At 61.6% G+C, this 57671-nt stretch carries 48 protein-coding genes, 6 tRNA genes and 2 pseudogenes (1 of these 56 running past the window's edge); 33 read left to right on the top strand and 23 right to left on the bottom strand.

Features of this window, described 5'->3' with window-relative positions; translation table 11 throughout:
* Positions 1-2528 carry the 5' portion of a glutamate synthase-related protein gene (locus tag H559_RS0115820; protein WP_028453472.1) on the bottom strand. It extends 2119 nt beyond the left edge of the window, so only the first 2528 of its 4647 coding nucleotides appear in the window; the start codon lies at positions 2526-2528; the stop codon falls past the left edge of the window.
* 342 nt (positions 2529-2870) lie between these two features.
* On the opposite strand from H559_RS0115820, the gene H559_RS0115815 reads away from it, so the two are divergent.
* Positions 2871-4352 (top strand): Ppx/GppA phosphatase family protein, encoded by a 1482-nt coding sequence (locus tag H559_RS0115815; RefSeq protein WP_051279628.1) that lies wholly within the window; start codon positions 2871-2873, stop codon positions 4350-4352.
* Complete coding sequence (corA, locus tag H559_RS0115810; RefSeq protein WP_162143344.1) at positions 4349-5422, top strand: magnesium/cobalt transporter CorA; 1074 nt, start codon at positions 4349-4351, stop codon at positions 5420-5422. The genes H559_RS0115815 and corA overlap by 4 nt, the downstream gene beginning before the upstream one ends.
* Before the next feature lie 31 nt (positions 5423-5453).
* On the opposite strand, the gene H559_RS0115805 is transcribed toward corA, so the two are convergent.
* Both H559_RS0115805 and lgt read right to left on the bottom strand, forming a co-directional pair.
* The gene (locus H559_RS0115805) at positions 5454-5966 is read right to left on the bottom strand and encodes a DUF456 domain-containing protein (protein WP_034641803.1); all 513 of its coding nucleotides are present in this window, start codon (positions 5964-5966) and stop codon (positions 5454-5456) included.
* 129 nt (positions 5967-6095) lie between these two features.
* Positions 6096-6965 (bottom strand): prolipoprotein diacylglyceryl transferase, encoded by an 870-nt coding sequence (gene lgt / locus H559_RS0115800; RefSeq protein ID WP_028453468.1) that lies wholly within the window; start codon positions 6963-6965, stop codon positions 6096-6098.
* A gap of 203 nt (positions 6966-7168) precedes the next feature.
* Between lgt and ilvD the strand changes: the two genes are divergently transcribed.
* The 11 genes and pseudogenes from ilvD to H559_RS23460 form a co-directional block, all read left to right on the top strand.
* Complete coding sequence (ilvD, locus tag H559_RS0115795; protein ID WP_028453467.1) at positions 7169-9028, top strand: dihydroxy-acid dehydratase; 1860 nt, start codon at positions 7169-7171, stop codon at positions 9026-9028.
* Between the two features lie 97 nt (positions 9029-9125).
* Complete coding sequence (locus H559_RS0115790) at positions 9126-9683, top strand: matrixin family metalloprotease (protein WP_028453466.1); 558 nt, start codon at positions 9126-9128, stop codon at positions 9681-9683.
* 114 nt (positions 9684-9797) lie between these two features.
* Positions 9798-10451: a thioredoxin domain-containing protein gene (locus tag H559_RS0115785; protein ID WP_028453465.1), complete on the top strand. Its 654-nt coding sequence runs from the start codon at positions 9798-9800 to the stop codon at positions 10449-10451.
* A gap of 70 nt (positions 10452-10521) precedes the next feature.
* Positions 10522-11361, top strand: coding sequence for an arylamine N-acetyltransferase family protein (locus H559_RS0115780; protein WP_028453464.1), 840 nt, complete (start codon positions 10522-10524; stop codon positions 11359-11361).
* Between the two features lie 161 nt (positions 11362-11522).
* The gene (dusB, locus tag H559_RS20790; RefSeq protein ID WP_051279626.1) at positions 11523-12578 is read left to right on the top strand and encodes a tRNA dihydrouridine synthase DusB; all 1056 of its coding nucleotides are present in this window, start codon (positions 11523-11525) and stop codon (positions 12576-12578) included.
* Positions 12578-12826 carry a helix-turn-helix domain-containing protein gene (locus H559_RS0115770; RefSeq protein ID WP_028453463.1) on the top strand — a complete coding sequence of 83 codons (249 nt, stop codon included), beginning with the start codon at positions 12578-12580 and terminating at the stop codon, positions 12824-12826. The genes dusB and H559_RS0115770 overlap by 1 nt, the downstream gene beginning before the upstream one ends.
* A 113-nt stretch (positions 12827-12939) precedes the next feature.
* Entirely contained in the window at positions 12940-14502 is a 1563-nt protein-coding gene (purH, locus tag H559_RS0115765; protein ID WP_028453462.1) for a bifunctional phosphoribosylaminoimidazolecarboxamide formyltransferase/IMP cyclohydrolase, read from the top strand.
* Between the two features lie 280 nt (positions 14503-14782).
* Positions 14783-15343 carry a hypothetical protein gene (locus H559_RS0115760; protein WP_034641801.1) on the top strand — a complete coding sequence of 187 codons (561 nt, stop codon included), beginning with the start codon at positions 14783-14785 and terminating at the stop codon, positions 15341-15343.
* A gap of 19 nt (positions 15344-15362) precedes the next feature.
* Positions 15363-16637: a phosphoribosylamine--glycine ligase gene (purD, locus tag H559_RS0115755; protein ID WP_028453460.1), complete on the top strand. Its 1275-nt coding sequence runs from the start codon at positions 15363-15365 to the stop codon at positions 16635-16637.
* A gap of 123 nt (positions 16638-16760) precedes the next feature.
* Positions 16761-16922: pseudogene (locus tag H559_RS23465) on the top strand (maltose acetyltransferase domain-containing protein); the annotation flags it as partial.
* Between the two features lie 234 nt (positions 16923-17156).
* Positions 17157-17294: pseudogene (locus H559_RS23460) on the top strand (DapH/DapD/GlmU-related protein); the annotation flags it as partial.
* Between the two features lie 99 nt (positions 17295-17393).
* On the opposite strand, the gene H559_RS0115745 reads toward H559_RS23460, so the two are convergent.
* A complete protein-coding gene (locus H559_RS0115745) occupies positions 17394-18401 on the bottom strand; it encodes a YeiH family protein (protein WP_028453458.1) in 1008 nt (335 codons plus the stop codon).
* A 109-nt stretch (positions 18402-18510) separates the two neighbouring features.
* Here H559_RS0115745 and H559_RS20785 point away from each other — a divergent pair, with 109 nt between their 5' ends.
* A complete protein-coding gene (locus tag H559_RS20785; protein ID WP_051279624.1) occupies positions 18511-19410 on the top strand; it encodes a LysR family transcriptional regulator in 900 nt (299 codons plus the stop codon).
* Positions 19411-19703: 293 nt separating this feature from the next.
* On the opposite strand, the gene H559_RS0115735 is transcribed toward H559_RS20785, so the two are convergent.
* Positions 19704-20048, bottom strand: coding sequence for a hypothetical protein (locus H559_RS0115735; protein WP_155845464.1), 345 nt, complete (start codon positions 20046-20048; stop codon positions 19704-19706).
* Positions 20049-20052: 4 nt separating this feature from the next.
* On the opposite strand from H559_RS0115735, the gene H559_RS0115730 reads away from it, so the two are divergent.
* Positions 20053-20310 (top strand): hypothetical protein, encoded by a 258-nt coding sequence (locus H559_RS0115730; RefSeq protein ID WP_155845463.1) that lies wholly within the window; start codon positions 20053-20055, stop codon positions 20308-20310.
* 3 nt (positions 20311-20313) lie between these two features.
* On the opposite strand, the gene H559_RS0115725 is transcribed toward H559_RS0115730, so the two are convergent.
* A complete protein-coding gene (locus H559_RS0115725; protein WP_034641798.1) occupies positions 20314-20790 on the bottom strand; it encodes a cupin domain-containing protein in 477 nt (158 codons plus the stop codon).
* On the opposite strand from H559_RS0115725, the gene H559_RS20780 reads away from it, so the two are divergent.
* On the top strand, positions 20789-21856 hold the full coding sequence (locus H559_RS20780; protein WP_051279622.1) for a GlxA family transcriptional regulator: 1068 nt from the start codon (positions 20789-20791) through the stop codon (positions 21854-21856). The two genes, H559_RS0115725 and H559_RS20780, sit on opposite strands and share 2 nt — an antisense overlap.
* Before the next feature lie 72 nt (positions 21857-21928).
* Here H559_RS20780 and ahpF read toward each other — a convergent pair whose 3' ends face one another.
* Positions 21929-23485, bottom strand: coding sequence for an alkyl hydroperoxide reductase subunit F (gene ahpF, locus H559_RS0115715; RefSeq protein ID WP_028453454.1), 1557 nt, complete (start codon positions 23483-23485; stop codon positions 21929-21931).
* 83 nt (positions 23486-23568) lie between these two features.
* Entirely contained in the window at positions 23569-24132 is a 564-nt protein-coding gene (ahpC, locus tag H559_RS0115710; RefSeq protein ID WP_028453453.1) for an alkyl hydroperoxide reductase subunit C, read from the bottom strand.
* Positions 24133-24442: 310 nt separating this feature from the next.
* Between ahpC and H559_RS21955 the strand changes: the two genes are divergently transcribed.
* Together H559_RS21955 and H559_RS0115700 are read left to right on the top strand one after the other, a co-directional pair.
* Positions 24443-25927, top strand: coding sequence for a tetratricopeptide repeat protein (locus tag H559_RS21955; RefSeq protein ID WP_051279620.1), 1485 nt, complete (start codon positions 24443-24445; stop codon positions 25925-25927).
* Positions 25924-27516, top strand: a complete 1593-nt coding sequence (locus H559_RS0115700) for a GGDEF domain-containing protein (protein WP_028453452.1) — start codon at positions 25924-25926, stop codon at positions 27514-27516. Before H559_RS21955 ends, H559_RS0115700 begins: the two co-directional genes overlap by 4 nt.
* 60 nt (positions 27517-27576) lie before the next feature.
* On the opposite strand, the gene mpl is transcribed toward H559_RS0115700, so the two are convergent.
* Positions 27577-28947: a UDP-N-acetylmuramate:L-alanyl-gamma-D-glutamyl-meso-diaminopimelate ligase gene (gene mpl / locus H559_RS0115695; RefSeq protein WP_028453451.1), complete on the bottom strand. Its 1371-nt coding sequence runs from the start codon at positions 28945-28947 to the stop codon at positions 27577-27579.
* 150 nt (positions 28948-29097) lie between these two features.
* Between mpl and H559_RS21950 the strand changes: the two genes are divergently transcribed.
* Positions 29098-30069: a GGDEF domain-containing protein gene (locus H559_RS21950; protein ID WP_028453450.1), complete on the top strand. Its 972-nt coding sequence runs from the start codon at positions 29098-29100 to the stop codon at positions 30067-30069.
* A gap of 92 nt (positions 30070-30161) precedes the next feature.
* Positions 30162-30461 (top strand): STAS domain-containing protein, encoded by a 300-nt coding sequence (locus tag H559_RS0115685; protein WP_028453449.1) that lies wholly within the window; start codon positions 30162-30164, stop codon positions 30459-30461.
* 58 nt (positions 30462-30519) lie between these two features.
* On the opposite strand, the gene ntrC is transcribed toward H559_RS0115685, so the two are convergent.
* From ntrC to glnA, 6 genes are all read right to left on the bottom strand, one after another.
* Positions 30520-31932, bottom strand: coding sequence for a nitrogen regulation protein NR(I) (ntrC, locus tag H559_RS0115680; protein ID WP_028453448.1), 1413 nt, complete (start codon positions 31930-31932; stop codon positions 30520-30522).
* A 90-nt stretch (positions 31933-32022) separates the two neighbouring features.
* Positions 32023-33084 (bottom strand): nitrogen regulation protein NR(II), encoded by a 1062-nt coding sequence (gene glnL / locus H559_RS0115675; RefSeq protein WP_028453447.1) that lies wholly within the window; start codon positions 33082-33084, stop codon positions 32023-32025.
* A 271-nt stretch (positions 33085-33355) separates the two neighbouring features.
* Positions 33356-33883, bottom strand: a complete 528-nt coding sequence (locus H559_RS0115670; RefSeq protein ID WP_051279618.1) for a DUF4124 domain-containing protein — start codon at positions 33881-33883, stop codon at positions 33356-33358.
* A gap of 96 nt (positions 33884-33979) precedes the next feature.
* Positions 33980-34273, bottom strand: a complete 294-nt coding sequence (locus H559_RS0115665) for an Rdx family protein (protein ID WP_028453445.1) — start codon at positions 34271-34273, stop codon at positions 33980-33982.
* On the bottom strand, positions 34270-34911 hold the full coding sequence (locus H559_RS0115660; RefSeq protein WP_028453444.1) for an HAD family hydrolase: 642 nt from the start codon (positions 34909-34911) through the stop codon (positions 34270-34272). Before H559_RS0115660 ends, H559_RS0115665 begins: the two co-directional genes overlap by 4 nt.
* A 109-nt stretch (positions 34912-35020) precedes the next feature.
* Positions 35021-36430 carry a glutamate--ammonia ligase gene (glnA, locus tag H559_RS0115655; RefSeq protein ID WP_028453443.1) on the bottom strand — a complete coding sequence of 470 codons (1410 nt, stop codon included), beginning with the start codon at positions 36428-36430 and terminating at the stop codon, positions 35021-35023.
* 340 nt (positions 36431-36770) lie between these two features.
* On the opposite strand from glnA, the gene H559_RS0115650 reads away from it, so the two are divergent.
* The 9 genes from H559_RS0115650 to H559_RS0115610 all read left to right on the top strand — a co-directional run bounded on the left by H559_RS0115650 (position 36771) and on the right by H559_RS0115610 (position 46750).
* Positions 36771-37232 (top strand): rhodanese-like domain-containing protein, encoded by a 462-nt coding sequence (locus tag H559_RS0115650; RefSeq protein WP_028453442.1) that lies wholly within the window; start codon positions 36771-36773, stop codon positions 37230-37232.
* A gap of 87 nt (positions 37233-37319) precedes the next feature.
* Entirely contained in the window at positions 37320-38138 is an 819-nt protein-coding gene (gene aroE, locus H559_RS0115645; RefSeq protein WP_211230959.1) for a shikimate dehydrogenase, read from the top strand.
* A 77-nt stretch (positions 38139-38215) separates the two neighbouring features.
* Entirely contained in the window at positions 38216-38932 is a 717-nt protein-coding gene (mtgA, locus tag H559_RS0115640) for a monofunctional biosynthetic peptidoglycan transglycosylase (protein WP_245579389.1), read from the top strand.
* 69 nt (positions 38933-39001) lie between these two features.
* Positions 39002-40474: a serine/threonine-protein kinase gene (locus H559_RS20765; RefSeq protein WP_051279613.1), complete on the top strand. Its 1473-nt coding sequence runs from the start codon at positions 39002-39004 to the stop codon at positions 40472-40474.
* Positions 40449-41276 carry a Stp1/IreP family PP2C-type Ser/Thr phosphatase gene (locus H559_RS0115630; protein WP_028453439.1) on the top strand — a complete coding sequence of 276 codons (828 nt, stop codon included), beginning with the start codon at positions 40449-40451 and terminating at the stop codon, positions 41274-41276. The genes H559_RS20765 and H559_RS0115630 overlap by 26 nt, the downstream gene beginning before the upstream one ends.
* A 37-nt stretch (positions 41277-41313) precedes the next feature.
* Entirely contained in the window at positions 41314-42009 is a 696-nt protein-coding gene (locus H559_RS0115625; RefSeq protein ID WP_028453438.1) for an FHA domain-containing protein, read from the top strand.
* Positions 42010-42016: 7 nt separating this feature from the next.
* Entirely contained in the window at positions 42017-42781 is a 765-nt protein-coding gene (locus tag H559_RS0115620; protein ID WP_028453437.1) for an MBL fold metallo-hydrolase, read from the top strand.
* Positions 42782-42813: 32 nt separating this feature from the next.
* Positions 42814-45153: a GspE/PulE family protein gene (locus H559_RS0115615; protein ID WP_028453436.1), complete on the top strand. Its 2340-nt coding sequence runs from the start codon at positions 42814-42816 to the stop codon at positions 45151-45153.
* Between the two features lie 10 nt (positions 45154-45163).
* Positions 45164-46750, top strand: coding sequence for an HD family phosphohydrolase (locus H559_RS0115610; RefSeq protein WP_028453435.1), 1587 nt, complete (start codon positions 45164-45166; stop codon positions 46748-46750).
* Positions 46751-46864: 114 nt separating this feature from the next.
* Here H559_RS0115610 and H559_RS0115605 read toward each other — a convergent pair whose 3' ends face one another.
* From H559_RS0115605 to H559_RS0115565, 8 genes are all read right to left on the bottom strand, one after another.
* A complete protein-coding gene (locus tag H559_RS0115605) occupies positions 46865-48493 on the bottom strand; it encodes a cyclic-di-GMP receptor FimW-related protein (protein ID WP_028453434.1) in 1629 nt (542 codons plus the stop codon).
* The gene (locus tag H559_RS0115600; protein ID WP_028453433.1) at positions 48490-48903 is read right to left on the bottom strand and encodes an HIT family protein; all 414 of its coding nucleotides are present in this window, start codon (positions 48901-48903) and stop codon (positions 48490-48492) included. Before H559_RS0115600 ends, H559_RS0115605 begins: the two co-directional genes overlap by 4 nt.
* 230 nt (positions 48904-49133) lie before the next feature.
* Positions 49134-53006, bottom strand: coding sequence for a DUF3683 domain-containing protein (locus tag H559_RS0115595; protein ID WP_034641872.1), 3873 nt, complete (start codon positions 53004-53006; stop codon positions 49134-49136).
* Positions 53007-53249: 243 nt separating this feature from the next.
* Complete coding sequence (locus H559_RS0115585; RefSeq protein ID WP_028453431.1) at positions 53250-54266, bottom strand: tetratricopeptide repeat protein; 1017 nt, start codon at positions 54264-54266, stop codon at positions 53250-53252.
* 131 nt (positions 54267-54397) lie between these two features.
* Positions 54398-55420 carry a tetratricopeptide repeat protein gene (locus H559_RS0115580; RefSeq protein WP_028453430.1) on the bottom strand — a complete coding sequence of 341 codons (1023 nt, stop codon included), beginning with the start codon at positions 55418-55420 and terminating at the stop codon, positions 54398-54400.
* A 104-nt stretch (positions 55421-55524) separates the two neighbouring features.
* Positions 55525-55600 (bottom strand) — tRNA-Phe (locus tag H559_RS0115575).
* A 28-nt stretch (positions 55601-55628) separates the two neighbouring features.
* Positions 55629-55704: transfer RNA gene (locus H559_RS0115570), tRNA-Phe, on the bottom strand.
* 28 nt (positions 55705-55732) lie between these two features.
* Positions 55733-55808, bottom strand: a tRNA-Phe gene (locus tag H559_RS0115565).
* A gap of 307 nt (positions 55809-56115) precedes the next feature.
* Between H559_RS0115565 and H559_RS0115560 the strand changes: the two genes are divergently transcribed.
* The 4 genes from H559_RS0115560 (at position 56116) to tuf (ending at position 57671) form a co-directional block, all read left to right on the top strand.
* Positions 56116-56201: transfer RNA gene (locus H559_RS0115560), tRNA-Tyr, on the top strand.
* A gap of 77 nt (positions 56202-56278) precedes the next feature.
* Positions 56279-56352: transfer RNA gene (locus H559_RS0115555), tRNA-Gly, on the top strand.
* Between the two features lie 12 nt (positions 56353-56364).
* Positions 56365-56439 (top strand) — tRNA-Thr (locus H559_RS0115550).
* 41 nt (positions 56440-56480) lie between these two features.
* Positions 56481-57671, top strand: coding sequence for an elongation factor Tu (gene tuf, locus H559_RS0115545; RefSeq protein WP_028453429.1), 1191 nt, complete (start codon positions 56481-56483; stop codon positions 57669-57671).

Here is a 57671-nt window from a genome sequence, read left to right as displayed (position 1 = left end):
GCGTATTCCTTGTAGGTGGAATACTGGTTGCTGCGCGTGGAGTGCTGCAGCTTGGCAATCGCGTCCGGCGTCCACAGGTGCTCTTCGCCGCGGATGCGGAAGGCGTATTCGCCGCCTGCGTCCAGCGCATCGGCCAGTACCGGATCAGCGGAGAAGGCCGCAGAGTGCAGACGCAGAGCTTCTTCGGCGACTTCAAACAGGCCGATGCCCTCTACCTGTGTCGGGGTGCCGGTGAAGTATTTCTTGATGAAGGCCTTGTTCAGGCCAATGGCTTCGAAAATCTGTGCGCCGGTGTAGGACATATAGGTCGAGATGCCCATCTTGGACATGACCTTGCACAGACCCTTGCCAACGGCCTTGATGAAGTTCTTCTGGTACTTCGCTGCCAGCTCGGTATCGCCACCGGCCATGTCGGCCAAGGTTTCCAGCGTCAGGTAGGGGTGAACCGCTTCCGCGCCGTAACCACCGAGCAGGGCAAAGTGGTGTACTTCGCGCGCCGAGCCGGTTTCGACGACCAGACCGGTCGAAGTACGCAGGCCCTTCTTCACCAGGTGCAGATGGATGGCCGAGGTAGCCAGCAGTGCCGGAATGGCGACGTTGCTGGTGTCGAGCTTGCGATCGGACACGATCAGGATGTTGGAACCCGATTTCACTGCATCTTCAGCTTCGGCTACCAGCGAGGCCAGCCGTGCCTCGACGCCCTGCGCGCCCCACTCGGCCGGATAGGTGATGTCGAGCTCATGTGCGTCGAACTTGCCCTCGGTATACCGGCCGATGTTGCGGATCTTCTCCATTTCCTTGAAGCCCAGCACCGGCTGTTCGACTTCGAGGCGGATCGGCGGGTTGATGTCGGCGGTGTTGAGCAGGTTCGGCTTCGGTCCGATGAAAGACACGAGCGACATGACCAGCTCTTCGCGGATCGGGTCGATCGGCGGGTTGGTCACCTGCGCGAACAGCTGCTTGAAGTAGTTGTACAGCGGCTTGTTTTTGGAGGAGAGCACCGGCAGTGCGGCATCGTTGCCCATCGAGCCGGTCGGCTCTTCGCCGTTCTTGGCAATCGGTTCGAGGATGAACTTGATGTCTTCCTGCGTGAAACCGAAGGCCTGCTGGCGATCCAGCAGCGATACGTCGGAGGGCTCGCCGGTCAGCGCGGCAGCGCCTTCGACTTCGTCGAGCTTGATGCGGATCTTGTCGATCCATTCCTGGTACGGTTTGGCCTTGGCGAGGCTGTCCTTGAGTTCCTTGTCGTCGATGATGCGACCTTCTTCCATGTCGATCAGGAACATCTTGCCCGGCTGCAGACGCCATTTCTTGACGATGCGGCTCTCGGCAATCGGCAGTACGCCGGACTCGGAAGCCATCACCACCAGATCGTCGTCGGTGACCAGATATCGCGCCGGGCGCAGGCCGTTACGGTCGAGCGTGGCACCGATCTGGCGGCCGTCGGTAAAGGCAACCGCAGCGGGGCCATCCCACGGTTCCATCATCGCAGCGTGGTATTCGTAGAAGGCGCGGCGCTTTTCGTCCATCAGCGTGTGTTTTTCCCACGCTTCCGGAATCATCATCATCACGGCCTGGGCGAGCGAATAGCCGCCCATCACCAGCAGTTCCAGTGCATTGTCGAACGAGGCCGAGTCGGACTGGCCCGGATAGATCAGTGGCCAGACTTTTTCGAGATCGCGGCCGAGCACCGGCGAGGAAATGGCGCGTTCGCGTGCGCGGATCCAGTTCACATTGCCGCGCAGCGTATTGATTTCGCCGTTGTGCGCAATCATGCGGAAGGGGTGAGCCAGATCCCAGGTCGGGAAGGTATTGGTCGAGAAACGCTGGTGCACGAGTGCCAGCGCCGACACGCAGCGGCTGTCCATCAGGTCGCGATAGTATTCGCCGACCTGGGTCGCCAGCAGCATGCCCTTGTAGTTGACGGTGCGCGCCGAGAATGACGGCACATAGAATTCGCGGCCATAAGTGAGTTTCAGCGCGCGGATGGCATGGCTGGCGCGCTTGCGGATCACGTAGAGCTTGCGCTCGAAAGCATCGGTGACCAGTACGTTGGAGCCTCGGGCGATGAAGATCTGGCGAATGACCGGTTCTTTCTCTTTCACCACCGGCGACATCGGCATGTCGCGGTTGACCGGCACGTCGCGCCAGCCCAGTACGATCTGGCCTTCGGCGCGAACGGCACGCTCGATTTCTTCCTCGCAGGCAGCGCGTGCAGCGGCTTCCCTAGGCAGGAAAATCATGCCCACACCGTATTCGCCAACTGGCGGCAGGGCGATACCCCGGGTGGCCATGTCCTCGCGATACAGCGTATCCGGGATTTGCAGCAGGATACCTGCGCCATCACCCATCAGCGGATCAGCACCGACCGCACCACGGTGGTCGATGTTTTTCAGAATCAGCAGACCCTGTTCAATAATCGAATGGCTTTTCTGGCCTTTCAGGTGGGCCACAAAGCCGACGCCACAGGCGTCGTGTTCATTAGCCGGGTCATACAGACCCTGCTGCTCGGGAGGCGTTGATTGCATACCCTCTACCTTTTGCTGATGTCTTCGGTGCGCGCTCTCACGCGGTCAAAAAAAGCTGGCGCATGCCAGCTCGGGGCCATGTCTCCCCCTCGCCGGCACTGCCGGGAAACCCTATGGGGGAATTCCCTGATGATTTTGCCAGATCACGCGTGTTCAGGCGTTGATAATTCCGCTTTTTTTTAACCAAGATCATTTTCACCGGCGCATGGCGGGTATGCTGCAGAGGTGGCACCGTTTTCAGTGGCGCCATTTTCCGGGGCAAGGCGCAGCCGAATTGCTCGCCGGCAGCCCTGCCGCTATCATCCTGCCATCTTTCAAGGCTTTGCCACGGATCTCTCCTCCATGTCCGATTCTCCCGTGATTGCTGCTGTCGATCTGGGTTCGAACAGTTTCCGCCTGCAGGTTGCCCGCGTGGTGGAGGAAGAAGTGTTTCCGCTGGAAACCCGCAAGGAAATCGTCCGCCTGGGCGCTGGCCTCGACCGCAGTGGCCGGCTCACGCCTGACGCACAGGCTGAGCTGATCGCGGCAATGGGGCGTTTTGGCGAAGTGCTGGCGCGCTATCAGCCGGACTGCGTGCGGGCGGTGGCGACCAATACCTTCCGCGTGGCGACCAACCGCAGCGAATTCGTCCCTGCGGCGGAAGCCGCGCTGGGTTACCCCATCGACATCATCAGCGGCCGCGAAGAAGCGCGGCTGATTTATCTGGGGGCCGCGCACAGCCTGGCTTCGACGCGCGAGCGGCGGCTGGTGCTCGATATCGGCGGCGGTTCGACCGAGCTGATCATCGGCAGCGGCCTGCGCACCTACGTGACCGAGAGCGTGCAGCTTGGGTGTGTGGCGTGGAGCATGCGCTACTTTCCGGACGGCATCATCAATGCCGAGCGCATGGCGGCGGCCGAGCTGGCCGCGCGCGGCACGCTCTTGCCGCTGGTGCCCGAATTCCGCTCTGACCAGTGGCACCGCGCCATCGGCACATCGGGAACAGCGCGTTCGCTGTCCGATCTGCTGGAGCTCAATGGCATCACCCGCATGGGCATCACCCGCGCTGGGCTGCAGCAATTGCGCATGCGCATGCTGGAGGCCGGCCATGTCGATGCGATCGAACTCAACGGCCTGCGCGCCGACCGCCGCCCGGTGCTGCCGGGCGGTTTCGCCATCCTGAACGCGGCCTTCGAGATGTTCGGCATCGAGCGCATGTCGGTGACTTACGGCGCGCTGCGCGACGGCATCCTCTACGACCTGATGGCGCGCTCGGCGAGCCAGGATGTGCGTGACCGTACCGTCGCCAGCTTCGTGCGGCGCTTCCATGCCGACGTCGGCCAGTCCGAGCGCGTCCGCCTACTGGCGCAGGACCTGTTTAGTCATTTTTGTCCCGATGCGCCCGAGCTGCAGCACCGGCTTGGCATGGCTGCCGCACTGCACGAGATCGGCCGCTCGATTGCACATCAGGAATATTACCGCCACACCGCCTACATCCTCGCGTGGTCTGACATGCTGGGCTTTTCCGAGCGCGAGCAATCCTGGCTCGCATGGATTACTGGCGCACAATGTGGCGCCCTGCCAGATCTTTCGGCGGCCTGCACCGGCGATATTGCCGCGCTGCTGGCATTGCGTCTGGCCGTGCTGCTGGCGCGGGCGCGTTCCGACTGCGTCTGGCCGGAGGGCTGGCAGGGCGGGGCGGGTGCGGACAGCCGCCACTTCGATATGGACCTGCCTGCAGCGTGGCTGGCCGATGCGCCGCTGATCGCGCAGGCGCTGCATGAGGAAATCGCGGCATGGCAAGCCATCGGCATCACGCTAATGGTCCCGGCGCTCCAGCCTTGAAGGGCAGGAAAAAACACCTGCGCGCCGACAAGGCCGGTGCCGCACCCGGTACGCTGCAATACGTCGGCAGCCGGGAGCCCCAGCCCACGCTGGCCACGCTGATCGAATACGGCCCGGCCCCCGGTGATTACCATGAAACCCAGTTCACCGATCTGGAGCAGGGGCGCAACTACCGGCCGAAATTTCCGGTGCTGTGGCTGAATCTGCACGGTCTGGAAAACCAGGCGCTGCTCAAGCTCGTCGGCGAACGCTTCAGGCTGCACCCGCTGACGCTGGAGGACATCCTCAATACCCAGCAGCGTCCCAAGGTCGAGGCCTATCCGGATTACCTCTTCATCACCGTCCGGCTGCATGGCATCGACGCGGACGGCAATCTGGAAGGCGAGCAGGTCAGCATCGTCGTCGGCCGCGGCTATGTGCTCACTTTCCAGGAAAAACCCACTGGCACTTTCGCCGGCCTGCGCGAGGGGCTGCGCCACGGCGAATCCTACATCCGCCGCTTTGGCGCCGATTATCTGGTGTATTCGATCCTCGACAAGCTGGTCGACCGTGATTTCACCGTGCTGGAAACGCTGGGCGACCAGAGCGATGCTCTGGAAGACGCGATGCTGGAGCAGGGCCCGCAGCCCGAACACCTCGGGCGTCTGCAGCAGTTGCGGCGCAGCCTGCAGGGCATGCGGCGTGTGCTGTGGCCACTGCGCGAGCTGATCAACACGCTGCAGCGCGACGAGCAGGATTATTTCCACGACGAAACCCAGCTCTACCTGCGCGACGTGTACGACCATACCGTGCAGTTGATCGAAACGGTGGAAAGCCTGCGCGAATCACTGGTCGGCCAGCAGGACACCTACCACTCGCTGCAGGGACACCGTCTCAACCTGCAGATGCGCCGGCTCACTGTCATCACCATCGTATTCATGCCGCTCACGCTGATTACCGGCGTGTTCGGCATGAATTTCGAACTGATGCCGGGCCTGAAGTGGGAATGGGGCTTTGCTGCAACGATGGCGGCAATGGCGCTCATTGCAATTTCACTCACGCTGCTGTTCCGCAACCGGCGCTGGATGTAGGTATCCGTTTCATGCCCGTTTCGCTACGGGGTCAGATCAGCCACCAGCCAATAGCTGCGAAGACCAGCATCAGCACGGCAATCAGTAATTTCAGCACGCCGCCGACGATGAAGCCCAGCCAGCTGGCGAGCCCCACGGCCGTTGCGCGCGAGAGCGAGCTTTGCGCCAGCAGTTCGCCCGCCATGGCACCCGCCAGCGGGCCGATGATGAGCCCCGGCAGCCCGAAGAACAGCCCGATCACCGAGCCCGCCAGAGCCCCCCAGATCGCCTGGCGGCTGGCACCGATAGCTTTGGCGCCGGCGGCGCCTGCTACGTAGTCGATCAGCTGTGCCAGCAGTACCAGCAGCAGCTGCAGTGTGAGCGCCGGCCAGCCGAGATGCAGGAAATCGTCGCGCCAGGCAACGATGAGGATGCCGGCAAAAACCAGTGGTGTGCCGGGCAGTACCGGAAGCACCGAGCCGGCCAGCCCTAGCCCCATCAGCACGAAGGCGAATACCAGCCACAGCGTGGCAGGGTCAGCAAGGAAGGCGAAGAATTCGGGCATGGTGCGCGGCCGGGTAGAGGTCTGGCCGCTTTGGAGTGTGCAAGGGTGGAAAGGTTCGGAGGTCTATGGGTATATAGCTGCAGCCATTATTTTCAAATGGCTGCAGCTATATGGGTGTGACTGTATGCTTTAGCGTTTCTTGCCAGCCTTGGGCTTGCCATGCCGTGACGACCACCAGAACAGGTGCGCGCCCAGCAGAATCATCGGCAGGGAAAGCCATTGCCCCATCGAGAGGCTCCATTGCAGCAAGCCGAGGAAATCATCCGGCTCGCGGGCAAATTCGGCGATAAAGCGGAACAGGCCGTAGCCCAGCAGGAAAAGGCCGGAAATCTGGCCGGTCTGGCGCGGTTTGCGGGAATAGATCCACAGGATCAGGAACAGCAGCACGCCTTCGAGTGCGAACTGGTACAGCTGCGAGGCATGGCGCGGCAGGTTTTCGCCCTGCAGCCAGTTCAGCAGTTCCGGATGCGTGTTCACTGCGTGCAGGTCGGCGTTGCGTGCCTGCGGAAAAATCATCGCCCAGAAATGGTCGGGCGAGGTGATGCGTCCCCACAGCTCGCCATTGATGAAATTGCCCATGCGGCCGGCGGCCAGGCCCAGCGGCACCAGCGGGGCGATGAAATCGGTGACTTCGAAAAAGCGGCGACCGGTTTTCTTTGCGAACAGCCACATCGCCAGCAGCACGCCGATAAAGCCGCCGTGAAAGGCCATGCCGCCTTCCCACAGTTTGAAGATTGCCAGCGGGTTGGCCATGTAGAACTCGGGCTTGTAGAAGAACACATAGCCGAGCCGCCCGCCGAGGATGACGCCGAGCACGCCATAGAAAAGCAGATCATCGAGCTCGCCTTTCTGCCAGCCCGGCGGGTTGCCATGGCGGATGCGCCAGCGCCCGAGTATCAGGAAAAGGGCAAAACCCAGCAGATACATGAGGCCGTACCAGTGGATGCCGAAGGGGCCGAGCTGGATGGCGACCGGATTGAATTGCGGATGAACGAGCATGGGCGGGCGTTTTTGGAATAAAATCGCGGCATTATCCCATGAATTGAGCGGACTGCCGCAAGCCATTAGCCTGCCGTGGCGTCGCTTCGCATTATTTACCCTGATCGGGGTCTGCCTTTCCGGCTGGCACCGCCCGCAACATTCCGGGCCGGTGCCGGTCACAGCCCTTCTGGCCACCAGAATTACGTAACAGGATTACGATCATGCCCGCATACCGTTCCCGCACCACCACCCACGGCCGCAACATGGCCGGCGCGCGCGCCCTGTGGCGAGCCACCGGCATGAAGGATGGCGATTTCGGCAAGCCCATCATTGCGATTGCCAATTCCTTCACCCAGTTCGTGCCGGGCCACGTGCACCTGCACAACCTCGGCCAGCTCGTCGCCCGCGAAATCGAAAAGGCCGGCGGCATCGCCAAGGAATTCAACACCATCGCGGTGGATGACGGCATCGCCATGGGGCACGGCGGCATGCTGTATTCGCTGCCCTCGCGCGACCTGATCGCCGATTCGGTCGAATACATGGTGAACGCGCATTGCGCCGACGCGCTGGTGTGCATCTCCAACTGCGACAAGATCACCCCGGGGATGCTGATGGCGAGCTTGCGCCTGAACATTCCGGTGATTTTCGTGTCCGGCGGCCCGATGGAGGCCGGCAAGGTCAACTGGCAGGGCGAGATCCGCAAGCTGGATCTGGTTGACGCGATGGTCGAAGCCGCCAACCCGAATGTCAGCGATGAAGAAGTCGCTGCCGTCGAGCGCTCCGCCTGCCCGACCTGTGGCTCGTGTTCCGGCATGTTCACCGCCAACTCGATGAACTGCCTGACCGAAGCCCTGGGACTGTCATTGCCGGGCAATGGCTCGACACTGGCCACGCATGCCGACCGCCGCAACCTCTTCCTGCAGGCCGGTCAGACCATCGTCGAACTCGCCAAGCGCTATTACGAGCAGGATGACGAATCGGTCCTGCCGCGCAATATCTGTACCTTCGAAGCCTTCGAGAACGCAATCGCGCTCGACATCGCCATGGGCGGCTCGACCAATACCGTGCTGCACCTGCTGGCTGCGGCCAACGAAGCGGGCGTGCCGTTCAAGATGGCCGACATCGACCGCATGAGCCGCCGCGTGCCGTGCCTGGCGAAAGTCGCGCCGGCCACCCAGAAATACCATATGGAAGACGTGCACCGCGCCGGTGGCGTGGTCGGCATTCTGGCCGAGCTTGATCGCGCCGGCCTGATCCATCGTGATGTGCCTACTGTCCACAGCAAGACGCTCGGTGAAGGGCTCGACAAGTGGGACGTGGTGAAAAACGGCCCGGACAGCCTGCCGCACCATTTCTACCGCGCAGCGCCCGGCGGCGTGGCAACCACCATCGCCTTCAGCCAGTCGATGCGCTGGCCGGAGCTCGATCTGGATCGTGCCGGCGGCTGCATTCGCAACAAGGAAAACGCCTACTCGCAGGACGGCGGTATTGCGGTGCTGTACGGTAACATTGCCGAGCGGGGCTGCATCGTGAAAACCGCGGGCGTGGATGATTCCATCCTCAAGTTCACCGGCCGCGTGCGCATTTTCGAATCGCAGGACGATGCGGTGGCCGGCATTCTGGATGACCAGATCGTCGCCGGTGACGTGGTGCTGATCCGCTACGAAGGTCCGAAGGGTGGCCCGGGCATGCAGGAAATGCTCTACCCGACCTCCTACCTGAAATCCAAGGGCCTGGGCAAGGCATGTGCGCTGCTGACCGATGGTCGTTTCTCCGGTGGTACATCCGGCCTGTCCATCGGCCACGTTTCGCCGGAAGCGGCCGAAGGTGGCGCGATCGGTCTGGCGCAAGAGGGGGACCAGCTGGAAATCGACATCCCGAATCGCACGATCAACCTGCTGGTCAGCGCCGAAGAGCTCGCCGCTCGCCGCGCCGCCATGGAGGCCAAGGGCAAGGATGCGTGGAAACCGGTTGATCGCGAGCGCTTTGTCAGCGCCGCGCTGCGTGCCTATGCCGCCATGACTACCTCGGCTGATACCGGCGCGGTGCGCGACGTGTCGCAGGTCGAGCGCAAGGACTGATCTGCCCGCCGGCGGAACGACAAAGGGTGGCCGCGCCACCCTTTGTCGTATCCAGCCTTCTGCTGCATCAAGCATCTTCATGGAGTGTCGTCGCGCGATGAGCCGTTTCCTGCATCTGATCACCGCATTGTCACTGCTGCTGCCCGTGGTGTTCTCCCGCGCAGCGGGAATGGCGGAAGCCGATGCGCCGGTGTGGCCCGGCAAGGTTTATGTGCTCGCCTATAACCCGGCCGGTGCGCCGCCGGGCATCAGGGATAGCGATGTGATCGACGGCATGATTGCGGCGGCGGATGCCTGGGCTACCTGCGGCGTGAAGGTGCAGTTTGGTGGCTATACCGCCCGCAAGCCTGACGGGCTGGATGGCTACAATGTGATCGGCTGGCTGCCTGACATGCCCGGCCTGCTGGCGCTGACCGAGCCGCGGCAGGTCCGCCGCATTCTGCTCGACGCCGACATCAATCTATCTGCTACCACGGTGCGCACCCGCGAGCGGCTGATTGCCGTTATCGTGCACGAGGTCGGCCATGGCCTTGGAATGATCGATCACAGCCCGAACCCGGACAGCATCATGTACGAGCGTTTCGCCTCGCGTGGCACGGTGAAGCCGACGGCGGAAGACATCCAGCGCTGCCAGGCGCGCTACCGTTTCCGCTGAAGCGGAATATCTCTACCGGCGCGGAATCAGCGGTGCGCAGACCTGCTGCGCGTCGATTTCGTCGGGAACCCGGCGGGCCAGCCCGGGTCAGTCCGTTTTGCAAGGAGATGCACTATGCTGCGCCGCCAGTTGCTGGCCATGCTGGCCATCCTGCCATTTACTGCCACAGCCGGTGGCCTGCCCGCACTTGAAGCCGAGGCCCGGCGGCGGCGCGATGCCTATCTGGCGGAATTGCGCAGCTACGCCAGCGAGCCGCCGCCCGAGATTTTTGCAAATCCGGCCGATCCGGTGATTGGCCGTGCCGACGCAAAGCGGGCCGTGCTGGTGTTTACCGATTACAACTGTGTCTACTGCCGCAAGATTGATCCGGTGCTGGCGCAGGTCGCCACTGCGGCGGATGCGCCCGCCCGCTTCGTGTTGAAACTGCAGGCAACGATGGCGGAAAGCAGTGTGCTGGCAAGCGCCTACGCCTTGCAGGTATGGCAGCAGCAGCCCGGGCGGTTTGGTGCCGTGCATCGCGCGCTGCTGCAGGGGCCGCTGCCGCTGACGACCGCTGCGATCCGGCAGATCGCCCGGCAGACCGGCACGCAGGCCAGCCTTGCCGGTGCCGACAGCTCGGCCGCCGTGCTGAACGCCACGCAGCAGCTCTCGCGTCGCCTGCAGGTCTACGCCACGCCCAGCATGCTGATTGGCGCACGAATGATGAGCGGCATGACCGCCGCCGCGACCCTGCGCGCGGAAATCCTGCGCTGGCCGCTGGAGGCGTGATGCGGCAAGCCAGCGCAGTGCTTGCGATACACTTGCCGGCCTTAAAGGGCGCAATTCCTAAAGGCTGGACATGAATATCGTGAACGAAGCACCGGCCGGCTGGCTGGACGATTACCTGCAGCGGCTGGCGCTGCCCGCGTGGCCGCCGCTGACAGTAGCCGGTTTGAGCGGGTTGCACCGCCGGCATGTCGAGCGCCTGCCCTTCGGCAATGTCGATGTGATGCTCGATGCCGTGCCGCAGCTGGAGCATGCCGCGCTGGTGGAAAAGCTGTTGCGGGCCGGGCGACCGGGTTACTGCTATGAGCTGAACGCGCTGTTTGCCGCTCTGCTGGAGGCGCAGGGCCTCGTGCCGCAGCGTCATATGGCGCGGGTGCTGCTGGAAGGTGTGCAGGTGCACGAACGGCCGCGTTCGCATCTGGTGCTGACTGCCGAGATGGATGGCGAGCGCTGGCTACTGGATGTCGGTTTCGGCGGGGGCGGGCTGGTCGAGCCATTGCCACTGCGTGCCGATGTCGTGTTCGAGCAGGGTATTGACCGCTACCGTCTGCTGGCCCTGGATGAGCCGGCCGGCTGGCTGCTTCAGCGCGATCTAGGCGGGCAGTGGGACACTCTGTACTGGTTCGACCTGCTGCCGGCCTACCCGGCGGATTGCTTCGTCGGCAATCATTTTGCCGCCACCTTTCCCGGATCGCGTTTCCGTACCGGCCTGATCGTAACCCGGATTGAAGGGGATACGCGGCTGGTGCTGCACAATCTGCAGCGCATCCATCGCCGCGGCGCACAGGCCCAGCGCTGGCCGATTGCGGATGCGCAGGCATTGCAGCAGGTGCTGGAGAGCGACTATGCGCTGGCGCTTGATGAGGATGAAGCCGAACGGCTGTTTGCCGTGCAGCTAGCAAACCAGTCCTGAAGCCCTTTTTCTGCTGTGGGTATTGCTCTGCAGCCCTTGTGAATCAAGGGTTCTGGCTGCATGGGTTCTTATATTTGCGGGCTCTTTCGAACGTTGTTGCCTATTTTTTAGGCGGTGTGTAGAATGGCCGCCCATTCCACCCACCCCCTTTGCCACCGGTCATGCACATCGGGCCTTATGCGCTTGCCAACAATCTGATCGTGGCTCCCATGGCGGGGGTGACGGATCGGCCGTTCCGCCAGCTGTGCAAGCGCTTTGGCGCGGGCCATGCCGTGTCGGAAATGATCACGGCTGACCAGAGTCTGCGGCTGACAAAAAAAACCCAGCGCCGCGCCGACTTCACCGGCGAACTTGCGCCCATTTCCGTGCAGATTGCCGGTTCGGAGCCTGCAAAGCTCGCCGAAGCCGCACGCTATCAGGTGGCCAACGGCGCACAGATCGTTGACATCAATATGGGCTGCCCGGTGAAGAAGGTCTGCAACAAGCTGGCCGGCTCCGCCTTGCTGCAGGACGAAGCGCTGGTGCAGGAAATCCTCGAGCGCGTGGTGGCGGCGGTCGAGGTGCCCGTCACGCTGAAAACGCGGCTGGGCTTTTGCAATGGCGAGGAAAACATCCACCGCGTGGCCGAAATTGCCGAGAACGCCGGCATTGCCGCGCTGGCCATCCACGGCCGCACGCGCGAGGACATGTATAACGGCAACGCGCGCTATGAGCTGATCCGCGCGGTCAAGGCCGCGCGCCGCATTCCCATCATCGCCAATGGTGATATTGATACGCCGCTCAAGGCGAAACATGTGCTGGAAACCACCGGTGCCGATGCCATCATGATCGGTCGCGCCGCGCAGGGACGGCCGTGGCTGTTCCGCGAGATCGGCCATTTTCTGGCGACGGGCGAAACGCTGGCGCCACCCGACGTGAGCGAGGTGCGCGCGGTGATGATGGAACATCTGGACGCGCTGTATGACTTCTACGGCGAGTATTCCGGCGTGCGCATCGCGCGCAAGCACATTGCCTGGACGACCAAGGGTTTGCAGGGCGGCAATGCCTTTCGCCAGGCCATGTATGCGCTGGAAAGCAGCACTGATCAGGCGCGCGCCACGCGCGAATTTTTTGACCGGCTGGCGGCGCAATCCGCCCGGCTGGTGTACGACGACAGTGCCGCAACGGACGGCGCTGCGCACAACACAGAACAACAAGACCTAATCAGGGGAAACTAATGACTGAGCAACATCCGGTACAGGATCTGATCGCTGAGGCGATTCATGCCTCGCTGGCCGAGTATTTCCGCGATCTGGACGGCGAAGCGCCGTGCGCACTGTACGACATGGTGCTGGCGCGGGTGGAGAGGCCGCTTTTGGAAATCGTGCTGGAAAAAGTGGGCGGCAATCAGACCAAGGCGGCCGACATGCTGGGCATCAACCGCAATACCCTGCGCAAGAAGCTGCAGACCTACGACATGCTTTAAGGGGTATGTGCCTGTAGCCATTCATTCGTAATGGCTATGGGCGAATACCTGTGAGATTGGCCTCGTGAAAAACGGGGCGCAGCAAACTGGCAATTCAATCTGGAGATGAACGAATGAGCAAGATTCAACGTGCGCTGATCAGCGTATCCGACAAGACCGGCGTGCTGGATTTCGCCCGTGCGCTGGTGGCGCAAGGCGTGGAAATCCTGTCCACCGGCGGTACCGCCAAGCTGTTTTCTGACAACGGCGTACCGGTCATCGAAGTGTCGGACTACACCGGCTTCCCGGAAATGCTCGATGGCCGCGTGAAGACGCTGCACCCGAAAATTCACGGCGGCATTCTCGGCCGTCGCGATCTGGAAGCGCACGTGGGTACCATGCAGGAGCATGGCATCGGCAATATCGATCTGGTCTGTGTGAACCTGTATCCGTTCGAGGCCACCATCGCCAAGCCGGATTGCAGCTTTGAAGACGCGATCGAAAACATCGACATCGGCGGCCCGGCCATGGTGCGCTCGGCAGCCAAGAACCACGCGCACGTGGCGATTGTTACCGATGCCGCGGATTACAATGCACTGGTTGAAGAAATGCAGGCCAATGGCGGCGCACTGAGCCTGGCCACCCGCATCAATCTGGCCAAGAAGGCCTTCAGCCACACCGCCGCCTACGACGGCGCGATCTCCAACTACCTGACCGCCCTGACCGACGCGGGCGAGAAGGTGACCTACCCGAATCGCCTGAACGTGCAGTTCGTGAAGGTGCAGGACATGCGCTACGGTGAAAACCCGCACCAGTCCGCCGCCTTCTACCGCGACCTGCATCCGGCGCCGGGCAGCCTGGCGAATTACAAGCAGTTCCAGGGCAAGGAACTGAGCTACAACAACATCGCCGATGCCGATGCTGCCTGGGAAGCCGTCAAGCAGTTTGCCGAGCCGGCCTGCGTGATCGTCAAGCACGCCAACCCCTGTGGCGTCGCTGTTGGCCCGGATACCTACACGGCCTACCAGCTGGCGTTTGCCACCGACACCACCAGCGCCTTTGGCGGCATCATCGCGTTCAACAAGACCGTTGACGCGGATACCGTTGAAGCCGTTGCCAAGCAATTCCTCGAAGTGCTGATCGCACCGTCCTACACCCAGGAAGCGCTCGATCTGCTGGCGAAGAAGGTGAATGTGCGCGTGCTGGAAGTGGCCATCGAAACCGGCGAGAACAAGTTTGACCTGAAGCGTGTCGGCGGCGGCATTCTGGTGCAAAGCCCGGACGTGCATGCACTGACACTGGCGGATCTGAAGGTCGTGACCAAGAAGCAGCCGAACGAGCAGCAACTCAAAGACCTGCTGTTCGCGTGGAATGTCGCCAAGTTCGTCAAGTCCAATGCGATTGTCTTCTGCGGCAAGGGCCAGACGCTGGGCATCGGCGCAGGGCAAATGAGCCGTGTCGATTCGACCAAGATCGCTGCAATCAAGGCCAAGAATGCCGGTCTGGACCTGCGTGGTTCGGTGGCCGCATCGGACGCCTTCTTCCCCTTCCGCGACGGTGTGGACGTGATCGCGGAAAATGGTGTGTCCGCCATCATCCAGCCGGGCGGCTCGGTACGTGACGACGAGGTGATTGCCGCGGCTGACGAGCATGGCATTGCCATGGTGGTCACCGGCATCCGCCACTTCCGTCATTGATTCGGCGCTGCGCCGCGCGATGGCTTTGTCACCCGGCGGCTCGTGTGCAAACGCACACGTCGCCACCGTGTTTCGCGCCCTCGCGCGGCTCCCAGCCGAATGGGCTTGTGATTGTTTGCCCCGAATGGTGCCGTGCCTAGGGAGTGAAAATCCCGCAGGGATTTGCGCACCGACGCAAAATTGCGAGCAAGCTTTCTCCGGGCTGATAACTTCGTAACAGCCTGATCCCGCCATCTGGCGTAAAAGGCGCTTACTACTCACATCACTTCGTCCAAACACGATGAAATCATTTCGCTCCCTGCTGGCCGGTCTTGCCCTGCTGCTTTCCATCCCTGCTGCGCAGGCTGCCTGCGAAGACTGGTGGGCCGGTTTCGATACGGCCTGCAGCAAGGTCAGCCAGATATGGAGTCAGGGTAATAATGGCCTGTTGCTTTCCGGCTATGCCTATCATTCGCGCTCGCAATACACGCAGGAAAAGCTCAATGAGCTGAACGAGTTTGCCTACGGCGGCGGTTTTGACAAACACATCACGCATGAGAATGGCAACGAAGAGTCGATTTTCTTCTTTGTCTTCGCCGACTCGCATGAAGACCCGCAGTTCAATCTGGGCTATATGTGGATGCCCTACTGGAAAGTGGCAGGCGACTTCCAGCTGGGGGCGGGGCTCTCCGGCGGACTGGTGTCGCGGACCGACATTTTCAACGGCATTCCTTTTCCGGTGATTCTGCCGATGCTGTCGGCCAAGTTTTCCCCGATCACGCTGTACACCACCTACATCCCGAGCCTGGGTGGGGTGAATAACGGTTCCGTACTGTATACGTACGGACGCATTGAATTCTGATAGCTAGAAAGGTATACCCATGAACGTACTGGTAATCGGTTCCGGCGGCCGCGAACACGCGCTGGCCTGGAAAATCGCCCAGTCGCCGCGCGTGGCCAAGGTGTTTGTGGCACCGGGCAACGCTGGCACCGCACGCGAACCCAACCTCACCAACGTCAACATCAATGACATTCCCGCGCTGATCGAGTTTGCCAAGACCGAGCACATCGCCTTCACCGTCGTCGGCCCGGAAGCGCCGCTGTCCAACGGCGTGGTCGATGCGTTTCGTGCCGAGGGGCTGAAGATCTTCGGCCCCACCCGTGCTGCCGCGCAGCTGGAATGGTCGAAAGGCTTTGCCAAGGACTTCATGGCGCGCCACGGCATTCCGACCGCTGCGTATGCCACCTTCGCCGATGCGAAAGCCGCGCATGACTATGTGAATGCGCAGGGGGCCCCGATTGTCATCAAGGCGGATGGCCTGGCGGCCGGCAAGGGTGTGGTCGTGGCCATGACGCTGGATGAGGCGCACGCGGCGATCGACATGATGCTCGAAGGCAACAAATTTGGCGACGCCGGCGCCCGCGTGGTGATCGAAGGCTTCCTTGCTGGCGAAGAGGCCAGCTTCATCGTCATGGTCGATGGCAAGAATGTGCTGGCGATGGCATCGAGCCAGGATCACAAGCGCCTGCTGGATAATGACGAAGGCCCGAACACCGGCGGCATGGGGGCCTACAGCCCGGCCCCGGTCGTGACCCCGGAAGTCCACGCCCGCGCGATGCGCGAAGTCATTCTGCCGACCGTCGCCGGCATGGCGAAGGATGGCGTCGAATTCACCGGCTTCCTCTACGCCGGCCTGATGGTCAGCCCGGATGGCGCGGTCAATGTGGTCGAATTCAACTGCCGCTTCGGTGATCCGGAAACCCAGCCGATCATGATGCGCCTGAAGAGCGATTTCGTGACGCTGATCGAAGCCGGCATCGAAGGGCGTCTCGATCAGGTCGAGGCCGAGTGGGACCGTCGCGTCGCCATCGGTGTGGTCATGGCCGCCGGCAATTATCCGGAAACCCCGCAGAAGGGCGACGTGATCAGTGGCCTGGATAGCAAGCATGAAGATGGCCACGTCTTCCACGCCGGCACGGCACTGAATGCCGCCGGCGACGTCGTGACCGCCGGTGGCCGCGTACTGTGCGTGACCGCACTGGGCGACAGCGTGAAAATCGCCCAGAAGCGCGCCTACGACATGCTCGAAGGCATCCGCTTTGACGGCATGCAGTACCGCAAGGACATCGGCTGGCGTGCGATTGCCCGCAAGTAAACGCCGGGTACATGCCATGCAGTAAACAACAGGGAGCTTCGGCTCCCTGTCTGTTTTTCTGCCATCGCATTGTGTTCACGGCTGTGGCATTGTGAGGCCGATGCAATCAACAGGAGCTTCAGCATGCGCAGCGAACTGGAAAAAATGCAGGCCGGCGAATTGTATGATCCCTGCGATCCCGAGCTGGGTGCTGCTCGCCTCAGAGCTCGGCAGTTGAGCCGCCGCTTCAGCGCAATGCCGGATGATGACGGGAAAGGCCGAATCTCGCTGTTGCGGGAACTGTTTGGCAGCGTGGGTGAGGGCAGCTGGGTCGAGCCGGATTTCCGATGCGATTACGGTTTCAATATCCATGTCGGCCGGCGCTTTTTTGCCAATTTCAACTGCGTGATTCTGGATGTCTGCGAAGTGCGTATCGGCGACGATTGCCTGATCGGGCCGCAGGTGGGCATTTATACCGCCATGCATCCGCTTGATGCGACTGAGCGCTGCAGCGGGCGCGAATATGGGCGACCGGTCACCATCGGCAATCAAGTCTGGATTGGTGGTGGCGCGATCATCAATCCGGGCGTGACCATTGGCGACCGGGCAGTGATCGCATCCGGTGCGGTTGTCACGAAGGATGTGCCGGCTGATACGGTGGTGGGCGGGAACCCCGCAGTGGTGCTGCGTTCGCTGGCCTGACTGTCTGCCACGGCGATGCTTGAACGGAAAACGGCCGGAACTGCGTCCGGCCGTTTTCATTCATGGGTCTGCTGTTTACCAGTGACCGCCCAGGTGCTGCATCAGGAGACTGGAGGCGGCGACGGTGATCCAGACCAGGAGGCCCAGGGCAATCGGACGCCAGCCGGTGTGCTTCATCTTGCCCAGATCGGTCGAGAGGCCGATGGCGGTCAGTGCTGCGGTGATCAGGACGGTGGAGACACTGTGCGCGGCGCTGGTCAGGGCCTGCGGCAGGTAACCATTGAACAGCGAGGCGATCACGAAGCAGAGGATGAAGCCGGGAATCGCGTGGCGGATGCCGGGGCGCTTGGCAGCGCTGCCGTCGGCGTTTACCGCGTTGCGGCGGGTGAAAACAAAGCTCAGGATCAGGGTGACCGGGATGATCAGCATGGCACGGCTCAGCTTCACGATGGTGGCATAGTCACCGGCTTCCTTGCTCCACGAGTAGGCGGCGGCCACTACCGACGAGGTGTCGTTGATCGCGGTACCGGCCCACAGTCCGAAACCGGAATCCGACAGCCCCAGCCACTGGCCCAGTACCGGGAAGGTCAGCACGGCGACGATGTTGAACAGGAAGATGGTCGACAGCGAGAACGCGGTTTCGTGATCATCCGGTTTCACCACCGGCGTCATCGCGGCAATCGCCGAGCCGCCGCAGATCGCGGTACCACCGCCGATCAGTACACACAGCTTGGTCGGGATTTTCAGCAGCCGGCCGAAGACAAAGGCGCTGGCAAAGGCCAGTGACAGCGTGACCAGCGTGACCGAGAGCGATTTCAGCCCGGTATCGAGCACCGCGCCGATCGGCAGCGCCAGCCCCAAACCGACAATCGACCACTGCAGCAGCTGCTTGCCGGCAAACCTGACGCCCGGCAGCTGCGTTTCGCTGATCTTGAAGCGACTGCGGATGGCGAGGCCGAGCAGAATGCCGGCAACGGCGCCGCCCATCAGCGGGAATTGTTCGCCGAGAAAATGGGCGACGGCGGTAATGGCGGCAACCAGTACCAGGCCGGGAAGTAGTTGTCTGAGTGCGGAGGCATTCATCGCGGTGCTCCTGCTTAGGTTTCGATGGCATAAGCTTATCGCTGGAAGATATATCCTGAATAACGGATAATTCCGTTAAAGTCATCGGAAAAACCGATCAGGAGGGGCCATGCTGAAAATGACGCTGCGCGAACTGGAAGTCTTTTGCGCAATCAATCGCACCGGTGGCGTAACGGCCGCCGCCGCAGCGCTCGGGCTGTCGCAATCGGCGGCAAGCGGCGCCCTGGCCGAGCTGGAGCGCCGGCTGGGGGTGACCCTGTTCGATCGCATCGGCCGGCGCGTGGTGCTGAATGAACACGGACGCTTTCTGCTGCCGCGCGCCGAGGAACTGCTGGCTCAGGCCGAAACACTGGAAGCCAGCTACGACGCGGGGGCGCCAAGCCGCTTGCGCATCGCCGCCAGCCTGACCATCGGCAATTTCGTCCTGCCGGCGCTGCTTGGCGAGCTGATGCAGGCGCGTCCGGAAGACCGCTACGAGGTCGCCATCGGCAATTCGCAGCACGTGGTCGAGCTGCTGCTCGACAGCCGTGCCGACATCGGCCTGATCGAGGCACCGCTCACGCACCGGCAGCTGGTCAGCGAGCGCTGGTTGACGGACGAGATGGTGGTGTTTGCCCGCGCTGATCATCCCTTGCTGGCCGGTGAAGCGAGCCTTGCCGCGCTGGCGGCAGCCCCGTGGATCATGCGCGAGCCGGGCTCGGGCGTGCGGCAAATGCTCGAAGCCATGCTGCTGCCGCATCTGGGCGGCATGAATCTGTTGCTGGAACTGGGCAGCGGCGAGGCCGTGCGCGAAGCGGTGCGGCTGGGGTTGGGGATTTCCTGTGGCTCGCGCCGCTCGATTGCCCGCGAACTGGCGCGTGGCGAATTCGCCGTGATTCCGCTGCCGGACATCGCGATGCAGCGGCGTTTCTATCTGGTCTGGCACGCGGAAAAGCGCCTGACGGCTGGCGCGGAGCGCCTGCGTGCGGCCTGTCATGCAGCGATGAAGGAAGGGGGTAAGATTGACTAATTGGGTATAGGGCTATAACCATTTATCCTAATGAGCTATTGAGTCATAGGTGGCTGGGTATTGGCGATTATGGTGAGTGCCTGACTACTGTCCTGCTCTTGAAGTGCCATCAGCATATTGTCTGTGCTGAATGAAATTGGCTCAACATGAGGCACGCCATTGTGTTGAGATCCGCAAGCTGCGCCCCTCCCATTCGACCTGAATAGCATCGCATATGTGCCAGTACTTGCTTTGGCGCAGACCCAAGATAGGACAGCTCGCCTGGTTCTCTGGGGGAAGCTTGTGGTTACTGCTTATTGGGCCGCGCTGGCCTGGCTAGCCGCGAGCAGTGCTTTGAGGTGTTTGGTGAGCCAGATCCGCTTGCACGGTTCACAGTTTTCGATTTCCTTCGGGTACACAATGATCCCGCCAGGTTTTCGGGTTGGCGTGGTGGTGGGGTCGGCATTATCAGCTTGTGGCTGCATGGGCGTGCTGGCGCTCGCTTGCTGTTTGCTGCGCCACAGCCGCTTGCATGGCTCGCATTCCCTGATTTCATTGGGATAGACAATGTCTGTATCCGCATCCTGGGTCTCCCCCATCGCAGGCCAGGCAAGCAAAGTGCTCAAGGAGAGGGCTGATAGCCAGATGCCAGGTTTCATTGGAATGTTCGCCAGTCAGGGGGGAGCGTCCATTATGCCTGCCCTGGCTGCAGTGGACCTTGATGTAAATGATATTCACAGTACACAGGGGCAGATGTTGACGGTGGAGGGCCGCATGCATGCCATGAATAAATACATGGCTGTGTATGTGGTCGGAGATCTGTTAAATCTGGACCTGCGTTTTTTTTTAACAACCCACAGTCTGGGTGGACGAAGGGCCGCAGTGCGCAGGCTGGACTGCGCACTGAGCGATACTGGATAAGAGTTACGCCTCAGCCCAGTGCAATTCCTCCCGCACCATATACCCATCTTCCGTCGCAAGGCTGCTCATGCTGCCGGCGCGCACCTGCAGCACGATGAATTCCAGTGCCTGCTCCCCGGTATTGCGGAAGGCACGGCGGCCGTCGGGGGCGATACGCACGAGCGAGCCTTCGCCTACCGGGAAAACCTGCCCGTCAACCTGGAATTCACCGCTGCCGCGCAGGAAAACATAGATCTCCTCATTCTCGCGATGTGCATGCAGAAACGGAGTGCCCGCACCGGCTGGCAGGCTGTTGAGCGACAGCTCAACGCCGGTGGCGTGCAGTGCCTCGCGCAGGAAAACCTTGCCGGGAACCGGGCGATTGCCCAGCGCCGGCAGCCGGAAGCGATAGCGCGCCAGCTCGGCCATCGGGCCGACGTGGCTGGCGGAAAAATGCGGGCCGGTTTCGGCCGTGCTGGCCTGAAGAATTGCCTCGTTCATGGTCGTGCTCCGTGGTAAGGAGCATTCACTGTACGAATTGCCCGTGCACGCGCGCAGTGGCAATATCGCCATCATTCATGCTGATATCGCCAATATGCCTAACGTCGCCATCCTCCTTCCCGAGCAATACATCGCCAGTGGTGCCTGCAGTGCTGCCGATATGCTGCAGCTGGCCAACAGACTCTGCGGCCGTACGCTGTTCGCCTGGCGTTTTTTCAGCCGCGATGGCGCGCCCGCGCGCAGCAGCAGCGGCATTCTGCTGCCAGCCAGCGGCAGGTATGCGGATGCCCTGCCGGCCGATGCGCTGCTGGTCGCCGGCATCGGCTATGCCTCGCTGGCAAAGCTGGAGCGGCAGCTGGCAAGGGAAACCGACCTTGCCTCTGTGCTGCAGGCCGCCGACCGGCAGGGGCGATTGCTCGGCAGTTACTGCACCGGCACTACCTTTCTGGCGCAGGCCGGCGTGCTGGCAGGGCGGCAGGCGACCATCAGCTGGTGGCTGGCAAAGTGGTTTCGTGAACGTTATCCGGCGGTGCAACTGCAGCCGCATGCAATGCTCTGCCAGGCCGGCCATGTGCTGACTGCGGGGGCGACGACCTCGTGCCTGGAGCTGATGCTGCAGCTGATCCGCGAGAAGGGCGGCGAGGATCTGGCGCTGGAATGCGCACGGATACTATTGCTTGATGCCCGCCGCGATTCGCAGGCGCCGTATGCCGGTCTGCAGCAATTCAGCGGGCACGATGATCCGCTGGTCTGTCGTGCGCAGCACTGGCTGCAGCAGCAACTGGCGCAGCCATTTAGTCTCGACCAGCTGGCCAGTGCCACGCACAGCAGCGGCCGCACGCTGATCCGGCGCTTTCGATCGGTGTTGGGCGTCACGCCCCTGCAGTATCTGCAGAAGCTGCGCCTGCATCATGCCTGCCGCCAGCTGCAGCATGGCGACACGGCCATCGAGCAGATCGTCACTGAGTGCGGCTACGAAGACCTCAGCGCCTTCCGGCGTCTGTTCAAGCGCGAGATGAGCTGCACGCCGGCCGAATACCGCAGCAGGTTCGCGCGTGCAGCTTGAGAAATGAAATTACAGATACAGCCATATGTATCTGGCTGTATTCTTTTAATTGAAAAGCCTGCAGGCCTATACCTAGATTCGGATTAGGTGGTCGAAGGCCGATAGTGCCGCCGTTGCTCCTGCCCCCATCGCGATGATGATCTGCTTGTACGGCACGGTCGTGGCGTCACCGGCGGCGAATACACCGGGCAGCGAGGTTTCGCCGCGGGCGTTGATTTCGATCTCGCCAAAGCGGCTGAGATTCACTCCGCTGTCTTTCAGCCAGTCAGTATTCGGCACCAGGCCGATCTGCACGAAAATGCCGTCCAGTTGCAGCTCGTGCGACTGGCCGCTGGCGCGGTCGGTGTACACCAGGCCAGTGACTTTTTCGCCGTTGCCAAGCACTTCGGTGGTCTGCGCCTGCGTAATGATGGTGACGTTGGGCAGGCTGCGCAGTTTGTTCTGCAGCACCGCATCGGCGCGCATGGACTCACCAAACTCCAGCAGGGTGACATGCGCGACGATACCCGCCAGATCGATTGCGGCTTCGACGCCGGAGTTGCCGCCGCCGATCACCGCCACTTTCTTGCCCTTGAACAGCGGACCGTCGCAGTGCGGGCAGTAGGCGACGCCACGACCGCGGTATTCGGTTTCGCCCGGTACATTCATTTCGCGCCAGCGCGCGCCGGTGGCGATGATGACGCTTTTCGCTTTCAGTTGCCCGCCGTTGGCAAATTCGACCGTGGTCAGGCCATCGGCGCCTGCTGGAACCAGCTTGCTGGCGCGCTGCAGGTTCAGGATGTCGACGTCGTAGCTTTTGACGTGTTCTTCCAGCGCCATCGCCATTTTCGGGCCTTCGGTTTCCTTCACTGAAATAAAGTTCTCAATGGCCATGGTGTCGAGCACCTGGCCGCCGAAGCGCTCGGATGCGACGCCGGTGCGGATGCCCTTGCGTGCTGCATACACCGCCGCTGCGGCACCGGCCGGGCCGCCACCAACCACCAGCACGTCAAACGGCGCGGCGGCGTTCATTTTTTCAGCAGTGCGGTCTGCCGCGCCGCTGTCGAGTTTGGCGACGATTTCCTCGACGCCCATGCGGCCCTGTCCGAAGACTTCGCCATTCAAGAGCACCGTCGGCACTGCCATGATCTTGCGTTCGTTCACTTCATCCTGGAACTGCGCGCCGTCGACCATGGTGTGGCGGATAGTGGGGTTGAGCACGGCCATGGCGTTCAGCGCCTGCACCACGTCCGGGCAGTTCTGACACGACAGCGAAATGTAGGTGACGAAATCGAAGTTGCCCTGCAGTGCGCGGATTTGTGCGGCGATTTCCTCGCTGATCTTGGGGGCTACGCCGCCGACCTGCAGCAGGGCCAGCACCAGCGAAGTGAATTCATGTCCCATCGGCAGACCGGCAAAACGCACGCCGATCTGCTCGCCCGGCGAGTTCAGCGCGAACGAAGGCGTACGTTCACCCGCATCGCGGCGTACCTCGACGCTGACGAGACCGGACACGCTGGCAATATCGGCCAAGAGCGCCTGCAGCTCGCGCGATTGCTCACTGTCGTCGACGAACGCGGTGATCGCGATCGGGCGGGTGGCGCGGGTCAGATAGGTCTGCAACTGGGTTTTGATATTGGTGTCCAGCATGGTGGGTCTCCTCGGTGGGGTAGAGAGGTCAAAACAAACCCGGGCCGGGTAGGCCCGGGTTGTGGTGCGGCGGGGTAGGCCGCTTAGATCTTGCCGATCAGGTCGAGCGACGGAGCGAGGGTGGCTTCGCCCGGGGTCCACTTGGCCGGGCAGACTTCACCCGGGTGGCTGGCGACGTATTGTGCAGCCTGCACCTTGCGCAGCAGTTCCTTGGCGTCACGGCCGATGCCGTTGTCGTGCACTTCGATGATCTTGAATTGCCCTTCCGGGTTGATCACGAAGGTGCCGCGCAGCGCCAGACCTTCTTCCTCGATCATCACTTCGAAATTGCGGGCCAGCGTGCCGGTCGGGTCGCCCACCAGCGGGTATTGCACCTTGCGGATCGTGTCGGATGTGTCATGCCAGGCCTTGTGGGTGAAATGGGTGTCGGTTGACACGCCATAAATCTGCACGCCCAGCTTTTCGAATTCGGCGTAGTGATCAGCCAGGTCGCCCAGCTCGGTCGGACACACAAAGGTGAAGTCGGCCGGGTAGAAGAACACGACGGACCACTTGCCGTGGAAGTCGGCCTCGGTCAGGTTTACGAAGTTGCCATTGTGGTAGGCGGTGGCTTTGAACGGCTTGATGGTGGTGTTGATCAGGGACATGTGTAACTCCTTGCGGGTGGTTCAGTGAAGATGTGGGGCAATCATAGCCGCGCAGCTGCGATTTAAAAATTCGAATGATTTTATTGTTCTGATTGTTTTTGACTATTTGGCTGTAGTTGGACACCCGTCTCTATATACATGGCTGAGTATCTTTCCATGACGACTGCTGCGTAATGGCTACAGGGACATACATGCAGGGGGCTTTTATGCCTGCGGCCTGTGGCTGCTGGCGGGATGGATGTATACTTAAAACCCTTGTTTCAGAAAGCATCTTTCCGATGCAACTGCGCATTTCCGGATCTTTTTACCCATGCCAGCACCCACCCCGGTCGCCATCGATCTAGCCCTGCAGGAGATTCGCGCTTCCCTGCCGCAGGATCTTGCGCCGGCGCTTGCGCGCGCGCGCAAGGCGCACGATGAGGCCCGCAGCCTCGGCTATGCTGGCGGCGTGGCGGACGCGCTGATTGTCTGTGCGCTGGTGCAATGGGAGCAGATGGCCTATCGAGATGGTCTGCGTGACGCCGAAGCTGCGCTGCAGCTGATTCGCGATGAACGCCTGGACGACTATCTGGCCGAGGCTTGGCATGCGCAGGCACTCAATTACTGGGGGCTGGCCCGGTATTCTTCGGCCCTGCAGGGCTGGCTGAATGCACTGGAGCTGGCCTTGCTGACGCAGCAGCACGCCATTGCGCTGGAGGCGCTGATCGGCATGGGCAATGTCTGGCGCACCGGGCAGGAGCTGGAGCGGGCCGAGCGGGTGCATCGCCAGGCGAGCCTCTATGCCGAGACCGCCTCCCTGCCGGTTCTGGCTGGCAAGGCCTCCATCCTGCATGCCTGGGATTGCTATCTGCTGAAGCATTACGAACGGGCTCTGGATGCTCTTGATGCCGCCAGCGTGTGGTTGCAGGACTGCGCGAACCCGACGTGGCATGCCGAAATTCACGATTTTCGCGGGCTGGTCTATCTGGAGCTGGGTGAGCTGGCGCTGGCCCGCAGCGAAAGCACTGCCGCGCATGAACTGGCCATTGCCCACAAGCAGATCTGGATGATCGCCCATTCGGCCATCAGCCTTGCGCGCATTGCCAATCGCCTTGGCGAATATGCGCTGGCGCGCGAGTTACTGTGCAAGGCCGAAGCCGAGGCCGCGCATTTTGACCAGGGTGAATTGCTGGCCCGCATCTGCCTTGAGCGGTGTGCCCTGGAAGAGCGGGATGAGCATCCCGATGCAGCGCTGCTCTACTACCGGCGTTATCGCCAGTACGAGCTGCACCAGCTCCGCCAGCACTATGCAGAGCAGCGACGCCAGCATGGCGCCCAGCAGCTGGCACAGCTGAACAGGCGCGCCGATCAGCTGCTGCAGCGGCTGGAGCAGACGCAGGGGTTGTCATCCCGCGGGGATGTCAGCGGCATGCGCCGGCGCGAGCAATGGCTGCAGGCGCTGCAGCGAGTGTGTCGTCAGCAGGAGTCGCAGACGGCTCTGCTGATGCTTGATTGCCCCGAGGCGGCTGTGCCGGTGGTGCGTCAGCTTGTGCTGGCCAGTCTCGGCAAGAGCGATTTGCCGGTCCAGTACACTCCCGGCCAGCTCGGCGTGCTGCTTTTTGGTCTGGACGAAACCGGTCTGCAGTGCTTTTGCAACGATATTGTCCGCATGCTGGCAGCCTATCCCTGGTGGCGGCAGGGCTGTGCTGGTAGTACCGGGGTCCGTCTTGGCGCCAGTGTGATCCGGCCTGGGGACGAGGCGCGCGCGGTGCTGGCCCGTGCGACACCGCAGGTGATCGCGGAGGACAGGCCATGAGCACGATCCGCGAAGACTTGCTGGCAGCCAGCCAGGCCATGGCCGAGGGCGACAGTGCAACGGTGGTGGTGATTTGCGAGCGCCTGCTGGCCACGCAGGCCGGTACGCACCATGACCGGATTGCTGCGCGACGTCTGCTGTCCGATGCGCTGGTCTTTGCCGGCCAGGCGGCCGCAGGCATTGCGCAGCTCGGACTGGCCCTGCAGGAGTTGCCACCGCCTGATACCGAGGAGTTGCGCCGGTTGACCAAGGAAGTGCTGATGGCGCTCTACCATCGGCACTACGAACAGGGACAATACCGGCAGGCGCTCGACAGCCTCCTGCGCCTGTGTGCGCTGGCAGCGGATGAGGGTGACCTTCCTGGCTTCATCGCTGCGCAGACCGGAATTGCCAATCTGTTTGCCGCGCATGGCGACTGGCGTCGCGCGCTCGGTGTACACGAGCGCTCGCTGCAGTATGACCATGAGCTGCTTTCTGCCGAGCCCCGGATCGTGCTCCGCCTGCACATCGTGGGCTGCCTGCTGCCTCTGAAAAAGTGCAAGGCGGCGTTGCAGCTGCTCGACGAGTGCGAAGGCCTGCTGGGGCAACTTTCCGAGAACGCGCTGCGTGCCGAAGTCGAACTCTATCGCGGACTGGCCTGGCAAGAGCTGGGAGACTGGGAGGCTGCCCTGCACAGCCTGGACATTGCCAGGCAGCTCGCCGCAGCCAGTACGCTGGTCTGGATACACATCAAGAGCCTGCTTCATTCCGGGCAGTGCCTGCTGGCCGCCAATCGTGCCGGCGAGGCCCTGGAGGCTCTCGAACAGGCCCTGAGCATCTGCCAGCGCATCGGCATGCCCTTGCAGGAACAGCTGTGCGAGGAAATGCGCAGTCAGGCCTGCGAGCGGATGGGGCAGTACGGCGAGGCGCTGGCGAGCGAGCGTCGGGCGCATGCGATCAGTCTGAAGCTGGTGCGCCAGACACCGATGGCCGAGTTGCGCGGACAGTCGCTGCGCCAGCTCAAGCGCATGGAAGAGCGCATGCGCTTCAACCTGTCGCGGCAGGAAAATGCCGCCCTGCGCGAGGCGCAGGCCGAGCAGCGCGATACGCTGCAGCGTTTGCAGGATGAAATCCATACCGATCCGCTGACCGGCACTTTCAACCGCCGCTGGCTGGATGCCGAGCTGGAGCGCCGCGTGGCGCAGAAGAACCGCAAGCCCTTTGCGTTGATGCTGCTGGATGTCGATCACTTCAAGGAAGTGAATGACCTGTATTCCCACCTGGCTGGCGATGCCGTGCTGCGCGAGCTGGGGACGCTGTTGCGCCGCTTTTCCCGCAATGACGATCAGGCTGCGCGTTACGGTGGCGAAGAGTTTGTCATGCTCGTCAACCAGTCGGAGCCCGGCACGGTGGCCGCGATTGCCGAGCGCCTGCGCCTGAACATTGCGGAGCATTCCTGGCTGCACGTGCTGCCTGATCGCGGTGTCACCATCAGTGTGGGAGCTGCGATCTGGCGACCGGGCGAGACGCAGTCCGATCTGTTGGCGCGTGCCGATGAGGCGCTATACCGCGCCAAGCATGCCGGCCGCAACCGGGTTGCGATGGAGTAGCTGCTCATGTATCACCCTGCGGCCCTTTTATTTAAAGGTCTGCAGGGTGATACCCTGTGCTTATCTGGCGAGAGCGTCCAGCAGCTTCTGATGCACTCCACCGAAACCGCCGTTGCTCATCACCAGCACCTGATCGCCCGGACGTGCTGCGGCACTGACAGCAGCGACCAGTTGCTCCAGATCATCGAAGCTCTGCGCTCTTTCCCGCAGCGGAGCCAAAGCTTCCGCCGGCGACCAGCCCAGATTCCTGCCGTAGCAGAACACCAGATCCGCGTCGCAGAGGCTGCCCGGTAGTGCTTCCTTCATTGTGCCCAGCTTCATCGTGTTCGAGCGCGGCTCGAGTACCGCGAGAATGCGCGCGCTGCCAACCTTGGCGCGCAGGCCGGCGACAGTGGTGGCAATCGCGGTCGGATGGTGTGCGAAGTCGTCGTAGACGGTGATGCCGTTGACCGTCCCCTTGATTTCCATGCGGCGCTTCACATTGCGGAATTCGCCCAGCGCGGCAATTGCGACCTCTGGCGTCACGCCGATGTGGCGTGCGGCGGCGATGGCCGCCAGTGCATTCAATGCATTGTGTTCGCCCAGGAGTGACCAGACGAGGCGCCCTTGCGGCTGGCCGGCGAGCAGCACCTCAAAGCCGTCGTCAAAACGCTCGCCGATGCTCCAACCGTCGGCAATGCCAAAACACTCCACCTCGCTCCAGCAGCCACGTGCCAGGACGCGCTTGAGGCTCTCCTCGCGACCGTTGACGATCACACGGCCGGATGCTGGAATGGTGCGCACCAGATGGTGGAACTGTATTTCGATCGCCGGCAGGTCGGCAAAGATGTCGGCGTGATCGAATTCGAGGTTGTTCAAAATGGCGGTACGCGGCCGGTAGTGGACGAACTTGCTGCGCTTGTCGAAAAACGCCGTGTCATATTCGTCGGCCTCGATCACGAAGAACGGCGAGGTGCTGGCCGTATCCTGCGCCGGTGTGCCGGGCAGCCGCGCGGAAATGCCGAAGTTCTCGGGAATGCCGCCGACCAGAAAACCGGGAGCGAGCCCGGCGTACTCCAGTATCCACGCCAGCATCGAAGTCGTGGTGGTCTTGCCATGGGTGCCGGCCACCGCCAGCACCCATTTGTCGCGCAGCAGGTTTTCGCCCAGCCACTGCGGGCCGGAAATGTACGGCAGGCCGCGCTCGAGAATGGCTTCCATCAGCGGGTTGCCGCGCGTGATCACGTTGCCGATCACGTAGAGATCGGCGCCGAGCTCAAGCTGGCTGGCATCCCAGCCTTCGATCAGTTCGATGCCCAGCGCTTCCAGCTGGGTCGACATCGGCGGGTAGACGCCGGCATCGCAGCCGGTAACAGAATGGCCGGCGGCGCGCGCCAGCGCGGCAATGCCGCCCATGAAGGTGCCGCAGATACCGAGAATGTGAATGTGCATCGCTTGTTTTTCCGCAAATACTGGGGGCGGCGCATGCTGCATTGTTGCTCTGCGTAACAGCAAAGCTGCCAATCCTTACGCCGGATGCGCTATATTACCGGCTTCATCGCGATCAGACGATTCATCTTACCTAGCAGGTTCACGCCCGTCATGAGCAGTTCCACCCCGGTCAACCCGGTTGAAATCGCCCGTATTGCGCTCAAGCGCCTGACTGAGCGCGGTTTGCCGCCGACCCCGGAGAATTACGCCCAGTTCTACAATGCCGTGCTGACCATCAAGGCGCCACAGGATAAAACCACGGACGAGGTGCAGTTGGCCTGGCAGGTGATCTACCAGCTCGATGACGTCCTGGAAGGAGCCAGCACCAGTGCAGGTGGCCTGCTGCAAAGCCTCGCAAACGGCTCGGACAGCATCATGATGAGCCTGGGGTCGCTGCAGAATGCCCGCCGCGCGCATGTCGAGCAGCGCGTCACCATCGAAGAAAGCCAGTCCACGCTCGAAGAGCTGATGGACGAGGTGATTGCCACTACGCGCAGCATGCATGGCACCGTAAAAACTTCGCACAGCGATCTGCAGACCATCCGCGACACCTTGCGTCATATCGAGGAAGACCTGGCCTACAACCGCAAGGCACTCGAACAGGATGCGCTGACCGGGGCGCTGAATCGCCAGGGTATGGATCACCTGCTTTCGCGGGAAGTGAAGCGGGCGCACCGTCTGGGTGGCCGCCTTGCCGTCGCGATGTTCGATCTGGACGATTTCAAGCAGATCAATGACCGCTTCGGGCACATGGTTGGCGACCAGGTTCTGGTGCATGTCACCAACCTGGCCAAGGCGGTGCTGCGCGAAACCGATGCGTTGATCCGCTATGGCGGTGAGGAATTCCTGATCGTGCTGATCGATACCGACCTGAAAGGCGCTCAGTATGTGATCGACCGTCTGCGCATCGTGGCGGCTCGTACGCCGTTTCACCATGCGCACCAGCGCATCGAAGTGCAGTTCTCCGCCGGTATTGCCAGCCTGCGGCCGGAAGAAAACGGCCGCGCCCTGGTTTTGCGTGCTGACGAGGCGCTCTATCGTGCCAAGCACAGCGGGCGCGGGCGGGTCGAAGTCGCGGATTGACGCGGCATGCTGGCATCTGCAGTGTGCCTTGCTATCCTGTAACTGTTCATGCGCGGCAGCGGCTGCGCAATCCATGAGTCGGGGAGTCAACCATGCAGGCCACCATGCAGCAGGACGGCAACAAGGCCGTCATCACCTTGCGGGGCAGTTTCACCTTCGAAGTGCACCGCGAATTCAAACAGGTGACCAATAGCGCGCTCGAACGCAATGACATTACGGCCATCGATCTGGATCTGGGCGAAGTCGATTATATGGATTCGGCCGCGCTGGGAATGCTGCTGCTGCTCAATGAGCGCTGCAATGGCCGCAAGATCACGCTGCTGAACTGCAAGGGTACCGTGCGCTCGGTGCTCGATATTGCCAACTTCAGCAAGATTTTCGAGATACGCTAAACCCTATTGGGCTGCAGCCATTTGGAATGATGAGAAGGAGGGGGATACCCCTCCTTTTTCATTGTTCGCCCCCGTCCATGCCGAGTTCCTGGATCTTGCGCGTCAGCGTATTGCGTCCCCAGCCCAGCAGCTCGGCGGCTTCGATGCGCTTGCCGCCGGTGTGTGCCAGTGCGACCTCGATGGCGACGCGTTCGAAATCCGGCGTCAGCAGATCAAGCACGCGCTGCTCGCCTTTCTGCAGGCGGGCTGCCAGCTCGCCGGCCAGTTGCTGGCGCCAGTTGCCGCTGCCGGAGGGGAGATCGGTGGCGGAGTCCTCCGCGCTGGCAAGCAGCTCGGGTGGCAGGTCGGCCATGTCAACCACCTGACCGGGCGCCATCACCGAAATCCAGTGGCAGATGTTTTCCAGCTGGCGCACATTGCCGGGAAAGGCAAAGCTGGCCAGCTGCTGCATGGCGGCATCCGAAAGACGCTTGGGCTCGACGCCGAGATCGGTGGCCGAGCGGGCCAGAAAGTGCCGTGCGAGCAGCGGAATGTCCTCGCGACGTTCGCGCAAAGAGGGCAGGCGCAGGCGAATCACGTTCAGGCGGTGAAACAGATCCTCGCGGAACTGGCCATCTTTCACGCGGTTTTCCAGATTCTGGTGCGTGGCGGCGATCACGCGCACATTGGCCTTGATCGGCTGGTGGCCGCCGACGCGATAGTAGAAGCCGTCAGAGAGCACGCGCAAGAGGCGAGTCTGCAGATCGAAGGGCATGTCGCCGATTTCATCCAGAAACAGCGTGCCGCCCTCGGCTTGCTCGAAACGGCCGGTGCGGCGCGCGTCGGCGCCGGTAAAGGCGCCGCGCTCATGGCCGAACAGCTCGGATTCGAGCAGGTCTTTCGGAATGGCGGCGGTGTTGAGTGCAATGAAAGGCTTGGTGGAGCGCGGGCTGTGGCGATGCAGCGCACGCGCCACCAGTTCCTTGCCGGCGCCGGATTCGCCGGTAATCAGGACAGTAGCCGCTGACTGGCTAAGCCTGCCGATGGCGCGGAACACATCCTGCATCGCAGGGGCCTGGCCGAGCATTTCCGGTGTCTGCACCGGTGCCACTTCGACGCTCTCCTGGCGTTCACCCTCGGCGAGCGCACGACGGATCAGCGCAATGGCGGCATCGACGTCGAAGGGCTTGGGCAGGTATTCAAAGGCGCCGCCCTGAAAGGCCGATACGGCACTGTCGAGGTCGGAGTGCGCGGTCATGATGATGACCGGAATCTGCGGCCATTCACGCTTCATCAGCTCCAGAAAATTCAGTCCCGATTCGCCGGGCATGCGGATATCGCAGACGACGGCCTGCGGGCGCTCGACATCAAGCCGGGCGAGCGCCTCGGTTGCAGAAGGGAAGGTGGCGTGCGCGATATGCTCGCGTGCGAGTGCCTTTTCGAATACCCAGCGGATGGAGCGGTCATCGTCGATGATCCAGACTGTTGCCATGGTTGTACCGTTTGCGTCGTGTTGGTGGTTGGCCCTTGCGGGTTCTTTTGGGTATGTTCTTGTACGCTTTTATTTGTAATGGCTGCTGGCTTATACCCTGCTATCGCCTTCCTCTTTCCAGGCATTCAGCGGCAGCAGGATGGTGAAACATGTGTGGCCGGGGCGGCTGTCGAATTCAATCGTGCCGTGATGCTGCACCACGTAGGTGTGCGCCAGATGCAGGCCGATTCCGGTGCCGCCCGGGCGGCCGGAAACCAGCGGGTAGAACAGTGTGTCACGCAGTGCTTCCGGAATGCCCGGGCCGTTGTCGATGATTTCGACCTTCAGCGCCAGCGGAAAACGCTGACGGTTCAGTGTGACCTGCCGGGCAATCCGCGTGCGCAGGATGACTTCACCGATGCCGCTCATGGCCTGGATGGCGTTGCGGACGATATTGAGCACCGACTGGATCAGCTGTTCGCGGTCGGCGATCAGCGTTGGCAGGCTGGTGTCGTAGTCACGGCGTACGGCCAGCCCGTTCGGCGTTTCGGCCAGCACCAGGCTGCGCACGCGTTCGAGCACCTCGTGGATGTTCAGCTCTTTCAGCTGCGGCAGCCGGTGCGGCGTCAGCAGGCGGTCGAGCAGCCCCTGCAGGCGCTGCACTTCCTCGACGATGACCTGCGTGTATTCCTTCAGCTGCGGGTTTGGCAGTTCATGCGCGAGCAGTTGTGCCGCGCCGCGAATGCCGCCGAGCGGGTTCTTGATTTCATGCGCGAGATTGCGGATCAGCTCGCGATTGGCCTGCTGCTGTGCCTGCACCCGCTCTTCGTTGACGATGCGGCGTTGCTGGTCGATGCGGCGGATTTCCACCAGCAGGGCTGCGGCGGGCGATTCGATGGGCAGCACATCCAGCGTGATGTACATCTCGCCCTGTGTGCCGGAGACGATCAGCTCGTGCTCGGTGATGGAAATCTGCCCGGCCTGCGCGGCGCGCACGGCCTGCACGATGGGGCTGCCGGGGCCGAAACAGGCATCGACCGTCAGTCCGACCGGATCGCGCAGCGGAAACAGGCTGTCGGCGGCCGGATTGCGATACACCACTCGCGCATCATGGTCGAGCGCCAGAATGGAGGTATCAAGAAATTCCAGGCCTGCGAAGGCGGGGTGATGCATGGCAGACTCCTGACAGGATGGCTGGTACTAGGCAAAAGCCGTGCCAGCGCATGGTCGCTGCTTTCCGTGCCTTTCCGCCGCGCGCGTGCGGTGATTCGGGGCGATGCTGGCAGCTTTGCACCATTATAGTGCGTATCGGGAGTGTGGCAGGCTATTGAAAGGTCGCCGGTGTCCGCTTTTCGGCGGAGCCGGAAAAAGGGCTGCAAAGCTAAATCAGACTATGGACCGGCAGACTTTCCGGCAACTGGCTGCCGCCGGGGCGTGGGCTCACTTATTGAACGCGTGACAGTTCTTTTTGCAGCGCCGCGATATTCTTTTCGTGCATCACGACGTTCTCGCGCAAGCGGCCGATCCGCTCCAGATATTTGCTGGGGTTGGCCTTCTCTTCTGCGGTCTTGGTGGTTTCGGCTTCGCTCAGTGCTTTCTTGCTGTCATTGAGCATGGTCTGCTCGTTGGCGAGTTCGTCCTGCAGGATGCGTTTGCGGTTCGAATCGCGGCTGCGCTGCGTTGCCGAGTCGACCTTGGGGAAATTGGCCGGGCTGGGTGCGGACACTTTCTGCCCCGAGTCATTGCTGCTGCGTGAGGTACCCGTGCCGGTGCTGCGCTTGCCGCCCGATGAGCCCGAGCCGCTGCTGATGACATTGGGTTGCTCGATATAGACGCGCTGCGCCCCTTTGACCGGTGAATTGGTGTAGGTGACATTGCCGTTTTCATCGACATATTTGTAGATGTCGGCCAGTGCGACAGCGCTGGACAGTAGGGCCGTAGCGGAGAGCAGGATGGAGGCGCGATTTAGCATGATGACGTTAAATTAACACAAGCTGGATCAAAACGCTGGGAAAGGCGGTGAAAAAGGCGCGGGCGTGACCCTGCGTGAGTCGCTTTCACAGCCTGCTCAGCGCTGGTCGTGGTCACTGTGCCCGAGGTGACGCTCCGGAGCGATCAGATCGCGGATGCGCTGCTTGAGTTCCTTCGCCTCAGGAAAGCGTTCCTCCGCTTTGCGATCCCAGATCAGCGTGTCATTGCAGTGCACGAGAAAAATGCCGCCCGTGCCGGGTTGCAGCGCGACCTCGCCAACGTCATCGGCAAATGTGCTGAGCACTTCCTGGGCCAGCCAGGCGGCGCGCAGCAGCCAGTTGCAGCGGGTGCAGTACTGGATCGTGATGCGGGGCAGGCGTTGGGTGTTCATGCCGGTTCTCCGGAGTCGAGTGCAATGCCGAGCTGGCGCAACTGCGCGCGGGTCTGCGGCATCGCCTGGTGATGGATGCCGTGCCAGCCCAGATGGCAGGCAGCTTGCGCGTTGATTGCTGAATCGTCGATGAACGCAATCTCGCTCGCGGCAATGCCGGGGATAAAGCGGGTGATGTGCTGATACATAAGCTGGTATATCGCCACGTCAGGCTTGATCATTTGCTCCCGGCCAGATACCACGATGTGCTTGAAGCGTTGCAGGAAGGGGTAGTGCTGTTCGGCATAGGGATAGGTTTCCGCTGACCAGTTGGTCAGGCCAAAGAGCGGCAGGCCGAGGCTTTCCAGTTCGTCCAGCAAGGCCATGCCTTCCGGCAGTGTTCCCCTGAGCATCAGCGGCCACTGCCCGTAAAAAGCCTCGATAAGCGCTGCGTAGTCGGGATACTCGGCGACCTTGCTGGCCGTCGCCTCAGCAAGCGGGCGCCCGCCATCCTGCTGGATATTCCAGGCCGGATTACAGACCTCGCGCAGGAACCATGCGCGCTCCTCCGCATCGGGGATCAGCGAGCGGTAGAGGTGTTCGGGGTTCCAGTCGAACAGGACTCCGCCAAAATCGAAAACGACGGCACGGATGCTCATGGGGGTGCTCGGCATGGATTTGCGTGGGAAAGGGCAGATTGTACTGTGCTGCGGGCAAGAAAAAACCCCGCCGCAGCGGGGTTTTCCATTCGGATGGCTACGCCTGTTATTACAGGGAGTAGTACATGTCGAATTCGACCGGGTGAGTGGTCATGCGAACGCGGTTCACTTCGCCCATCTTCAGTTCGATGTAGGCGTCGATCCACTCGTTGCTGAATACACCGCCGCGGGTCAGGAACTCGCGATCCTTGTCCAGCTCGGCCAGTGCTTCGTCCAGCGACGCGCAGACTGCCGGGATCTTGGCATCTTCTTCCGGCGGCAGGTCGTACAGGTTCTTGTCAGCCGGATCGCCCGGGTGGATCTTGTTCTGGATGCCGTCCAGACCGGCCATCAGCAGCGCGGCGAAACACAGGTACGGGTTGGCCAGCGGATCCGGGAAGCGGGTTTCGATACGACGACCCTTGTCGGATGCCACGTGCGGGATGCGGATGGAAGCGGAACGGTTCTTGGCGGAGTAAGCCAGCTTCACCGGTGCTTCGTAGTGCGGAACCAGACGCTTGTAGGAGTTGGTGCCCGGGTTGGTAATGGCGTTCAGTGCCTTGGCGTGCTTGATGATACCGCCGATGTAGAACAGGGCCATTTCCGACAGACCTGCATAGCCGTTGCCTGCGAACAGGTTCTTGCCGTCCTTCCAGATGGACTGGTGAACGTGCATGCCCGAACCGTTGTCGCCAACGATCGGCTTCGGCATGAAGGTAGCAGTCTTGCCGTACTGGTTGGCCACGTTGTGAACCACGTACTTCAGGATCTGGGTCCAGTCAGCGCGCTTGGTGAGCGTCGAGAACTTGGTGCCGATTTCGTTCTGGCCGGCGTTGGCTACTTCGTGGTGGAACACTTCAACCGGTACGCCCAGTTCTTCCAGGATCAGCACCATGGTGGCGCGGATGTCCTGGTGGCTGTCAACCGGCGGAACCGGGAAGTAGCCGCCCTTGACGCGCGGACGGTGGCCGAGGTTGCCGCCTTCGAATTCTTCGGAGGTCGCCCAGGCGCCTTCTTCCGAACCGATCTTCAGGAAGCAGCCGGACATGTCAACGCCCCAGCGGACGTTGTCGAAGATGAAGAATTCGGGTTCCGGACCGAAGTAGGCGGTGTCGCCGATGCCGGAAGTCTTCAGATAGGCTTCAGCGCGCTTGGCGATGGAGCGCGGGTCGCGGTCGTAGCCCTTGCCGGTATCCGGCTCGACCACGTCGCAGGTGATGATCACGGTCGGCTCGTCGAAGAATGGGTCGATGTTGGCGGTAGTCGGATCCGGCATCAGCAGCATGTCGGAAGCCTGGATGCCCTTCCAGCCAGCGATGGAGGAACCATCGAAAGCGTGGCCGTTGACGAACCATTCTTCGTCAACCACGTGGGACGGAACAGTCACGTGCTGCTCTTTACCCATGGTGTCGGTGAAACGCAGGTCAACGAACTTGATGTCGTTTTCCTGAATCAGCTTGAGAACGTCGGCTACGGCCATCTTTGTCTCTCCGGGTGAGATATGAAGTAGGGAACTGGCAGGCAGATGTTGCGTTCTGCCCGATACGGGGCAGGTGGTAAGCAGGAAGCGTGCCAGCCCCAGAAACGGGGAACAGGCATTGTGCCACAACAATTCGGGCTGCTGTAGTGCGTTTGTCTGAGCTTTTTTGGTGCCGCACCCGGTATTTGTGCACTGTATTGGTGCAAAATTGCCGCCCGACCTGTGGCAGCAGGCTCCCTGCTAGAATGACCCTACTCCCTTGCTGTGACAAAACCGTGCCGGCAAGGGCAAAACATAACAGACATGGCCATCGGGAATGGCACCACAGGAGTCAGCAGGCATGAGTGAAATGAACCAGATTCTCCAGCGCGCCCGCATGCGCGCCGAAGCGCAGCAACTGCCGTACTCCGGCGCCGTGACGCCGGCCGAGGCTCATGCCCTGAGTCAGGGCCTGCCCAATGTCCGTATCGTCGATGTGCGCAGCAGTGCCGAATGGCAGTGGGTCGGCGTGGTTCCCGGTGCCGAGCAGGTCGAATGGCGCTGCTGGGATGCACATCTGGGCATGCAGCCCAATGCGGCCTTTCTGACCCAGTTGCAGAATCGTGTTGATCCGGAAAACATCGTGCTGTTTCTGTGCCGCTCCGGTGCGCGCAGTCACGATGCCGCGGCGCTGGCGGCCGAACATGGTTACAGCGAGGCCTACAACATCCTGGAAGGCTTCGAGGGTGACAAGAATGCACAGCAGCAACGCGGCAGCCTGAATGGCTGGCAGGCTGCAGGGCTGCCCTGGGTGCAAGGCTAGAGGCTGCGTCCTCCCCGGAGCGGACGTAGTGTTAGGCGCAGGGTGTGAGGTGTAAACTTCACACCTTTCGTTTTTCCGGCCCCCATCATGCGCTACGCCGTATTCGGCAACCCGATTGCCCACTCCAAGTCGCCGCAGATTCATGCCGCGTTTGCCGCCCAGTTCGATCTGCCCGGTTTCAGTTATGAAAAGCTGCTGGCGCCGCTGGATGATTTCGCCGGTAGCGTACGTGCCTTTTTTGATGCAGGAGGGCAGGGCGCCAATGTGACGGTACCGTTCAAGGAAGAGGCGTTCCGTCTGGCCGACCGGCTCACTGAGCGCGCAGCCGCTGCGCAGGCGGTGAATACGCTCAAGCTGCTCGATGATGGCTCGATTCTTGGTGACAACACCGATGGCGCCGGGCTGGTGGCCGATGTGCTGCGCCACACCGGCATCGCCGGCAAGCGCATGCTGTTGCTGGGCGCCGGCGGTGCGGCGCGTGGTGTATTGCTGCCGCTGGTTGCACAAGTACCGGCAGGCATTACGCTGGCCAATCGCACCGCTGCCAAGGCTGAGGGATTGATTGCAGAGTTTACCGGCAAGGCTGCCGGCATTTCGCTGCAAGGGTGTGGTTTTGCCGATCTGGCAGCCGGGTTCGATCTGGTCATCAACGCCACATCGGCCAGCCTTGCCGGCGAAGCCCTGCCCATACCCGCCAGTGTCTTTGCGAAGGGCGCTCTGGCCTACGACATGATGTACGGCAAGGATGAAACGGCGTTCCTGCAGCAGGCGGCCCGGGCCGGTGTGACGCAGCGCGTCGACGGACTGGGCATGCTGGTCGGGCAGGCGGCCGAGGCCTTCGCGCTGTGGACCGGTCACCGGCCTGCCGTCGATGCGGTCCTGACCGATTTGCGGGCGGCATTGTAATTTAAGGGTATATGACTGCAGCCATTTTATTTAATGGGCTGCGGAGTATTGGGTGCTTGGGTATATCAGGGGTGGCAATGGCAATGAAGGCGCTGCAGGGGCGGACGTTTGGCTGGTATCTGCGCAAGGCCGTGCTGGCTGTGACATTGCTGCTGCTGGTCTGGCTGTTGTGGATCTTTGCGCACGTCCTGGCTTGGCGCTGGGTAAACCCGGGCGAGACCTCGTTCATGGAGGAGCAGCTAGAGCGCCTGCAGGACCAGAATCCGGATGCGGAGTTGCGTCATCAGTGGGTCGAGTACGACCGCATCTCGCCCAATATCAAGCGGGCGCTGGTGGCGAGCGAGGATGCCAAATTCCTCGAGCATGATGGTTTTGACTGGGAGGCGATCCAGATCGCCTGGGAGAAAAACCAGAAGAAAGGCCGCATCGTGGCCGGAGGCTCGACCATCAGCCAGCAGCTTGCCAAGAACCTGTTTCTGTCGAGCAAGCGCACACCGTGGCGCAAGGCGGAAGAGGCGGTGATTACCGTGATGCTGGAAGCCCTGCTCGACAAGCAGCGCATTTTCGAGATCTATCTGAATGTGATCGAGTGGGGCGATGGCGTTTTCGGTATCGAAGCCGCGTCTCGCCACTATTACAACACCAGCGCCGCGCGCCTCTCCCCGGGGCAGGCTGCGAAACTGGCGTCCATGGTTCCCAATCCGCGCTATTTCGACAAGCATCGCAGCGACCGCAAACTGTTGCGCAAAACCGCCATCATCCTGCGGCGCATGCCTTACGCGGACATTCCGTGAGCATGCTCGCTGCCGTCCGTGCTGCGGAGCTGCTACGATGGCTGGCAGAACGGATCAACAGGGCAGTCTATGAGCAAGACATGGTGGCTTTCGGAGCGGGGTAGCGCGGTGCTGGCGGCACTGGTGCTGGCACTGATCTGGTTCGGCATGAGCCTGCCGCAGCCCGCGTGGGGGCTGCCTGCCTCGCTGGCGGTCTTTGCCGCCGTGCTGGGCTTGCAGTTGTTGTTGCCGCGCTGCAGCCTGCAACTGTCGGCCATGCTGCGTCTGACCGTCCTGCTGCTGATGCTGTGCACAGCAGTAATTTCCGCGGTATTCGAGCAATTCTGGCTGCCCTGGCCCGCTCTTGGTCTGCTCTTGCTGGGGATGCTGCTGCAACGGCTGACGCGCAGCAAAGGCGCGCTTCCCGTCGCCGGCCAGCTGGCGCGTGCCGTGCAGTTGCGGGAACAGGGCCAGCTTGACCAGGCGTGCGACCAGCTGCTGCGTCTGCCCTCGCAGGCCGATGTGCATGCCGAGCTGATGCTGCTGGCGCGCGCCTGCGAAGAGAAGGGTTTGCGCGGCCGTGCCGATCAGGTATTCCGCCATCTGGCGCGCCTTGCCCCGGATTTTCCCGGCCTGCCGGCGCACGCAGCGGGGAGCTTTGCCGCGCCGCTTATCCCGCCGCGTCCGACAGCCGCCAATGCGCGGCAGGTACTCGGCCGCTACCAGTTGCAGCGCGAGCTGGGCAAGGGGGCGATGGGCGTGGTGTATCAGGGCACCGATTCGACCATTGGCCGCGTGGTGGCGATCAAGACGATGGCACTGGCTGATGAATTCGAGGCCGACATGCTGGATGATGCGCGCCAGCGTTTTTTCCGCGAAGCGGAAACGGCTGGCCGTCTTGCTCATCCGAACATCGTGACGATTTTTGATGCCGGCGAAGCCGACGGCCTTGCCTATATCGCCATGGAGCTGCTTGCCGGCAGTACGCTGGAAGCGCATGCCGCTCCGGGGACACTGCTGCCGCTTGCCGATGCACTGGCCATCGTGCGCCAGATTGCGCTGGCGCTGGAATACGCGCACAAGCAGCAGGTGGTGCACCGCGACATCAAGCCGGCCAATGTGATGTACGACCCGGCAACGCGCAAGGTGAAAGTCACCGATTTCGGCATTGCCCGCCTTACCGACGCCAACCGCACCAAAACCGGGCTGGTGCTGGGGACGCCGTCGTTCATGTCGCCCGAGCAGCTGGCCGGCCAGCGCATCGACGGGCGCTCCGATCTGTATTCGCTGGGTGTGCTGCTGTATCAACTCACCACCGGACACTTGCCCTTCAACGGCAATTCGCTGGCCGAGCTGATGTATGCCATCGCCAATCTGTTGCCTACAGACCCACGCCACTACAATCGGGGGCTGCCGAACATGCTGGTCGCCATTATCATGAAGGCGCTGCAGAAAGACGCCGGCCAGCGCTTCCAGAGCGGAGCGCAGTTCGCGCTGGCGCTGGCCAGACTGGAGGCGCAGCTCAAAGGAAAAATGAATGCAGAGTCTCGCCCAGGTACTTGATATGACCGGCCTGACCGATACGGGTCAGGTGCGCGATCATAACGAGGACGCCATCGATTACGATGCCAGCATCGGCCTGATGCTGCTCGCCGATGGCATGGGTGGTTATAACGCGGGCGAAGTGGCCAGCCTGATCGCGGTCCAGGTCATGTCTGAGATGATGCGCGCCCAGATCGAGGCAACACCGCCGCATGTGCAGGCGGCGGGCAGCATGTGGACGGTGGCGCATGAAATGCTGCTGCTGGCTGTGGACCGTGCCAACTCGATGATTTATCAGACCGCAGTGGCGCACCCGCAATGCGCCGGCATGGGAACCACCGTGCTCGCCGCGCTCTTTTACAACAACCGCGTCACGGTCGCGCACATCGGTGATTCGCGCCTCTACCGCTATCGCGACGGACAGCTCGAACGTCTGACCAGGGATCACTCGCTCCTGCAGGAGCGCATCGATGCCGGCCTGATTTCACAGGAAGAAAGCCGCTATGCGCCGGACAAGAATCTGCTGACGCGCGCGCTTGGTATCGCACCGTATGTAGAAACCGAGGTGCAGGAGTTCGACGTGCGCCCGGATGATCTCTATCTGGCCTGCTCGGACGGCCTGACCGACATGCTGGACGACGAAAGCATTGCCCGTTTGCTCGGCATGCTGTCGGTCGATCTTGATCTGGCTGCGCAGAACCTGATCGAGCAGGCCAATATCATGGGTGGGCGCGATAATATTTCGGTATTGCTGACCCGCGTGAAACGCGATTTTTCTATCGATAACCCGTGGTGGCAGCGCATGGCCAGCTGGTTCGGCTGAGCTCCGGCATGCGCACGCACACTCTGGAAAATATGTGATGGCCAAGTTGTTACTCCGGCGCGAAGGCGCAATTCTCAAAGAATTCAGCCTCAACCGCCCGCGCACCACCATCGGCCGTCGCGCCGGCAATGATATCCAGATCGACAATCTGGCGGTCTCGGGCAGTCATGCCGCGATCGAGCGGCAAAACGAGCGCTATGTCCTGATCGACCTGGAAAGCACCAACGGCACGATGATCAATGGCCTGGCGATTCTGCAGCAGCCGCTCAAGCATGGTGATGCCATCCAGATCGGTCGAGCCGAGTTGCTGTTCCAGCTTGATGGCACCGTGTCGACGGCGGGTTTTGACAAGACCATGGTCATGGCAGCACCACTGGCCCGCCTAGCTGGCGTTACGGCCACGCGGGTCGAGGCCGATCCGGGCGTGGCCGCGATTCTGGCCGATACCGAACGTGCGGCGGCGCCTGTGCCGAAGGGGCGCCTCAAGCTGCTATCAGGTGCGCAGGCCGGGCGCGAATTGCCGCTAGTGAAAGCAAGCACGACCGTCGGCAAGGCCGGCGTGCAGGTCGCCATGATCATGCGGCAGCCGCGCGGTTTCACGCTGATGCATGTGGAAGGTGCGCAGCGGCCGCTGGTGAATGGCGTGGACATGGGCTTGCACTCGCACGCCTTGCAGAATGGTGATGTCATTGACCTGCTGGGGGTGCGCATGGCCTTCCAGCTCGACCGCTGAGGCAGCCATGGAATTACGCGTACTGGGTTGCAGTGGCGGAATCGGCGGGGCCAACCGCACCACGTCCTTCCTGCTGGGGCAGCATATTCTCATTGATGCCGGCACCGGCGTCGGCGACCTCAATTTTTCCGAGCTGTGCGCGATTGACCATGTCTTTCTGAGTCATGCTCACCTCGACCATCTGGCCTGTCTGCCGATGCTGCTCGATACGGTGCTCAGCACCCGCAAGAAACCGGTCACCGTCTATGCACTGCCGGCCACGATTGCGGTATTGCGCCAGCATCTTTTCAACTGGCACCTGTGGCCCGATTTCAGTGTCATCCCCGACCCGGAGCGGGGTATTCTCCGCTATCACCCCCTTGATGAGGGCTCTGGCGTGACACTGGATGGGGTATGTGTTACGGCACTGCCGGCACTGCACACCATTCCGGCCATCGGCTTTCAGCTCGACAGTGGTGATGGCTCGCTCGTCTACAGTGGCGATACGGTAGGCTGCCCGGAGTTCTGGCAGGCCGTTAATGCCATCCCGTGCCTGCGCGGCTTGATTATTGAAACGGCGTTTGCCAATCATGAATCAGGGCTGGCGGCCATGGCGCGCCATCTCTGTCCGGCCACACTGGCCAGCGAGCTGCAGAATCTGGCGACGGAAACCGAAGTCCTGATTACCCATCTCAAGCCGGCAGACAGCGGCCGGACGCTGCGCGAAATCCGCGAACTCGATAGCCGCCATTCCATACGCCCCTTGCTGCAAGGGGAGACCATTGAATTCTGACGGATTGCCTTCCGTCTGACTGCGAGACAAGCATGAGCGAGCAGCACCAATCTGCAGCTGATCTGGCCTTCCTGCGCGATCTGCAGGCCCTGACGACCCGCATCCATTCCTCCGGCCCGCTGGATGAAATCCTCACCGAGCTGGGGCAGGATATCTGCCGGGTATTCGCGGCTGAACGCGTCACGCTCTATGTCGTAAGCCCCGATGGCCGCGAACTGGTCGCCCGCATCAAGACCGGGCTCGAAGGGGTAAAGGAACTGCGCGTGCCGGTCAATGACCGCAGCATTGCCGGCTTTGCCGCCAACCACAAGCAGCTGCTCAATCTCGCGGATGTCTATGACGAGGCCGCCCTGCAGCGCCTGTCGTCCACGCTGCAGTTTCTGCAGGCCGTTGACCAGCGCACCGGATACCGTACACGCGAAATGCTGGTGGCTCCCGTGGTGCAGGCGAGCGACGGCGTACTGATTGGCGTGGTGCAGCTAATCAACAGCAAGACCGGCGCTCCCTTTGATGGCGGGCGGGTTGACGGTGTGAAGATGCTGGCCGAGACGCTGGCGGTGGCTCTGCGCCAGCGCCAGCAGTCGGCATTTCCCTTTGTGCCCAAGCACCGCTATCACGCGCTGCTCAATGACGGTATTCTTTCGCCGGCAGCCTTCCAGGTTGCCGTCAAGGAAGCGCAGAAAAACCAGCGCGATATCGAACTGGTGCTGCTGGAAAACTACGGCGTCAGCACCGCCCAGATCGGTGCCTCGCTGGCGGCCTTTTACGGAGTTCCCTACGAGCCCTGCACGGCTGGACGCAGCAAGCCGATGACGCTGCTGGCCCGGCTCAAGCGCGACCAGCTGCTGCAGGAGCAGTGGCTGCCGCTGGAAGAAAGCGATGCGGGTGTTCGCATCGTGTCGGCCGACCCCGAACTCACCCGCACGTTTGCCGGTCCGCAGCCCTGGTTCGAGGGGCGCAGGCTGCAGTTCTGCGTGACGACGCGCGCCGAATTCCTGCAGACAATTACCGCGTGGTTTGGCGATGTCGGGACGCTCAATGCGCCGCTGGTGCTGAACGACGAGGTGAACGAGGCTGAAGAGCAGGCCGCTGCCGATGCGCTGTCGGCAGCGCAGGACAACGAAGTCGTGCGGCTCGCCAACGAAATCATCCAGGAAGCCTACCGCAAGGGCGCGTCCGACATTCATATCGAGCCCTATCCGGGGCGCGAGAAAACGCTGATCCGTTTCCGCCGTGATGGCAACCTGATGGCGTATCGCGAAATCCCGGCCAGCTATCGCAGCCCGCTGGTCACGCGCCTGAAGATCATGTGCGACCTGGATATTGCCGAGCGCCGCAAGCCGCAGGACGGCAAGATCAAACTGAAGAAATTCATCCCGGAGCTGGATATCGAGCTGCGGGTGGCGACGATTCCGACCGCAGGCGGCATGGAAGACGTCGTGATGCGGATTCTGGCTGCCGGCGAGCCGCTGCCGCTGGAAAAGCTGGCGCTGTCCGATGGCAATCTGGCGCAGCTCAAAGAGGTGATCAGCAAGCCCTATGGCCTCTTCTTTGTCTGCGGGCCGACCGGCTCGGGCAAGACGACCACGCTGCACTCGGTACTGAAGTACCTCAATACGCCGGAAACCAAGATCTGGACCGCCGAAGACCCGGTGGAAATCACGCAGAAGGGTCTGCGGCAGGTGCAGGTGAACCCCAAGGCCGGCCTGACCTTCGCCAGTGTGATGCGGGCGTTTTTGCGAGCCGATCCGGACATCATCATGGTCGGCGAAATGCGGGATGCGGAGACGGCCGGCACCGGCATCGAGGCTTCGCTCACCGGCCACCTGGTGCTGGCCACGCTGCACACCAACAGCGCTCCCGAGTCGGTAATCCGTCTGCTCGACATGGGCATGGATCCGTTCAATTTTGCCGATGCCTTGCTGGGCATCCTGGCGCAGCGTCTGGCGCGGCGACTGTGTAAATGCAAGGAGGCTTATGTCGTCAGCGACGCCGAGCTGGACAGTATGGCCAGGGAGTATGCCGACGAGCTTCTTAAAATACCCGAGTGGCAGGAAGACAGGGAAGGTTGCATGCAGACCGTTCTGGCTGACTGGCGACGGCATTTTGGTCGTGATGGCAAGATCACGCTCTATCGCCCCAAGGGTTGCGCCGAATGCGGCAATACCGGCTACAAGGGCAGGGTGGGCTTGCATGAACTGCTGGTAGGCAGCGACCGCGTGAAGCAGCTGGTGCAGGAGCGCGCCCGCGTCGCGCAGATTCTGGCTGCGGCACTGGAAGAGGGCATGACCACACTCAAGCAGGACGGCATCGAAAAGGTGCTGGCTGGAATCACCGACATGGCGCAGGTACGCGCCGTGTGCATCAAGTAAGGACGCTGTCATGCTGAGCAACACCGCCCTGCGCGAACGTCTGGAACGCCTCAATGCCATCGGCATCGCGCTGTCCGGTGAAACCGACATTACCAGTCTGATGGAGCACATCCTCGTCGCGGCCAAATCGCTGGTGCATGCTGATGCGGGGACGCTGTATCGGCTGCGTGATGGCGAGCTGCACTTTGAAATCGTGATGACCGATCGCCTCGGAGTCGCAATGGGCGGCACCACCGGCAAGCCGGTGCCGATCCGTCCGGTGCCGCTGTATCACCCGGACGGCAGTGCCAACCGCAACAACGTGGTGGCCTGTGCCGTGCTGGAAGACCGCACGATCAATATTCCCGATGCCTATGAGGCGCAGGGGTATGACTTTTCGGGCACACGAGCTTTTGATGCCGCCAATGGTTACCGCTCGCAATCCTTCCTCACCGTGCCGCTGAAAAATCACGAACGGGAAATCATCGGCGCACTGCAGCTGATCAATGCACAGGATGAAACCGGCCAGACCACCATTTTCGATGAAGCCGACCAGCATCTGGTCGAGTCGCTGGCCTCGCAGGCGGCGATCGCGCTGACCAACCGTGACCTGATCCATTCGCTGCAGGAGCTGTTCGAAGCCTTCATCAAGCTGATCAACCTGGCCATCGATGACAAATCGCCGTATACCGGCGGCCATTGCCAGCGGGTGCCGGCGCTGACCATGCTGCTGGCCGATGCGGTTAACGCGACCCGCGAAGGCCCGCTGGCCGACTTCCACATGAGCGAGGCTGACCGCTACGAACTACAGATTGCCGGCCTGCTGCATGATTGTGGCAAGGTCACCACGCCGGTGCATGTGGTCGACAAGGCGACCAAGCTGCAGACGCTGTTTGACCGCATTGGCCTGATCGAAACGCGCTTTGAAGTCCTGAAGCGCGATGTCGAGATCGCCTGCCTGAAAGGCGACATTACCCCGGCAGAATATGATGCGTTGCTGGCGCGCTATGCCGACGATCTGGCCTTTCTGCGCCGCTGCAATGTCGGCGGCGAATTCATGCGTGACGAAGATCTGGTTCGCATCCGCGAGATCGCCGCCTATCGCTGGCGCGCCCCGGATGGCTCGGATGCGCCGTTTCTCAGCGATGACGAGTTGGCCAATCTGTCGATCCGCAAGGGTACGCTTACCGATGCTGAGCGACAGATCATCAACCACCATATCGAGGTCACGATCCAGATGCTGGAAAGCCTGCCATGGCCGCGGCATCTGAAAAACGTGCCCGAGTACGCTGGGGGCCACCACGAGCGCATGGACGGCAAGGGCTATCCGCGCGGGCTGACCCGCGAGCAGATGAGTGTGCAGGCGCGCATCATGGGGATTGCTGACGTGTTCGAGGCGCTGACCGCACGCGACCGCCCGTACAAGCACGGCATGAAACTTTCGCAGGCGATGACCATTCTGGCGCGCATGGTGGCCGAGCAGCACATCGACCCCGACCTGTTCGAGGTATTCCTGCGCGACAAGATCTGGCTGCAGTACGCTGAAACCTATCTCGAGCCGCAGCAGATCGACGAGGTGGATGCCGCCGGACTGCGGCAGCTGGCAGGGCTGGTCTGATCACCTGTGCGCTCCAGGCTGCACTGTCTCCGGGTGCGGCGGCTGGTGGACGATGTTGTGTGTGGGTATAGGGCTGCAGCCATTTTCATGAAAGGGCTTCAGCTCTATACATTTTCATGTATTGCTGCCCGCCGGCACGATATGGATACGCTCGTAGTCGCAGCCCCGCTCCAGAATCCGCTGCATGCGCAGCTTGTGCATCCCTTGCCCATCCCAGAGTTCAAGCACTCGTCCCTGGCGGAACCAGCCCAGCGGCTGGACCAGTGACAGCGGTTCCTTGAGCGCCGGCATGGCGGGCAGCAGAATCACACTGGTGTAGCCTTCCTGTCCCAGTCGCACGGCTTCGATCGTGCGCGCGGCGGCGGCACTGGGCAGACCCGGTAGCAGGCGGATTCCGATGGTGACCAGCTCGTCGCCGATTTCCAGCCAGCGCACCGAGCCGCACAGGCGCTGGCTTTCCAGCTGCACGGTCAGCAATTGCTGCAGTTGCAGCCGTTGCCCGCCAATGGCGCGCTGCAGACGCAGGCCCAGCACGCTCTCATCGAGCAGTTCCCATTCTTCCAGTATCGGGTTGCTGACTGCTGGCGCGACAAAGCGCGTGGTGGTTTGTCCGAACATCTGGATTTCCAGCAGGTCCCGGTTGCCATAAACCGGATTGTTTTGCACTGGCGGCGGTGCATAGCGCCCCTGTGCCAGCCACTGATGCTGGTTGGACAGGCCGCTTGACGCCAGCTGCAGGCTGGATTGCTTCTGCTTGCGTGGCAGCTTGCGGTCACCGGGGTGTTCGCACCAGTGACGGTAGAGTTCGCGCAGCAGTTGCTCGGCAGCTTCCGCAGACAGAGTACTGCCCAAGCCGAGCTGCTGGGGTGTTTCGCCCTGGCGGAGCAGCTTGATGCGCTTGATCAGCGATTGCGCCAGCTGCAGGGTATCGATTCCCAGTACTTGGCCTTCTGTCTCGCTGGCATCAGTGCGGCGCTGTGGTGGTGCAGGGGTATCCAGGTTGATGCGCAGCGGGTCGAATTTGCCCGGCGCCGCGGCATCACTGGCCAGGCGGGTGCGCGGAGCAAGCGTTTCAAGGACCGGATGCAGCCATTGCTGCTGGCGCTGGGAGAGCTGCTGCGGATTGCTGCTGGCGAACAGCAGGGTCTGGATGAACTGGCTGTCGCAGCTGCTGATACCGTTGGCGCTGCTGCGGCTGTCGCGCACACGCTCGCTGGCGAGCCCGCTTTGCAAGGCCAGACGGTAATGGACAAAGAGCTGGTTCCAGCAATCCTGCGGTACCAGCAGATAGACGAGGGCATAACTCATGACCATCTGCAGGCCGTAATAGAGTGAGCGCTCGGCCAGCAGCGCCTGATACTGTGCGACGCTGGCATCACCGACCGCCGCAGCACGCCAGCAGCCGGCATAGCCATCCCGGCAGAGCTGCCAGAGCTGCAGCATCGCCTGCCAGTGGGCATGTTCGGTCTGGCTCAGCGGCAGGGGCTTGCCCAGAATGCTCTTCTGCCAGTCTTCCTGAACCTGGTGAATCGTGTCGCGGAACTGCTCCAGCGTTTTCAGCTTATCCAGCGGTGGCAGCGTGCTGGCATTCATGCTGGCCAGCGCTTCCGACAGATCGGCATGGGCCAGCGGCGTGTTGATCAGCGGCAGCAGTTTCAGCCATTCGCGCGCGGCACGGGCATCGGCAAAGGGCGGTGCGCCCTTGCCGGCCGCAGGCAGGACGTCAAACAGATGGCCGCTCATGGCTGCAATGCCTGCAGCTGCTGGCGCAGCGCGGCAAGCTGCGCGTCCGTGACGCTGTGACTGGCCGCGCGTGCCGGCTGCGCCCAGACGGGAGCAGGGAAGTGCCGGTCGTCCTGCCAGCGCGGAATCACGTGCCAGTGCATGTGCGGCACCATATTGCCGAGGCTGGCGAGGTTGATCTTGTCGACATCCAGTGTTGCGCGCAGTGCAGCTTCAACCGCGTAGACCACGCGCATCAGTTCATCGCGCTCACCTTGGGCAAGGTCGCTCATCTCGGCTGCATGCCTTGTCAGAATGACGCGACAGAAGCCGGGGTAGTCAGGTTCGTCGGCCAGCACCACACGGCAGAGATCGCTCTGCCAGAGCAGTTCGCCGCCGGCTTCCCGGCAAAGAGGGCAGGTGCTGGACATGATTGCGTTTCCTTGATTGAAGCCGTTTCTATACCCGAGCATAGCCGCAAACCCAATAAGGTAAAACCGTAGGCTGCAGATCGGCCGGCCCGGCAGATGTGACAGCGGGCCGAATCGGCTTCGGCCCGCTGTCGGGGTGTTGCTAAAGTGTCATGTTTCTATCCGGTACAGCTGGCAGGCTGCTTTCTTGCCCGGTGACGCGCACCGGGCGAGGCCGGACTGTGGAGGGTTTACAGAAGCACGCGCTCGATGCCGCCGTTGCGTGCCTTTTCCACGTACTGTGGCAGCCACTGTTCACCCAGGATGTGCTTGGCCATTTCCACCACGATGTAGTCGGCCTGGGTGCCGGCGTCATCGTCATAGCGTTGCAGGCCCTGCAGGCAGGCCGGGCAGGAGGTCAGGATCTTGACCTCATCCGTGCCGCCACTGGCTGCGCGCAGCACGGCTGCGCCCTGTTCCATTTCTTCCTGTTTGCGGAAACGGACCTGGGTGGCAATGTGCGGCTGCGAGACGCCGAAGGTGCCCGATTCGCCGCAGCAGCGGTCGTTCAGATCAACCCGCTGCCCCATCAGCTGCTGCGCGGCATCCACACCCTTGATGGTTTTCATCGGTGTGTGGCAGGGCTCGTGATACATGTACTGCACACCCTTCACGCCGTTCAGTTTGACACCTTTCTCCAGCAGGTATTCGTGGATGTCGAGCAGACGGCAGCCGGGGAATATTTCCTCGAAGCGGTATTTCATCAGCTGGTCCATGCAGGTGCCACAGGACACAATGACGGTCTTGATGTCGAGGTAGTTCAGCGTCGTGGCCAGGCGATGGAACTGCACGCGGTTTTCCATCGTGATCTTTTCGGCCTTGTCGTTGTTGCCGCCGGCAGCCTGCGGGTAGCCGCAGCACAGATAGCCCGGCGGCAGCACCGTCGTCGCACCGACATGCCACAGCATCGCCTGCGTAGCGAGGCCAACCTGACTGAAGAGGCGCTCCGAGCCGCAGCCCGGGAAGTAGAACACGGCTTCGCTGTCTTCATTCGCCAGACGCGGATCGCGGATCACCGGAATCACGGTGCTGTCTTCCACGTCCAGTAGCGCGCGCGCGGTTTTCTTCGGCAGATTGCCCGGCATCGGCTTGTTGATGAAGTGGATGACCTGCGTCTTGATGTTGGGCTTGCCACCGGTGGTCGAAGGCGGCTGTGCCAGCACCGATTTGGCGAGCCCCAGCGACTTGCCGATGCGGTAGGCGAGGCGCTGGCCCTTGTAGGCCCATTCCATCGAAACCTTGCGCATCAGCTTGATGGTGGCCGGGTCCTTCAGATTCAGGAAGGCCATTGCCATGAAGGTGGTCGGATTGAATTTCTTCTTGCCTTCCTTGCGCAGGAAGTTGCGCATGGCAACGGTGACGTCGCCAAAGTCGATCTTCACCGGACAGGGGTTCACGCAGCGGTGGCAGACCGTGCAGTGGTCGGCCACGTCGCCCAGTTCCTCGAAGTGCTTCAGCGAAATGCCGCGACGGGTCTGTTCTTCGTAGAGGAAGGCCTCAGTCAGCAAACCGGTGGCCAGAATCTTGTTGCGCGGGCTGTACAGCAGGTTGGCGCGCGGCACGTGTGTCGTGCACACCGGCTTGCATTTGCCGCAGCGCAGGCAGTCTTTCACCATGTTCGAGATCGAACCGATGTCGGATTGCTCCAGGATCAGCGATTCGCTCCCCAGGAGCGAGAACGACGGCGTGTAGGCGTTGGTCAGATCCGAGCCCGGCAGCAGCTTGCCCTTGTTGAAGTGGCCGTTCGGGTCGACGCGCTGCTTGTAGGCCTCGAAGGGCGCCAGTTCTTCGCGCGTCAGGAATTCGTACTTGGTGATGCCGATACCGTGCTCGCCGGAAATCACGCCGTTGAGGTCGCGTGCAACCTGCATGATGCGCGCCACGGCATGATGCGCACGCTGCAGCATGTCGTAATCATCCGAATTCACCGGAATGTTGGTGTGCACATTGCCGTCGCCGGCGTGCATGTGCAGCGCCACCCAGGTGCGGCCCTTCAGCACCTTCTGGTGAATGGCGTGGACGGCGTCGAGAATCGGCTTGTCGGTGCGGCCGGCAAACAGTTCTTCCAGCGCCTGCTGCAGCTCGCGCTTCCAGCTCATGCGCAGCACGAAATCGCGCATCGCGTGGAAAACGCTCTGCGGGGTATCTTCACCTGAGCTTTCGCGCTCAAGGGCTGCAGATGGATAGGCGGTCAGGTATAGCTCGAACGACGCATCCAGATTGTCGTTGATCCATTGCCAGTGAGTGCGCGTGCGCGCGATCAGCTGCAGCGCGGTCTCGCCGCGATCACCGATCAGCTCTTCATGGCTCACCGGCGCATCACCAGCGTCGATCGGCAGCCGGCCCTGCTGGAAGAATTCGGTCAGCGTGTCGAGCAGTTCCAGCTTGTTGGCAATCGACAGCTCGATATTGATGCGCTCGATGGCGTCCGAATAATCGCCGAGTCGCGGCAGTGGGATGACCACGTCCTCGTTCACCTTGAAGGCGTTGGTGTGGCGCGCAATTGCGGCCGTGCGGGCGCGGTCGAGCCAGAATTTCTTGCGTGCTTCCGGTGTGACGGCGATGAAGCCTTCACCGACGCGGGCATTGGCAAGCCGCACCACATGGCTGGCGGCTTCGCCCACGGCGTTTTCGTCGTCCGACACCAGATCGGCGATCAGTACCATTTTCGGGCGGCCTTTCGACTTGGCCTTGGTGGCGTAGCCGACTGCACGCACATAGCGCCAGTCGAGGTGCTCCAGCCCGGCAAGCTGCACGGCCGGGTGCGCGTCGAGGTAATCCTTGATTTCGACAATCGCCGGCGTCGCCTGGGCGACGGTGCCGAAGAACTCCAGACACACGGTGCGGGTGTGTGCGGGCAAACGGTGCAGGATGAAGCGTGCGCTGGTAATCAGGCCGTCGGTGCCTTCCTTCTGCACGCCGGGCAGGCCGGCGAGGAATTTGTCGGTCACATCCTTGCCGAGGCCTGCTTTTCTGAACTGCTGGCCGGGAACGACGAGGGTCTCCTCGTTCAGGACCGTCTTGCCATCCGGCTTCAGCGTGGTGATGCGGAAGGTGGCCCGCGGGGCGTCGTGAATCTTGCCGAGGTTTTGGTCGAGACGCTCGATGAATTTCCAGTTGCCGTCCGGATCAACCATCTTCCAGCTGACCAGATTGTCCAGTGCGGTGCCCCAAAGCACGGCTTTCTTGCCGCCAGCATTCATCGCGACATTGCCACCGATGCACGAAGCATCGGCCGAAGTGGGGTCAACGGCAAACACGAGGCCTGCGTTTTCGGCGGCTTCCATCACGCGGCGGGTGACGACACCGGCGCCGCACTGGATAGTGGCCACTTCGTGATCGACGCCGGGGATGCGCAACATTTCGACACCGTTGTGACGGTCGAGCTTTTCGGTGTTGATGACGGCCGACATCGGCGTCAGCGGCACGGCGCCGCCGGTGTAGCCGGTGCCACCACCTCGCGGAATCACGGTCAGGCCCAGCTCGATACAGGCCGCCACGAGTGGCGCCATTTCTTCTTCCGTGTCAGGGCTGAGCACCACGAAGGGGTATTCGACGCGCCAGTCGGTCGCATCGGTAACATGCGAGACACGGGCCAGGCCGTCGAAGCAGATGTTGTCATTGCGGGTATGCCGCCCCATGCGCTTCATTACCTTCTTGCGCAGCGCAGCGATGTCGCGGAATTCGCGCTCGAAGTCGTCCACCGCGGCGCGGGTGCTGGCGATCAGCACGCCAACCCGTTCGTTGTCCATGCGGCGCTTTTCGATTTCCGAGAGGCGGTGATGCATGGCATCGGTGAGCAGCTGCAGGCGCTTCGGATTGTCCAGCAGGTCATCTTGCAGGTAGGGGTTACGCTTCACGACCCAGATGTCGCCGAGCACTTCGAACAGCATGCGGGCAGAACGGCCGGTCTTGCGTTCCTGGCGGAGCTGGTCGAGCACCAGCCAGGAGTCCTCACCCAGCAACCGGATCACGATTTCGCGATCGGAGAAGGAGGTGTAGTTGTAGGGAATTTCGCGCAGACGGTCGTGCGTGTGTTCAAGGATGACGCTGTGTTCGGTCATGGCAAACAGTCCGGGTGGCATGAATGGTGCAAAACGCGATTTTAAAGGAAATTCCCGGTCAGAAAGGTGCATTTTTCGTAGGGATTTGTTTTGCCGCAGAGCTGCCGGGTGCAAATGGCGCCCCGTTTTGCACGCAGTCGCCCGCTGCAGCTGGGCGGCTATTGCGGATTGCAAGTATTTCTGATGGGTATGCTGATGCAGCCCTTTCATTAAAAGGGCTTTGGGCTGATACGGCGAAGCGTATCAGGTGGATTCGAAGCGCAGCTCCATGGTGCACAACTCGTCATCACGCTGCGGTGCCAGTAGTTCCTTGCGCAGTTGCCGGGCCTGCTCCTGCAACTGTCGGGCTTCGTCGTGTTCGCCCAGTCGCTCGTTCAGTGTGATGCGGCTTTCGAGGACATTGAGCAGCAGGTGCTGGGCGGACAGGCTGCGCGCGAGCCGCTCTGCCGTGTGCAGCAATTCGGCTGCGTGGGTCAGATCGCCGCTTTGCAGGTAACAGCGTGCCAGCAGCATCTGGTTGATGCCTTCCGACCACTGCTTGGAGTGCAGACGGTTGATTTTCAGAGCCACCATCAGCGTCATGCGCGCCTTGTCGTGTTCGCCCTGCAGGAGCTGGATATTGCCGAGATGGCTGTAAATTTCGGCTTCGTATTCGTAATTCTGGTCGGCGCGCACCAGTGGCAGGGCTTCCTTGAGTATCTTGACCGCATCATCAAGGCGACCTAGCTGGATGAGGTCGGCGCCGATATTGATCATGATGCCGCTCTGCAGGTGGTAATCGTCAGAGCTGGCCGCCAGTTCTTCCGCTTCCTCGTGGTGGGCAAGCGCGGCGCGGAAATGCTCGTGGGCAAAATACAGCTGGCCAAGCCCGATGTGGGCCAGTACGCGGTCTTCGAGCCTGATGGCTGCATCCGGCATTGTCAGGCAGCGCTGCCAGTATTCGCGAGCGAATGGGTAGTTGCCAAGCGTGTAATGAACGCGGGCGGTGATCTGCAGGCCGTCACCCTCGGTCTGGCCAAGATCGTGCTGTTCGCCGAGCTGCGTCAGTTTTTGCAGGGTGACAAGACTTTGCCTTGAATTGCCGAGGATATGGTGGGCGTGTGCGAGGCAGCATAGCGCTCTGGCGTGCTGGGCGACATTGCCGCTTTGGCTGGCGAGCGACTCGGCATGCAGTGCCTGCGCAAGGGCTTCCGCACACTGGGTGCGGATCAGCTTGCGGGTACGGGCGAGCAGGCGGTCTAGTTCTGCGGAGTTACTCATGCCGGCGGAAGGGGGATCGATTGATCGACCGACGAGCATAGCATCCGTGTGCGGCAGGCGAATAGCTCCGGGTGCCGGGGCGCGCGATAGCTGTTGCGCAGGTGTGCAATCCATCCGGTTCGGGTGGCTGGCTAGTCATGGCCTAGCAGCTTTTCTTCCAGAGTCGCAAGTGTATCCAGTACTTCGGGGTTGACCATGCGCTGGAAGCATTCCTGATACCTGCGGTGGTAGCGGGCGCTTTCGGCGAAATTGCCATTTTCATGGTACATCGCGGCAATCTGGCGGTACACAAGGAACAAGTGGTGGCTGCAGTGCGCCTTTTCCGCGCGGTCTATGGCCTGAAGCATCAAGGCGAATGCCTCGTCGAACTGCCCGTCGCGCCGGAGAATCTGTGCGTGCGAGATGACGTTACTGACCTCGCTCCAGATGCAGATATTGGGCATGCTGGCCGCTTCATCGGCATACTGCCTGGCGCGGGCCGGATCGTTCTGCACCAGTGCCAGAAGCGTCATGTAATAGCAGACCTCACCCAGGTAGTTCAGATTCCCGGCCCTGCGGCTGAGGGCCTCGGCTTCGTCGAGTGCCGCGCGCATCTCGTCGTAGCGTTCGAGCTGGTTGTAATCGGCAGCGAGGTTGATGAGTGTGCTGGTCAGCAGATCGGTGGTCGTGCCGGCTTCGGCCAGTGATTTGGCATGCAGGTGGTGGCGCAGAGCGGCATCAAACTGGCCATAGGCGTAATAAATCTGCCCGGTGCCGATGTGCGCATAGATGCGCGCATCGTTGCTGAAGCGTTCATTGCTGTAATCCAGGCAGTCGGTCCAGTATTCCAATGCCTGGATATTTTCGCCCAGCGTGTAATGCAGGATACCCAGTTGTGCAAGCAGGTAGCCGTGTTCCGGATGCAGGTCGTGCGTCTCGGCAACCGTCAGGGCTTTCATCAGCCATTCGCCACCCTCGTGCAGTTCGCCACGGTCAAAAAGAAGCGACATGGCGTGGATGTTGCAGCGAATTTGCAGCTGTGGTTCGTTGATCCTTTCTGCCTGGCTTGCTGCGGTCACGGCCAGTCGGTAGGCTTCGTGCGGCGCGCGATAAGCCAGCTCGCGCGATTGCAGCAGAAGTGCTTCGATGGCTGTCGAGTCAGGAGTGGCGGGCATGGCAAGATTGATCCGGGTTTTAGGTGCGAATTCTATCTGCACTTAAGCACGTGACGCCATGTAATGAATACATGCGCTCTATGTGGATCTTTTGAGTGGGGGTGTGGTGGCCGGTCGCGGAATCGAACCACGGACACGCGGATTTTCAATCCGCTGCTCTACCAACTGAGCTAACCGGCCTTTGCCATGAATTGGCTGGGGGGGGGTGTGGTGGCCGGTCGCGGAATCGAACCACGGACACGCGGATTTTCAATCCGCTGCTCTACCAACTGAGCTAACCGGCCTTTGCCATGAATTGGCTGGGGAAGTGCTTGGTGGCCGGTCGCGGAATCGAACCACGGACACGCGGATTTTCAATCCGCTGCTCTACCAACTGAGCTAACCGGCCAACAAGAGCTGCGCATTAAATACCATGAGGCTCGCCCCGTCAAGGCTATCAAGCACTTTTTCTGAAAAATGCCTGAAAGTCGCTTGGCTTGAAGTGGGGCATATATATAAGCAAAAGTGAAATGGGCGATGGTGTATTTTCAGGTCGGCGGCAAAATTCGGGGTGGTTTGAGTCGATTAAAGTGGTTTGGGTTGAAAAATGTGCTTTCCAGTCATGGGTTTGTTGAATTGTTGGTCGTTTGTCTGCTTTATTTTGCGGTTTGCTGTTGACACATCTGCAGTGCTTGACCATAATGCGCATCTCTTTTGGAGGGGTTACCCAAGCGGTCAACGGGTCCGGACTGTAACTCCGGCGGCTCAGCCTTCGCAGGTTCGAATCCTGCCCCCTCCACCAGTTTCAATAGCGTGTGTGAAGTTTGATTGTAGTTCGTTGTACTGGCTGTGCTTGTCGTTAAAAGTGTGGCTGGCGCGGCGGGTGTAGCTCAATGGTAGAGCAGAAGCCTTCCAAGCTTACGACGAGGGTTCGATTCCCTTCACCCGCTCCAAAGTTTTGTGATGCCGTTGTAGCTCAGGGGTAGAGCACTCCCTTGGTAAGGGAGAGGTCGCGGGTTCAATTCCCGCCAACGGCTCCATTCAAATCTGTTGTCCAAATATCCCTTTAAGGAATACTTCGATGGCTAAGGAAAAGTTCGAACGGACGAAGCCGCACGTAAACGTAGGTACTATCGGCCACGTTGACCACGGCAAGACCACCCTGACCGCTGCAATCACCACCATTCTGTCCAAGAAGTTCGGTGGCGAAGCCAAGGGTTACGATCAGATTGACTCCGCTCCGGAAGAAAAGGCGCGCGGCATTACCATCAACACCGCTCACGTTGAATACGAAACCGAATCCCGTCACTACGCTCACGTAGATTGCCCGGGTCACGCTGACTATGTGAAGAACATGATCACTGGCGCGGCTCAGATGGATGGCGCGATTCTGGTTTGTTCCGCTGCTGATGGCCCGATGCCGCAAACCCGCGAGCACATCCTGCTGTCTCGCCAGGTTGGCGTTCCGTACATCATCGTCTTCCTGAACAAGGCTGATCTGGTTGATGATGCTGAACTGCTCGAACTGGTTGAAATGGAAGTGCGCGAGCTTCTGTCCAAGTACGACTTCCCGGGCGATGATTGCCCGATCATTACCGGTTCCGCCCGCCTGGCGCTGGAAGGTGATCAATCCGAATATGGTGAGCCGGCGATCTTCCGTCTGGCTGATGCGCTGGATTCCTACATTCCGACTCCGGAGCGTGCTGTTGACGGCGCCTTCCTGATGCCGGTTGAAGATGTGTTCTCCATCTCCGGTCGTGGTACCGTGGTTACCGGTCGAGTTGAGCGCGGTATCGTCAAGGTTGGTGAAGAAATCGAGATCGTTGGTATCAAGCCGACTGTCAAGACTACTTGCACTGGCGTTGAAATGTTCCGCAAGCTGCTGGACCAAGGTCAGGCTGGCGACAACATCGGCGCGCTGCTGCGTGGTACCAAGCGTGAAGACGTAGAGCGTGGTCAGGTTCTGGCCAAGCCGGGTTCCATTACTCCGCACACCAAGTTCGGTGGCTCCGTGTACGTTCTTTCCAAGGAAGAGGGTGGTCGTCATACTCCGTTCTTCAATGGCTATCGTCCGCAGTTCTACTTCCGTACTACCGACGTGACTGGTGCTGTAGAGCTGCCGGCTGGTACTGAAATGGTAATGCCGGGTGATAACGTGGAAGTGACTGTATCGCTGATCGCACCGATTGCGATGGAGCAGGGTCTGCGATTCGCTATCCGCGAAGGTGGTCGTACCGTTGGTGCTGGCGTCGTTGCCAAGATCATCGAATAA

Source organism: Chitinilyticum aquatile DSM 21506, from assembly GCF_000430805.1.
Classification (GTDB): Bacteria; Pseudomonadota; Gammaproteobacteria; order Burkholderiales; family Chitinibacteraceae; genus Chitinilyticum; species Chitinilyticum aquatile.
This window is presented reverse-complemented; position numbering and strand designations above follow the sequence as displayed.

Bases quoted from the DNA above. Each gene is read 5' to 3' on its own strand.
- H559_RS0115815 (WP_051279628.1), top strand. From the start codon at position 2,871: ATGTCCGATTCTCCCGTGATTGCTGCTGTCGATCTGGGTTCGAACAGT.
- H559_RS0115805 (WP_034641803.1), bottom strand. From the start codon at position 5,966: ATGCCCGAATTCTTCGCCTTCCTTGCTGACCCTGCCACGCTGTGGCTG.
- lgt (WP_028453468.1), bottom strand. From the start codon at position 6,965: ATGCTCGTTCATCCGCAATTCAATCCGGTCGCCATCCAGCTCGGCCCC.
- ilvD (WP_028453467.1), top strand. From the start codon at position 7,169: ATGCCCGCATACCGTTCCCGCACCACCACCCACGGCCGCAACATGGCC.
- H559_RS0115790 (WP_028453466.1), top strand. From the start codon at position 9,126: ATGAGCCGTTTCCTGCATCTGATCACCGCATTGTCACTGCTGCTGCCC.
- H559_RS0115785 (WP_028453465.1), top strand. From the start codon at position 9,798: ATGCTGCGCCGCCAGTTGCTGGCCATGCTGGCCATCCTGCCATTTACT.
- H559_RS0115780 (WP_028453464.1), top strand. From the start codon at position 10,522: ATGAATATCGTGAACGAAGCACCGGCCGGCTGGCTGGACGATTACCTG.
- dusB (WP_051279626.1), top strand. From the start codon at position 11,523: ATGCACATCGGGCCTTATGCGCTTGCCAACAATCTGATCGTGGCTCCC.
- H559_RS0115770 (WP_028453463.1), top strand. From the start codon at position 12,578: ATGACTGAGCAACATCCGGTACAGGATCTGATCGCTGAGGCGATTCAT.
- purH (WP_028453462.1), top strand. From the start codon at position 12,940: ATGAGCAAGATTCAACGTGCGCTGATCAGCGTATCCGACAAGACCGGC.
- H559_RS0115760 (WP_034641801.1), top strand. From the start codon at position 14,783: ATGAAATCATTTCGCTCCCTGCTGGCCGGTCTTGCCCTGCTGCTTTCC.
- purD (WP_028453460.1), top strand. From the start codon at position 15,363: ATGAACGTACTGGTAATCGGTTCCGGCGGCCGCGAACACGCGCTGGCC.
- H559_RS0115745 (WP_028453458.1), bottom strand. From the start codon at position 18,401: ATGAATGCCTCCGCACTCAGACAACTACTTCCCGGCCTGGTACTGGTT.
- H559_RS20785 (WP_051279624.1), top strand. From the start codon at position 18,511: ATGCTGAAAATGACGCTGCGCGAACTGGAAGTCTTTTGCGCAATCAAT.
- H559_RS0115735 (WP_155845464.1), bottom strand. From the start codon at position 20,048: ATGAAACCTGGCATCTGGCTATCAGCCCTCTCCTTGAGCACTTTGCTT.
- H559_RS0115730 (WP_155845463.1), top strand. From the start codon at position 20,053: ATGTTCGCCAGTCAGGGGGGAGCGTCCATTATGCCTGCCCTGGCTGCA.
- H559_RS20780 (WP_051279622.1), top strand. From the start codon at position 20,789: ATGGTCGTGCTCCGTGGTAAGGAGCATTCACTGTACGAATTGCCCGTG.
- H559_RS0115725 (WP_034641798.1), bottom strand. From the start codon at position 20,790: ATGAACGAGGCAATTCTTCAGGCCAGCACGGCCGAAACCGGCCCGCAT.
- ahpF (WP_028453454.1), bottom strand. From the start codon at position 23,485: ATGCTGGACACCAATATCAAAACCCAGTTGCAGACCTATCTGACCCGC.
- ahpC (WP_028453453.1), bottom strand. From the start codon at position 24,132: ATGTCCCTGATCAACACCACCATCAAGCCGTTCAAAGCCACCGCCTAC.
- H559_RS21955 (WP_051279620.1), top strand. From the start codon at position 24,443: ATGCCAGCACCCACCCCGGTCGCCATCGATCTAGCCCTGCAGGAGATT.
- H559_RS0115700 (WP_028453452.1), top strand. From the start codon at position 25,924: ATGAGCACGATCCGCGAAGACTTGCTGGCAGCCAGCCAGGCCATGGCC.
- mpl (WP_028453451.1), bottom strand. From the start codon at position 28,947: ATGCACATTCACATTCTCGGTATCTGCGGCACCTTCATGGGCGGCATT.
- H559_RS21950 (WP_028453450.1), top strand. From the start codon at position 29,098: ATGAGCAGTTCCACCCCGGTCAACCCGGTTGAAATCGCCCGTATTGCG.
- H559_RS0115685 (WP_028453449.1), top strand. From the start codon at position 30,162: ATGCAGGCCACCATGCAGCAGGACGGCAACAAGGCCGTCATCACCTTG.
- ntrC (WP_028453448.1), bottom strand. From the start codon at position 31,932: ATGGCAACAGTCTGGATCATCGACGATGACCGCTCCATCCGCTGGGTA.
- glnL (WP_028453447.1), bottom strand. From the start codon at position 33,084: ATGCATCACCCCGCCTTCGCAGGCCTGGAATTTCTTGATACCTCCATT.
- H559_RS0115670 (WP_051279618.1), bottom strand. From the start codon at position 33,883: ATGCTAAATCGCGCCTCCATCCTGCTCTCCGCTACGGCCCTACTGTCC.
- H559_RS0115665 (WP_028453445.1), bottom strand. From the start codon at position 34,273: ATGAACACCCAACGCCTGCCCCGCATCACGATCCAGTACTGCACCCGC.
- H559_RS0115660 (WP_028453444.1), bottom strand. From the start codon at position 34,911: ATGAGCATCCGTGCCGTCGTTTTCGATTTTGGCGGAGTCCTGTTCGAC.
- glnA (WP_028453443.1), bottom strand. From the start codon at position 36,430: ATGGCCGTAGCCGACGTTCTCAAGCTGATTCAGGAAAACGACATCAAG.
- H559_RS0115650 (WP_028453442.1), top strand. From the start codon at position 36,771: ATGAGTGAAATGAACCAGATTCTCCAGCGCGCCCGCATGCGCGCCGAA.
- aroE (WP_211230959.1), top strand. From the start codon at position 37,320: ATGCGCTACGCCGTATTCGGCAACCCGATTGCCCACTCCAAGTCGCCG.
- mtgA (WP_245579389.1), top strand. From the start codon at position 38,216: ATGGCAATGAAGGCGCTGCAGGGGCGGACGTTTGGCTGGTATCTGCGC.
- H559_RS20765 (WP_051279613.1), top strand. From the start codon at position 39,002: ATGAGCAAGACATGGTGGCTTTCGGAGCGGGGTAGCGCGGTGCTGGCG.
- H559_RS0115630 (WP_028453439.1), top strand. From the start codon at position 40,449: ATGCAGAGTCTCGCCCAGGTACTTGATATGACCGGCCTGACCGATACG.
- H559_RS0115625 (WP_028453438.1), top strand. From the start codon at position 41,314: ATGGCCAAGTTGTTACTCCGGCGCGAAGGCGCAATTCTCAAAGAATTC.
- H559_RS0115620 (WP_028453437.1), top strand. From the start codon at position 42,017: ATGGAATTACGCGTACTGGGTTGCAGTGGCGGAATCGGCGGGGCCAAC.
- H559_RS0115615 (WP_028453436.1), top strand. From the start codon at position 42,814: ATGAGCGAGCAGCACCAATCTGCAGCTGATCTGGCCTTCCTGCGCGAT.
- H559_RS0115610 (WP_028453435.1), top strand. From the start codon at position 45,164: ATGCTGAGCAACACCGCCCTGCGCGAACGTCTGGAACGCCTCAATGCC.
- H559_RS0115605 (WP_028453434.1), bottom strand. From the start codon at position 48,493: ATGAGCGGCCATCTGTTTGACGTCCTGCCTGCGGCCGGCAAGGGCGCA.
- H559_RS0115600 (WP_028453433.1), bottom strand. From the start codon at position 48,903: ATGTCCAGCACCTGCCCTCTTTGCCGGGAAGCCGGCGGCGAACTGCTC.
- H559_RS0115595 (WP_034641872.1), bottom strand. From the start codon at position 53,006: ATGACCGAACACAGCGTCATCCTTGAACACACGCACGACCGTCTGCGC.
- H559_RS0115585 (WP_028453431.1), bottom strand. From the start codon at position 54,266: ATGAGTAACTCCGCAGAACTAGACCGCCTGCTCGCCCGTACCCGCAAG.
- H559_RS0115580 (WP_028453430.1), bottom strand. From the start codon at position 55,420: ATGCCCGCCACTCCTGACTCGACAGCCATCGAAGCACTTCTGCTGCAA.
- tuf (WP_028453429.1), top strand. From the start codon at position 56,481: ATGGCTAAGGAAAAGTTCGAACGGACGAAGCCGCACGTAAACGTAGGT.